Below are 40,415 nucleotides of genomic sequence, written 5' to 3' on the forward strand. Positions count from 1 at the left end.
CAGGAATGGGAATATCATCAAATTTCAAGTAATGTATTAATAATTTAATAGAATGCTTGAGCATTTCCTCACATTTAGAATAACAAAGAGTCTTGCGATTTAGTCTAGCTGGCGGAATGCCTTAGTCTTGTATTTTCCCCTTCTACTCGTGTCATATAAGTCTTGCTAATAATCTGAGATCCATCAGGGATAAACATGGGATATACAGACCATCCATCAGTTACATAAAAGTAGCATTTCTATTCACTTACTTTGTCCCATAATGGTTCAAATGTCTTAGCGCTACGATCCCCTAATACCCATCCTAAAATCCCTGGCTTAAAGTGGTCAACCGCTGTCCACAGCCAGATCTTGTCTGTTTTTTTTTCACATAAGTTTGTAATTCATCGAGCTCACCAACTTCTGGAATCACTTCAGGGTCATAAACATCTGGTAACAGTTTGCCGACTTGTTTAATCCAATTCATTACTGTGGTATGATGAACTCCCTTAACTCCTTCTATCGCCCGTAAACCCATGCCATTGACATACATTTTCAGGCAATCACGTTTGATGGTCTCGCGCTTGATCTCGCTGGGGTTCATACTCACTGATGAATTGGCGACCGCATTGGACACAAATGTGGTTCTGTTTTCCTTTTTTTTCCCGTTTTTACGGATATGGGTTGATTTACATTCGCTTGCTTTGCATAAATTATTCCTCCTATTCATACTATAACTCAGCAACGCCAATTAAATTTAGGTTTCCAGTTACTTTTACTGTTTCAACGCTTTCCGAGTCCATCACGCTCGGCCTTGATGCGGTACGCTCAACAACCTGCTATTACTTGCCCTTTACTGTCATACTGTCATCAAGTTTGCACTCTTTCCGTTGTTTCCAGGGGCGGGAATTTCACGCCAACTAGGATGTTTCAACACGTAGATGGTTGTTCTTACTCACTTCTCGATCGTAATACAATATTTTAATAGAAATAGCAAAGAAAGAACATGGGGACTGAAGTCCCCCGAGCCGCTTCCCTAGGAAGGACTAAAGTCACGCTTGTTTCCCGCATCCCGTATTGATTTTTATGAAAGTAGGTTAAATTTCGGACTTCTGTGCTTGCGCTTCCGGGACTGCAACTTCTGCATCCGGCAGATTGACAGCAACTTCTGCGGATTCTGCAAGAGATTCTACAGTTTCTAATGCCTCGGGAGTGCGCTTAGAAAATCCCCAGACAAACATTAAGGCGATAGAAGAAACTACCAGCCACTGGGGAGGTACTAAACTCTCATTAATTACTTTCACCAGCAATCGCATTCCCACGAAACCGACTGTAATGTAGCCAGCATCTTCAAGGTGTACGAACTCATCGAGCCAGCGGATGAACAAGCCTGCCATAAATCGCAGGGTTATGATGCCAATTGTCGCGCCAGTCAACACCAGCCAAGTTTGGTCAGAAATCGCGATCGCAGTTGTAACGCTATCCAAAGAAAAAGCTAAATCCGTCAGAGCAATTACTGGAATTGCTTTCCACAGAGACGCAAATCTGGGGCCGTGATGTTCTCCATCAGAGTCAGCCTCTGACGCAAAGTGCTGGAAAACTAGCCACAGCAGATACAGGGCTCCCAGCAGTTCAAACTGCCAGAACTGGATCACCCAAGTCGCCGTTAAAATTAGTGCTATTCGCAGTACAAAAGCAATTATCAAACCGATGTTGAGAGCTTGTTGCTGTAGCTTGGGTTCTTCTAAACCTTTGGAAATAGATGCCAGGGCGATCGCGTTGTCAGCCGAAAGCACCGCCTCCAAAGCTACCAAAACCAACAATAATAAAAAGGTGTCAACTCCCAAATTGGGTGAAGCCTCGAGAAATTGATCTAGCATTAATTATTTTGTACACCTAACGATTTGCAAGGGTCGAGCTGCTATACAAATCCTAGACAAGTCTAGACATTTGCTTCTTACTTCATCGGGAGCATGGGAGCGGTTATCCCTCGGTAAGCTTTCACGTTTTAGCCAAGCGCGATAAATTAATTGCTGCGTTCAAATCTCTGTCCATCGAATGACCGCAACTTCCACAGTTGTAAGTCCTTTCTGCCCGTGGCATATCTTGAATATGTCCGCAGTTTGAACAAGTCTTGCTCGAAGGAAACCAGCGGTCAGCAATGATTATTTCACAGCCAAACTTTTTAGCTTTGTATTCCAGTTGACGTTTGAATTCATAGAATCCACAATCAGCGATGACTTGAGCTAGTTTGTGATTGGCTAGCATCCCCGAAACATTTAAATCTTCTACTACTATCGTTGCGTGGTTTTTGCCTAAGTAAGTAGTGATTTGATGAAGAGTATTTTTTCTGAGGTTTGCTATTTTTGCATGATGCTTCGCTAGTTTTTGTTTAGCCTTAAATCTATTGCTAGAGCCTTTCGTCTTTCTCGATAACTCCTTTGACAGCCTACGCAACTTATTGAGATGCGTTTTGTAATGCTTTGGGTTAGGAAAAACAACACCCGTTGAAAGTGTTGCTAACTCTTTAACTCCCAAGTCAACACCCACCGCATCGTGTTGCTTTACAGTTGGTTCATGCTCCTGTTCGTAAGCAAAAGCAATAAACCAACTGTCGGCAGTTCGAGATATTGTAATTGACTTGCAGGTGGTGTGAGGCAATCCGACCTGGGTTTTTACCCAACCGATGGTTGGTAGGTTTATGGACGTACCATCTACCGGGATTGGTTTGCCACCTGCATCTATCGTGAAGGAATCATGATGACCCTTCTTCTTAAATTTGGGATATTCACCTTTTTTAGAGAAGAACCGAGTGAAAGCATCCCCTAGATTGTCAAAAGCATATTGAGTGATCTTCTGGCAAATTCCCGCTTCTTTAATCCATGTAAACTCAGGTTTTACATGATTGTTAAAGAATTTCTTGAGCAGGTATTTGTTGGGCTTCAATCCATCTTTGTAAAGATTACTCCAAGTAGCCAATCCCCAGTTATAAGTAAACCTCGCTATTCCAGCGTGCTTGCTCATGACTGTTGCCTGAATCTTGTTTAGTTTTAACTTTGTTTTGATGGATAAAAGCATTGTTCGACCTCAACACGCTAATTTCACCGATCGCCCGACAGGGTGGGTTTGGCTGGTAACTTCCCCGAAACATCCCAGCGCAAGCGAGTGTCTTTACTGACAATCCAAGGTTTTTTGGGAATCGCGCAGGGTATCACTGGCTCTGTCTAAAATGAGTGTCACGTTTACTGATCGTAACCTAGTCCGGCAACTTTGTCGCGGCCGATCGCTCCCAAGGCAGTTCGGAAACGGCCAATTTAGGGGGTTTTAACGAATTTAGCGGATTTATAGCGATCGAACTCAATCCGAGAACGAGAAGTCAAGCATAAAGATTTTCCCCATCTCCGCCTCTCCCCCTCTCCGCCTCTCCCCCTCTCCCACTCCTCCCCAACGGCACCGAATTACTTGTCGATTTGTAACAAAAGATTCCCAAAAGCGCCAATTTGTCTCAAATTGATGAAAGCTCGTGCCCGTAAAATGGAGTTTTCCTCATATGTCTTTAACAGATACCCAAGTCTACGTAGCGCTCGTAATTGCTTTGATTCCCGGAATCTTGGCTTTCCGGCTGTCAACAGAACTGTACAAGTAGTTTCGAGACACCAGTAGCGAACCGCACCGTCGCCTGTCCTCCTTAGTTAAATCTCGAAATTACAGACAATTGCTGTCATCGTGCAGTAGATTGTTTGTGGTCACGAAGACGAGACTGCAAGGGCAGGCATTTTTATTGGGAAATTCCGTCCTCAGCCGTCACCCAGTCTCAAAAATTTGGGCTGCGAGCACCCTGACAAACAGGGGCGGGTGTGCGTTAAACTCAGAATTTTCTGTGGTCAGCTCTAAAAAGTCAGTCTCAGGTATTTGAAAAAAAAATTATGCAAGCGATTCAACCTACCGTTACCCCACTACGTCCTGTAAAAACTCCCCCTCGGGTTACTCCTCGTCGCAGCAGCAGCCAGCGTTCCTACCCTCATCAAACGCTCGCCGCCGAAACAGGAGTCAAGTTAGCAGTTAATGTAGTTCTGTCAGTGTGTGCGACTTCTGCTTTGATTCAGCTTTGGCCCCACTACCGGGGAGTCCAAGAAAAGTTGCACGAAATCCAAGCTGAAGTGAATCTTACTCAAGCGCGAGTCGATAAGTCGCGATCGGACTTTAACCGCTATTTTGACCCCAGTCAGGCTAAAACTGTGATGCAAGAGCAAAGCAATCGAGCCGATCCCCAGCAACGCCCGGTGATTTTGCAGGAACCCGAAGCACCCGATTCTGAGGAATCTACGCTGCAACCTTAAATTGTCAGACAGCAACCTTAATCTGAAGATTGTTGTAGGATGTGCACCGCGCAGACAGAAGAGTGGACGAAGGGAATTCGCGCCTATACAAACAAAACCCCAGGAATGCGGGTTCAAGAAACAAGAGGGGGCGAATGGAATTCGCGCCTGTACAAACAAAACCCGCAGGAGTGCGGGTTGAAGAAAGGGTGGTTGAAATTACTTTATTGTCTTCCGTCGGCAGAGGCGGACATTGTTTGTCTGGGCGCGGTTTCAACCGCCGTCTTTGCCATCACGGTTTTTTCTTTTAGTAGTTGCAGTGCAGCTTGATATTGTAAGTCGTCTTCAGTGCCAATTCGATCGCGCGCAATCGGTTCTAGCGGCACTGCGCGATCGGGCGAAATCCCCAATTTGTTAATATCCGTGTGGTTCGGTGTCTCGTACTTAGCAACAGTTACAGCCAACCCGGAACCGTCGGACAAATCAAACAGCGACTGAATCAGTCCTTTCCCGAAAGTCTTTTCGCCCACCAGTTGAGCTCTGCCGTTATCTTGCAGCGCACCCGCCAAAATTTCGCTAGCACTGGCCGTTCCCTTGTTCACCAAAACAATCAGCGGATCGCCAGTTAAGGCTTGTCCAGAAGCCTCAAAACTGCCGAGAATGCCTTGTCTGTTGACTGTGTAGACGATCGTCCCAGAATCGATCCACAGGCGCGCAATTTCAATCCCCGCTTGCAACAGCCCGCCCGGGTTGTTCCGCAAATCGAGAATGTAGGAGGCAGCGCCTTGTTTTTCCAAACGATCGATCGCATGGGCGACTTCTTCGGTGGCGTTAGCGCTGAATTGACTCAGGCGAATGTAGCCCAGCGGTAAATTGTCCGGCCCGGACTGCAATTCGGCATAAACCGGATTGAGAGCAATGCGATCGCGCACCAGCTCAATGTCTTCAGGAACCTCCCTTCCTTCGCGTCCCAAGGTCAAAGTAACAGGAGTGCCGATGCGGCCCCGCATTCGAGTTGCTGCTTCGTCCAGGCTCAATTCTGAGGTAGGAGTGCCGTCAATTTTCAAAATGCGATCGAGCGGTTGAATGCCGGCTTTATCCGCCGGCGAGCCCGCCAAAGGAGCCACCACTGTCAGAGTATTTGTCTCGGGGTCGATCGCAATTTGTAGCCCAACTCCCGTCAATTCTCCCGAAGTGTTGACCTGCAAACTGCGGTACTGTTCCGGTTTGAGCAGTCGAGTAAAAGGGTCGTCAAGATTTGCCAGCATCCCTTGAATCGCCGTGTAAGTCTGCTGTCTGTCGTTGAGCGGTTCCTTGACGGCTTTTTCGCGAATCGACCACCAGTTTTTCGAGTTGAAGGTGTCATCCACATAGGAACGATTGACAATGCGCCAAGCTTCGCTCAACAACTGCTGTTCTGGAGTTAGCGCCGCCGCCGGAAGAGCCCATGCGCCTAGAACCAGGACGACTTGGAGGAAGAAGATAATTGCTGTCTGGAAAACTCGTCTCTGCATGATTTTTTTGTCTCAAAGATAGGCAAGTATGGCATTTCCTGTATTTTAAGTTTGTAAGCTTTTAAGCTTTTGTGCAGTCAACTGTCCCGGAGACATTCAGGATTCATCATTGCCCAGCCGCGAACAAAAAATTAGTTAATTGTAACATTTAATCGCAAAATTAGTGAAGTTTTATCATGAATATTAAATTTTACCTCCCAGCCACCCTCTGGCGGACTCGGACTTTGCTCCTGGGCTGGGTTCTTGGCTGTATGCGAGCTTGGGGCGGATGTTGAGCTGGCAGAAAATGCTATTTGAGACGAAGGCAAAAGCATCGCTCCGTGAAATTTGTACAGCAATTATGTTACATTTTTTATCACAGTCTGGAATTCGATCGCGCAACGCCAGCGAGTAGGGCTCAGCTCTAGCTTGGTTTCCCAGTGCTCGCGGGCGATCGCACAAGAGATTTCCTTTCATGAGCTCCAAATTTAAAAATAGCCTCAGGCATTTGCTAGTAAAAGCCAACTGCTCGGCGCGGGGCGACAAAAAAACCTTGTGGCTGCTGAGAATGAACCTCAACCACAGCAATATTCTTTTAGGAATTCTGGCTCCATGTTTTCTAAACAAATCACCGACTCAAAAACCTTCCAGTGGTTTGATGAACGCCTGGAAATTCAGGCGATCGCAGACGACATCACTACAAAGTATGTACCTCCCCACGTCAACATCTTCTATTGCTTGGGCGGCATTACTCTAGTTTGTTTTCTAATCCAGTTTGCCACCGGCTTCGCCATGACTTTCTATTACCGTCCCACGGTAGCAGAAGCTTTTTCTTCAGTGCAATATCTGATGAATGAAGTCAACTTCGGCTGGCTGATCCGCTCAATCCACCGCTGGTCTGCCAGCATGATGGTACTGATGATGATTTTGCACACCTTCCGGGTTTACCTGACCGGCGGCTTCAAAAAGCCCCGCGAATTAACCTGGGTGACAGGAGTAATCTTGGCGGTTCTCACTGTTTCTTTCGGCGTGACCGGCTACTCTCTGCCTTGGGATCAAATCGGTTACTGGGCAGTTAAAATCGTTTCCGGCGTACCAGAAGCCATTCCCTTTGTCGGTTCTACACTGGTAGAACTGCTTCGCGGCGGTGTCAGCGTCGGTCAAGGCACTTTGACTCGTTACTACAGCTTGCACACTTTTGTGTTGCCTTGGCTGATTATCGTCTTCATGCTGGCTCACTTCTTGATGATTCGCAAGCAAGGCATTTCTGGCCCGTTGTAAATTTTGAGTTGCTGGGGCGGTATTTTTTTTTGCCCCCCTGCGGAATTTTGGGTTGAAAATTCAGAATTCATCTCTCATCAGAAAATTGGGTTTGAAACCCCGTCCTTCCAGGACGGCTTTACAAATCTTTCAGTATAATTAAGGTGGTCCTTGACCCACCCGAGACGATGGATTCAGACAGCCTAACGAGCGAAGTCCAGTAAAACTGGTGGCGCAGACAAATCGGTAGACCGGGAAAAGAGGATAGGGCAATGGACAGTCCACCCCTAGAATCAACCAAAAAAATGAGAACTCCTTTTTTGGATTTCGACACACAAGAACCGCAAGGCTTGCGGGGATAGTCTGTGGAGCGAACGTAAGGCCATAAACTCGCGCCTAGGGTGGAGGCAGTTGCGATGAAGCAGAAACCTAAATCGTGAGGTTTAGGAATCACCGTCCGTTTTACGGCGGTGAGGATGTCAAGATATTTATTACGGTCAATACTTCGTGCGATCGCCCCGCTGATTCGGACTAACGAATACAGCGGAATGCCAGGCCCGGGCAAAACTAAAAGGAGAACACTCTCACTATGTCTATTATCAAAAAACCAGATTTGAGCGATCCAGAGCTACGCGCTAAGCTCGCTAAGGGCATGGGTCACAACTATTACGGCGAACCAGCTTGGCCCAATGACTTGCTCTACGTTTTCCCAATTGTGATCATGGGAACGATTTCTCTGTGCGTCGGCTTGGCTGTACTAGACCCGGCTATGATTGGCGAACCTGCCAATCCTTTTGCTACTCCGCTAGAAATTCTTCCGGAATGGTATTTGTGGCCTGTGTTCCAACTCCTGCGCGTTTTGCCTAACAAATTGTTGGGTATTGCTTGCATGGCCGGTGTTCCAGTTGGCTTGATTTTGATTCCGTTCATCGAGAATGTTAACAAGTTCCAAAATCCGTTCCGCCGCCCTGTTGCTACTACAGTCTTCCTTTTTGGAACTGCGGTAACTCTGTGGTTGGGTATTGGTGCTATTTTCCCGATCGACAAATCTTTCACGCTTGGTCTGTTCTAAGATTTAAGTTTGTTTGATTTTGACGCCCGCGGGTTTCCGATAAAGTGCTTTTGTACTGCTAGGAAACTTTCGCGGGCGTCATTTTATTTGGGATTTTAGACTTTAAACAGATCGATATAAAAAATACCAATTTTACATGAAGTTGCATAGAATAAAATATGTCATTTTCGATCTAGATGATACACTTTGTGATTATCAGAAAGCTAAAAAAAATGCAATCAGTCTTGTTAATCGAGTTCTTGAATCATCTGGCATAGATGTTAATCAATTTTGGAATAGTTATAGCTTGATAGAGCCTACCTTGTTCCGACAGTTTGTTAAGGGAATTATTTCTAGGGACGAGTATAGGTTGCGTCGCTATGCTGATGTTATACCAGGCGAACGCGAAAATCGTTTAGCGTTTTCTTCAGCACTAAATGATATTTATATGAAAGAGGCAAATCACGGAATAACATTATTTGATGATGTTATTCCATCGCTAAAAGATTTACGAAAAAAAGAAATTAATACCGCTATTCTTACAAATGGACCTTCCGACGGACAAAGGGACAAAATCAAGGCATTAAAATTAGAGGAATATATTAACAAAATCTATATTAGTGAAGAAATTGGTTTTGGCAAACCTAGCTCTAAAGTTTTTAAATTTGTTATAGATGATTTAAATATAGAACCATCACAAGTGTTAATGGTTGGTGACTCAATCGAAGACGATATCGAAGGGGCTAAGCAGCTTAAAATTAAAACAGTTTTAGTCGATCGAGAAGGAAAATATTTTGACTATAAAGGCACAAAAATTTTCGATCTATCAAGTTTGAAAGAGATGTTTGATAGCAATTTAATATGAAGCTGCCTCGAATAAAGATTCAAAAATTAAATTGTAAGAAGATAGCGAACAAATTTATTCAGGTGTGATTTGTTGCAGAACAAGATTCAGTCGTTCATGCAATTCCACAAGTGTCAGAAATACTTCTCCCTTGAGCGGTGCGACTGTTTTTTAGTTGTTGCTCGCTTGCTCTGTGCACTTTCTGCGATCGCCAGAATCAGTGTGCCATAACTCATGACCTCTCAACAGTATCTTTATTCTATAGCCTTTCAAGCTCTCATATGAGGTACTCATGGGCATGGGGCATAGAGCATGGGGCATAGGGCATAAGACTAGCGGGCATACCTCACTTTTTTGAGAAAGGCTATATCTAACTTGATGTAAAATTGGTATAACTATATATCTGTTTCTTAATGTTTAGAGAAATCTTCCGGTTTTACCCAAGGGCAAACGGCATAAATATTAAGTTAACTATCGATCGATGCCGCTCGTACTAATCAATCAAAGACAATTGATTTTAAAGTTTAGCAACTTTTAGCAAAAAGTATCTTAATTATGACGAACCTAAATTTAGAAGGTGTCTTCTCATCATTTATGAACCCGGCACTGCATGAGTTTCAGACTTGGACTTTGGAAAATCCGACAGAAAGCCTCAGCAAAACGTTCCTGCCGATAATCAGTCTTATAGAAGGTTTAATTGCCAACGAACCCACCTATTTGCCAATAAAACGGCTGGCTTTCGGGGCTAATTTTTGCTGCGCGGGACAAGTCGTGATGGGAGAATTTGCAACACTCGAAGAAGCACTCACATCGCCTCAGGCGCGCGGATGGCGGCTGGGTACTTCTGTACTCGATCCGGATCTCTCCCCCAACCAAGATGTCGGCGGTAGGAACCTTTTCCTGCTGTCTTTGTCCGATCGCGAACCAGACGGTAGCAGCAACCACGCAGCATTCCGAAGCTGTATGCAAAAGTATCTTTTCAACAGCGCCACAACCGATCGCCAAGAAGACGAAATCAGCAGGCGGTTGCTCGATCGCCTAGCATCAGATTATACCGAGATGCCGCACGGTGCGGGGGGAACATTTTTTACCGATGTCAGGCGCGGTTGGATGGGATTTTTAGTTCCATACCTGCACTACGTAATTTTTGGGATTAACCCAGATGACAAGTCTGCGATCGAACTTCTCACCGATTTACATTACATCCGCCAAAGCCCAGCGCACTACTTCGCCGTCGCGGGCAGCCTGCTGCAAAGCCTGAACCTGTTTGGACACGGGGATTTGTCGGCTTTAATCGAGCGCGCGGCGACTATCTACGAAAATTCTCCTGCCCTAGCCGACTTCGAGGTGAGCTCGGAAAACAACGGCATGACTAGGCGGGAATTGGCAAAGCTGATGACAGCAATTATGGGGATAGCGGGACTGCAAGGCCCCCTGCACCTAGGCTACACAGCTATGGGATACCGCCCTCTCCCGGCGTATAAAGGAACACAGACGGCTCAAATTAATCCGACTGAGTTTTGGGACGATCTCGATTTGGACGATCGCCAGTCGATCGAGCTTTTCCTGTTGGAATGCGGGCGCCTCTGGGCTCCCGTCAGCGCCACCCACCGAGTCGCGACAGAGCCATTTACCGCCACGGTAGGGGGCAGACAGCGCACTTTTCCCGCCGGAACCAAGGTACTGATACCGCTCAGTTTGGGGCATCTAGACGCGAGTTTCTGGGGTTCTACGGTGTACGAATTCAACGCTAAGCGCGAGAATTTGTGCCCTTATCATATGGGTTTTCATTCGGTGGGCGATCGGAGTGCGGGACGGATTTGCCCAGCTAAAGATATCGCACTGAAGATGCTGGTGGATGTCATTAGTACCGTTGGTAAAGTTCGGCGATCGTAACAGGCAAGATGCCTGTTCCACAACACATCAAATTGCTTGTGGAGTGGGCGTCCCGCCCGCCCTTAAAAAACACGCAAGATGCCTGTTCCACAACACATCAAATTGCTTGTAAAGTGGGCGTCCCGCCCGCCCTTAAAAAACACGCAAGATGCCTGTTACACAACGAACTCAAGGGGGTATATAACCAGAGACTAAATCACAATTTTTTAGAGGTTAAATAATACCATGTTAATTGAAACAAAGAAACTAAAAGACATCGCAACCTGGATGAAAGCAGAACATCCACCGGAGTTTCCAGAAGCCCTGCAAGGTATCTTCTTTATGGACGGGAATATTTTGCCAGACTATTGTCTGACGATGTACAATTCAGAATGGAATCCTGGCCAACGAACATTATTGCTGCGGATTTATGAACCAGTTGTCTGGACATTTCATTCATCAATGGCGGGACGGATGTTACTTTATGCCGTCAAATTTTCTCGCTTCAGCTACTTGTTTCGCTTCTCAGATGCAACTTTGCAGCACGGGCACATCACGCCGATCGCGTTTGGATTGTCTGTACCGCCGTGGATTATGGATTTTTTGATCGATCGCGATCCGAACACTCCCAATGGGGATATCTGGGATCGCAGAAACTCGTTTTTCGGCAGAGCTCCTGAAAAAGGCTATACACTCCGCAGAGTTGTAAACAAAGATAGCAGCCCCACAGCAGCATTTCCTGATTTTCTGTCGAAAGTTGGCAGTGATTGTTTAATTATTGCTCAAGATTGAAAATATTTAGGACAACTTAGGTACGTAGTTGCGCTTCAGCGCTCTTTATAAGATTAGCAAAGAGCGCTGAAGCGCAACTACATACATTGATCGGCTATACTTTTCGTAGTTTTATATTTCCTATCCTGACTATAAAACCACGCTGATTCAAGAAAATATGTGGGGGTTAAGCTATGGTGGATAGTTTATCAATTCCAGAAGATTATAATATTTTCCTGCGGGAACTGAAAGAACGCATCCGCAATGCTCAAGTACGGGCAGCAGTTTCTGTTAACCGAGAATTAGTGTTGCTTTATTGGCAAATTGGACAGGATATTTTAAATCGGCAACAGCAGCAAGGATGGGGTACTAAAGTTATAGACACTTTGGCTGCTGACTTGCAAAAAGCTTTTCCTGAGATGAAGGGTTTTTCATCTCGCAATCTGAAATATATGAGGAGTTTTGCGGAAACTTACCCAGATTTTGAATTTGTGCAGCAGGTTGTTGCACAAATTCCTTGGGGCCATAATATCCGCATTTTGGATAGTGTGAAAGATGGGGTTGAGCGCGAGTGGTACATTCGCCAAACTATCGAGCAAGGATGGAGTCGAAATGTGTTAGTTCATCAGATAGAAAGTAGACTATACCGGCGGCAAGGGAAAGCTGATACTAATTTCTCTCGCACTCTGCCAAATCCTCAATCAGAACTGGCTCAACAGTTATTTAAAGACCCTTATAATTTTGAGTTTCTCAGTTTAGGCAAAGCAGCAAAAGAGCGCGATTTAGAGCAGGCTTTGATTGAACGCATCCGCGATTTTTTGCTGGAATTGGGAGTAGGGTTTGCTTTTGTCGGGAGTCAGTATCATCTAGAGGTTGAAGGGGAAGATTTTTATATTGATTTATTATTTTATCATTTACGTTTGCGTTGTTTTGTGGTAATTGACTTGAAAGTGGAAGCGTTTAAGCCGGAATTTTCGGGAAAGATGAGTTTTTACGTTTCGGCTGTGGATGATTTACTCAAACACCGGGACGATATGCCGACTATTGGGATGATTTTATGCAAGAATAAAAAGCAGAAGATTGTGGAATATTCTTTGCGAGACATGAATAAGGCGATCGGGGTTTCGACTTATCAATTGCGGGAGACTTTACCGGAACAGTTACAGGGGAGTTTGCCGACTTTTGAGCAGTTGGAAGCTGAGTTAGAAGCGGTAGATGTGGAGATTGAGGAGGAGTTATGACAAAAACAATGGAATAATTGACGAGATGGCATTCGACAACATTTAACAGCACATTCCGACACTACGATCGCCCGAGTCACAGCAAAATTCCCGGAAAATAACCGAAATGGCGATCGCCATCTATGACATAGGTTTGTGTACAATCTAAAAAAACCTACGACAAAACTTGTGCATTCTATCAATTAAAATGAAACCAAAAAGTTCACTAACTCCTATTGCCACTAAAATCAAGAAATGGGTTCAAACAGCCAAGGAACTTGAAAAAACTCGATTTGCTATATCCATAACCAGACTGACAAGTATCAAAAGTTTGTGTACCGATCGAGTTGCGGCCGAAAAATTTGCGCTGTACATTTCTCAGCGAGTACAACACGAGATGAATCAAGCTACTTGTCCCGAACACTATACCGAGGAAGAATGGGAACAGCACAAACAGGTAATAGCTGAAGGAATCGCCCAAATGGAAATTTACCTAGAAAATCCTAGTAATGAAGGCGAGCAATCTATCCGTAAGTTATTGAGAACAATTAATAGCCTACAAGGAGACGATCGTCGTAATGTTGCCTGGGGAACAGTACATTTTGTCCGCAGTGGAAATTTACTAAAATTAGACTATGCACTGCGTTGTTTCACAGACAACGATTTTCCTTATTGGATCTATAAACTAGCTAAAGAATACGTAGAAAGTTATGCCCCGGAGTATGGTTCAGGTATAACTCCTAAATCTGTACCGATGTTGTTAGAAGTAGCAGAATTTTGGTGTCAGTATTATTTCTCTCAAAGTTTGAGTGAGAAATTTCCTGGTTTTGCCTAAAAGAGGATCCAGAGGATGACGTTTTGTACTCCACTGTCACGAACTCAGCAATACCAAGAGTCACTGCTAAAAACAACAAAACCTTCTCGTTTGAGAAGGTTTTATCACGATCTTTATCACAATCGGAGCGGCGGGATTTGAACCCACGACCCCTACTACCCCAAAGTAGTGCGCTACCAAGCTGCGCTACGCCCCGACAGCTTTAACAGCTTAGCATAGAATCTCAGAAAAAGTCAAAAAACTTTTAAAACTTTGGTTGCCTGCACCAAACTCGGAACCGCAGCCGCCGGCCAAAAACCCTCGCACCTCCTACCAGCATTCAAGATCAACTGCACGCTGTAAGCTTCGGGATAGCCTTCTAACTGCACCCACAACAAGTCGCTTTCGGCTTCAATGGCGATTTTTTCCTCGTCCATTAACTCAGAGGCCATTTGACTCATTGTGGCGGCTAATTGTCCCAACAACCGGCAAAAATCGTTTAACTCGGCTTCGGTGAGTTCGATCGCCCAACCTTCCCCAGCCACCAAACCCTGAAACTCTTCTGCGTTTGGGTTCCATCCCAAACGCCAGCCCGCACCAGTCTTAATTACACGTTCCATCTGGCGATTTTAGATTTTGGATTTTGGATTTTAGATTGATTAGGTGATTTTATGGCTTATATCATGTCCAGTCGATTACGATAACAACAACGGTTCGTAGTGCGGACTTCAGTCCGCACTCCCGCTGCGGACTGAAGTCCGCACTACGAACCAATCTGTTTATGCCGAAAAGACGCGTTACACCAGGCAGATTAGCCAAAAACCCGGTTTCTAGGCCTCCTTCAAGCTTACGGTGTCAGCAACTTTGCATCTCCCGGCTGTGGCTGGGGTATTTCCGGGGAAGTCGATCGCCCTTTTGGTGTTTCGCCCGCCGCCGGTGTGCGCGATGGCCCCGAATTCTCGGTAAAAACATCAACCAAAGCTTGAACCAAAGCATCCCGCTGTTTTCTATTTAAACTTTGAATAGCAGCGCGATCGCGTTCCATAGGATTTTCTCGCAAAACATCTTTTCCCGGATACACGCCTTCCACCAAATAATCGGGAGTCGCCCCCAGATAGTCAGCTAAACTCAACTTCCAATCAAAACGGTAATTCGGCGGCCGTCCTTTAACAAACACATGATATCTAATCAAGCGCCCGACTAAAGTATTGTTGGGATCTACTTTGCCGGTTTCCTTAGAAATGTAGTTATTCTCGATCGGCAAATCCGGCACTTTTTCATACACCAATTTCCACGCATCCTGCGCCCTCAATTGCTGCGGCGCCGATTGTTGAGCAACCAGTCCTCTAGACCCAGAACCACGCAGCAGCGAAGGTTCCAAAGCCGACACACTTAATTTACCCGATTCCAATACCCCACTCAAAAGCGTAAAAATCGCCACACTCAAAGTAACTAACAGAAAACTGAAGCCCAGCTTGAATTTCTTTTTCACGGTTTTGACAATAATTTCAATTCAAAAATAGAATAATTTCCTAAACTCACCTACCAGCCTATATCCTGATTTCTGATTTGAGGACTTTCCCAAAATCAACCCGATTGGGTTCATCGCGATTTGGTGAAGATAGTTTTTAAGAGTGCGAGGCGGACACTCCCTTGTCTATATATTTCTACCTCTCTTCGGTAGATATAGAAGTCTTTGCATGAGTCGTAAAGTTTTTCACCCCACCCCAACCCTCCCCTTATTAAGGGGAGGGAGTAAGAAATTCACAAATCATTTAGGATTGTTATATAATCAACCGGATTTTTTTGCCAGTCGCGCCAGTCTATTTGAAGAAAGTTTTGAGTTTTGAATTAACAAAAATTGTTGAAATTCACCACTCAAAACTCCCCAAGTCTAGATATCCCCGATAATTTCCGGCTGAGTGAGTTCGTCCGACATCTCAAATATCGCCCGCATCACAGGTTTCATCATTTGATGGTCGTCCATATTGTCAAAATCTTCATAGCGACGGCGTTTGGCGCGGTTCGCCACTTGCACCGTAATCCGATAGCGATTGGATGCAGCACCGATCAACTCTTCTGCCCGACGGGTTAGCTGAGTTGAATCGAAGGTTGGACGCTTAACCATGAGATTACCTACTTTATCTAATGTTACATTCTAGTCTAGTATGCGAAGATTCAAAATTACTAACTGAGTATCATTGCTTATGCAGGCAACAACAGCCTATTCCTTTGGTCACTTGCATCAGGTAAATTCTCATCCCCTCAAATTGGTTGCTTTCGGCGACAGTTTAATCTACGGTTTCGGCGACGGTGTAGGCGGGGGTTGGGTGGAAAGATTGCGGCGACAGTGGATGTTAACGGAGAGTGCAGGACACGTTTTATACAATTTGGGCGTTCGGGGCGATCGCACGTATCAAGTCGCCCAGCGCCTCGAAAACGAGTTTCGGCACCGGGGCGAGCTCAGAAACCGCGTCCCGGATGCCATCATACTGTCGGTAGGCCTCAACGATACGGCGAGAGTGCAATCGCCGACTGGGCGCAGTTATACTGATTTTGAACATTTTAAAACTGTTTTGGATAATTTGTTAAATTTATCGCAACAACTTTGTCCGGTGATATTTGTCGGGATGGTGCCGGTGGATGAAAGCAAAATGCCTTTTCAAGATTGTTTGTACTACAATCACGCTGACCAATATCGCTATAAAGAAGCCACAAAGTTAGCTTGTTTGGAACGGGGAATTCCCTATTTAGATATTTTTGATAAATGGATCGATCGCGGTAATATTTGGTGGCGTTCTTGTCTGACTTCGGATGGTCTCCATCCCAATGAAGTCGGTTATCAATGTTTATTTGAAGATGTGACAAGTTGGGAACCGCTACTCGCTATTAGTCATTAGTTATTAGTCTAGGTACGTAGTTGCGCTTTAGCGCTCTTTTCAATTAGTCATTAATCTAGGTACGTTGTTGCGCTTCAGCGCTCTTTCCGATATCCCAAAAGAGCGCTGAAGCGCAACTACATACCTTGCTCTAGGTACGTTGTTGCGCTTTAGCGCTCTTTCCGATATCCCAAAAGAGCGCTGAAGCGCAACTACATACCTTTTACGTACCTTTATAAGTTCCAGGTAGATAAGGAAGATAAGCAACATAAGGATTTTAAGGAATTTAAGCATTTTAAAATCGACCAACCAGCATAAAAATATTTATTTTAAAAGACCGTATCTTCCCCTCGCCACAAATAAAAGCATTTAATAATGATGACATCACTGAGCGCAAGAGCAAGCTAGGCAAGAATCAATCAACGATAAATAGCCGGACAAAGGCTTGCTTTTTTCTCAATAAAAAACTTGTGTAAATTGGAGAATCAAAAATGTCTGTATCTCAACGCATTAAATTCGGCACATCTGTTATATTAACATTGGCAACCGTTGCCGGAACCGCAGCGCCGATGCTGACTCCTGCGCCTGCTATTGCTGAAACAGCTTTTTCGGATGTTAGTAATAACTATTGGGCGAAAGACTTTATTCAAGATTTGTCAGAAAGAGGCATTATTAAAGGTTTTCCCGATCGCACTTTCCGCCCGGATGCACCCGTCACGCGGGCAGAATTCGCAGCCATGATCCGTTCTATGAAAAAGGCGAAAACTCGCGCTGCTATAGGTTTTGTCGATGTTCCGTCTAATTTTTGGGCGCGGGGGGCGATCGCCGAAGCTTATGAAATGGGATGGATGTCTGGCTACCCCGGCAATGTTTTCAGGCCATCACAGCAGATTCCTCGCGTTCAAGTTGTAGTGGCTTTAAATAACGGGCTGGGTTATGAGCCTGCTTGCAATTTTCAAGATGTTCTCAGCTACTATAATGATGCGGGTGAAATTCAAAGTTATGCTGTGAAAAGTGTGGCTGCTGCTACTGAAAAACAGTTGGTTGTCAGCTATCCCAATCCTAAATCCCTGAAGCCAAACCAGTCAGCCACGCGGGCGGAAGTAGCTGCTTTTATCTATCAAACATTAGTCAGTACCAATCAAGCAAGAGCAATTAATTCTCCTTACATTGCTAAGATTGATATTGGCCAGAGTGTTGCTGTGAAAATCCCCAGCGGGGTGACTATTCCCATCGAGTACGCCAAAGGCAAGATTTTGCTCGCCCCCAATGACAAGTCTCCGATTACGCTGACTGTGGCTGCGGATATCGCAGGGAGTAATGGCAAGGTTATGATACCCGAGGGCTCGAAAATTAGTGGCGAATTGCGATCGACTGCTGAGGGCGTTCAGTTTGTGGCGCAAGAGTTAAGTATCATCAACGGTAGCAGAGTTCCTCTGAATGCTACTTCGCAGGTGATTACTCGCAAAGAAACTGTGACTAAGGGCGTGAATGTTGGTAATCTGATTAAGAACACGGCTTTGGGTGCAGCAGCGGCGGCGGCGATTGCGGGAGTTACGGGCGATCGGGCGATCGCCACTGAAGAGGTACTCGGCGGCGCAGGAGTCGGTACTTTGGTTGGGGTATTTTTGGGTCGAGATAAAGTCGATTTGTATGCTGTTAATCCCGACACCGATTTAGATTTGTTGTTGAATTCTGACTTGGTATTGGGTACTGCAAATACAGGCATTTGTCGCGCTCGATAAAAGGAATTTCCGCAACGAGCAATGTACGGGATGTAACGAACGTAACGGATGTAAGTGATGCAGGCTGAACTCAGAAACCGGGTTTCTTTGGAGATTGATTGTTACTAAACTAACAAACTCGTAGAAACCCGGTTTCTAGCCGAAGAGTGTACAGGCTGAACTCAGAAACCGGGTTTCTTTGGAGATTGATTGTTACTAAACCAAAAAACTCGTAGAAACCCGGTTTCTCGCCCTGGCGCGTCAGCCTTATTTAAATCAAAATTTCTACGAACATCCCAGACTTTCTCGCGTAGAAACTCCCGTCACGGGATTGACACCATCGGCTTTTTCGCACATCATTGTTACTTGATAAGCATCGATAATTGCGTCGGTAAAATCAGCCCCGGAAATGGCTGCATCAAAAAAACGACTTCGAGTCATAATTGCTTCGGTGAAATTAGCATTCGTCAAATTAGCGCCATCAAATGTAATTCTATCGGCTAAAGCACCGGACAGATTTGCACCTGACAAGTTAGCCTTCCACAAAACTCCCTTAGTCAAAATCGCATTGGTTAAATCAGCGCCTTGAAAGTTGGTTCCCCGCATCTCGGCGGCGACGAATGTTCCGCCCGCTAAGTCAGAATTGGAGAAATCGCGATCGGACAAGTTAATATTTGTGTAATTAATATTTTTTTTTGGTAGCGCAAATGCCGGAGTAGCACTCATCATTACCCACCCAAAGGCTAACACTACACTTAAAATTAGGCTCAGGACTATTCGGAATACACTTTTCATGATGATGGGAATGGGGAATGGGGCATTGGGCATTGGGCATTGGGCATTGGGCATTGGGCATTGGGCATTGGGCATTGGGCATTGGGAAGAAGGGAAGAAGGGAAAACAGGGCATTGCAAGCAACAAATAACAAATAATAAATAACCAATAACCAATAACCAATAACCAATAACCAATAACCAATAACCAATAACTAATAACCAATAACTAATAACTAATAACTAATAACTAATTAAATCGCTTTACCAAATCTTCGCCGACGCGAAGTGTCAAGTCAGATTCAATTTCACCAGTAGAAGATGCTTCTATTTTACCATAGCCTAAAGTTTTTTGCAGAAGATTCGCGGTCTCTAAATCGCCTTGCTGTACAATAATTTGACTTTGACGTTGCTTGTCGGGCCAATCTTTGACTACAGATACGTTAGAAAAGCCCTTTTTTCTGAGAAATTCAGCGACGGTTTTGGCGGTTTTTGGGTTGCTAGAAGCATTTTGGACGGCGATTTTGAGGCTGCTGGGTGAAACCGGCTGGCTGGGATTGGCGGTTCGCCCTTGGGCAAAATCCGCTGCGCCTTGTTTGAAATATTGTGTCATAATGCGATCGCGCCCAGCAACATCGACAATCCAATAACTCCTCAAATCCCCTTGTGATGAGCTAGAGCGTCCCGGTAACATCACCATTTTAAAATTATCTCGCTCCAATTGCAAACCGAAATTTGCGATCGTCAATATTTCCTCAAAATTTAGGTTTGTATCTACATATTTTTGCATCAATCGCACAATTTGTGGCAATCGCACCAATACTGATGGACTTGCGAGGCGGTTGCGAATAGCTTGAATTAAAGATTGCTGTCGCCCAATTCGGCCGATATCTCCCAAACCGTCGTTGCGAAATCGAGCCAATTGTTCTGCTTCTTCTCCGTTGAGATTTTGCCATCCCTGTGCTAAATTTATGCTTAACTTTTGGGCTTTATCTGTATAGGACATCGCCCGAGGTACAAATACCTCAACTCCGTCCAACAAATCGACTAATTCCCGAAACGCAACGCTGCTGACTCGCACGTATCTTTCAATTGTTGCATTGTTGGCGATAGTGCTCACCAATCGCGCCGCCAAAACTGCTCCTCCTCTGGCATTTGCTTCGTTAATTTTGCTGAAGCTAATTCCGGGAATTTCGACTTTTGTATCTCGCGGAATTGAAAGCAAACTAATAGATTTCTCTCTAGGATCGAGGTGGAATAAGAGTATTGTATCGCTGCGGCCGTTAAAAATCTTGCGGGAATTGGGGACAGATCCGGGTACGCGGTCAATTCCCAGGATTAAGATATTAACAGGCCGCGAGAGGCGGTATCCAGAGCGGTTGGATGATATATAGTTAAAGCCTGTAGCGTCTAGGACTTTGCTAATCATTTGCGGTTCCACGGGTGCTAAGAGGGCGGTAATTGCCCCGAGTCCTGCGGAGATGGCTGCTGTGACAATTAGCACAAATAGCCCAAATATACATAGTGCTAATTTGAGCTTTTGTCTAGATTTGCGATCGGCTGGTTTAACAAAGTTTCTCTTAAAGATTGACAAGTTTTTCATTGACTTGCTCTTGATTATTACATTTTTTCAGCTTTGCAATAAAACTTGGGCGGTGCTTCTAGAAAGTATTTAAACAAAGCCGGACAAAGCCAGCCTTCGAGATTTTCGGCTTCCCACCGATACCAGTTTCCGCCGTATTCTGTTTTAAACCAAGCCATTTCTGCTTGATATCCGGGAAATGGATTGGCTGAAAATAATAGTCGGAAACCTTGAGCGGCGTTGGGAATGTCTGCGACAAGTACGTTAATCATTTCGGGGACGCCCTGAACAAATGGTTCTCGGACAAGTCCGGCTCGCTCGTCGTCAAAAACCCAGGTGTACTGTTCGCGATAGGGGAAAATTACCATCATGGCATTTGACATCGTATTCTCCTCTTTTTATTTTGTTTTTTGGGGATATAAATACAAGTCTTGATACATTATATTCGGTGCAGCGGAAGTTGTGTAAAATCCGATTTTCGTACCGTGTTTTAATGCTAATTTAAAATAAATTGCTACAATTCTTAATCTTGTACCAATTATTAAAACTCGCAGTTCTGTGAACTAGACGGTATTGTCGTATCCCTACAGATGCTCGCATACTATTTATAATATTTTGCCAGTTTTTTTAGGATTCGTATTAGTTGCTTAATTTTAGATAGTGAATATTTTAAATATAATTTTTTGCAATATTTATTTTGATATAGTGGCTCTCAGAAAGATAAGGTACGTTGTTGGGCTTCAGCCCTCTTACCGTAGATTGTAGACCAATACGGTTCATTTAAGAATAGTCAGGCTGCTAAAAGATGCTTGTATTTCCTGTAAATTCGTGAGATTAAACTCATTTGAAAGCTTTAATCCAAGCGTATTTAGGTATATTTGGTAAAAGCTGTTGTTGGGTAAGTTGGTAGATCACAAATCTTCGGAGGGTCCAAGCCCAACAACGTACCTTTTTTTTTGAGGATTACTATAGTTAAGGTTTAGGTTTTTTGGGAATCTCCCGCTGAATTTCCTGTTAGCTCAGCTAGCGCTTTCGCTAAATATTCATACTGTGGCAAGGTATTGTAAAATTGAGCTGAAATCCTCACCAGCCGCTTGCTAGAATCTGGCCAAGGAATAACCGGCACTTCTATTTTAAAAATCTGCCACAGCACCTCTTGCAATGGTGGAATTCCACCCGTTGCAGCGGCGTCAGGCTGTTCGTCGGCTAGTGGTATAACAGCCATAGAACCTACCATTTCATCGGGACAAGGCAGCGGCAAATCTAATTTATCTGCTAATATTTGTCTCCCAGCCAATGCTAAATCATGATTCTTTGCCATCAATTCCGGCCAGCCGCCACTCAACAAAGAACCCATGAAATCAATGGCTACAGGTACGCACAAATAGGGACTTGGATCGACTGTTCCCATCCAGTCAAATTCTAGTTGAAAGCGTGATTTGTCGGCGCGCGGTGAGTTGGCGCCGTGACTGATGGTAGTTGGCCGAATGCTATCTTGTTTGTCTCGCCTCACGTACAGAAAAGCTGCACCTTTCGGCGCGCACAGCCATTTGTGGCAATTTCCTGTGTAGTAAGCGGCGCCGATTTCTTCTAAATTCAGTGCTACCATTCCCGGTGCGTGAGCTCCGTCTACTAATACATCTACGCCGCGATTAGCTAATTCGCCGACTAACTGTTTGATGGGAAAAATTAAACCTGTTTGGCTGACAATGTGGTCTAATAAGGCTAATTTTGTTTGCGGGGAAACGCACTTAATTATTGCTTCAATAATTTGTTCTGGCGATTCAATGGGAAATGGTATTTCTGCTACTATTACTTTGGCGCCTGTGCGCTCTGCGATAAAATCTAGTGTGTTGCGACAGGCGTTGTATTCCTGATTTGTGGTTAGCAATTCGTCGCCCGGACTAAAATAGAGCGATCGCAAAACGGCATTGACTCCAGTGGTAGCATTCGGCACAAAGGCTAATTCTTCTTCGCCTGCACCAATAAAGGTGGCTAACTGATTTCTGGCGTTATCTAACAGCGGCTCAAATTCCCGCATTAAAAAGCGCAATGGTTCTCTTTCCAGTTGTTCTCGAAAACTGGTTTGCGCTTCCAGTACGGGAATCGGACAGGCTCCAAAGGAACCGTGGTTGAGGAATGTGATTTCGCGATCGAGTAACCAATATTCGTTAATCATTAGTTATTAGTCATTAGTTATTAGTGCGAGCGTCCCCGCTCGCGAACCCTATTAGTCATTAGTCTGTCAACTGTCAACTGTCAACCATTTTACCTTTTAATTGCTCAAATTCTTCTAGTGTATTGCAATTCGATAGCATGACTGCTTCTCGTTCCCCTACGGGTAGAGGGATTACTTGGATTTGATTTAACCACTGTTGAAATGAATGTCCCCCTTTGTCAATAAAACTTTGCAAGCTGGACAGAGATTGTTTGCGGTAGAAACCGCATAATGGCTCCCAGCGCGAATTTTGATAGGGGACAACTGCTAAGGTAGATGGGGGAAACTCTGTTAACTTACTCGCCCAATTATCAATGATTCGGGAATCTAATAAGGGCAAATCGCAAGCTAATAGCAAAATCCAGTCGGCAGAAATGTCCGTCAGTCCTTGAGTTAATGCCACTAAGGGGCCGGAACCCGGATTGTACTCTACCAGAAATTGGGATTTTTGGGTTGGGGTCGATCGATAGCGATCGGGCCAAGCTGTCAAAACATACACTTGTGGCGTTACAACTGCTGCAACCTCACACGCCCGCTGCAACAGGCTTTTACCCTCAATTTCTAGGAGAGATTTATCCGTACCCATCCGCGAACTTTGACCGCCTGCGAGCACAATTACTGCTATTTTATGGTTAATCATTGGGCATTGGGCATTGGGCATTGGGCATTGGGCATTGGGCATTGGTCATTAGTTAACGGTTAACTGTCAACTGTCAACTGTCAACTGTCAACTGTCAACTGTCAACTGTCATTAGCACTCAACCTGATTGATTCTCAATTCAAAGCACTAACGGCTTTGCTAACTTCCTCAAGTTTTTGCACTACTTGACCGCTGCTTAATAAGGTTTCTGCCTCAATCAAACCAGAGTCCATATCCAAACAAATTCCGCTGCGCCACAGATAAAATCCGCCGTTCCAGATAGCAGATTGCATCATTTCTGAGTGTTTTCCTAACAAAACTTCCTGCATTTGTTTGAATAACTCAGATGCTGATTCAAAGGCGGGATTTGTACTGCTAAAACCGTAATCTCCGTGGGCTAAAAGCACTCGCTCGAACTCGGCGCCCGGTTTAGCAATGCCGATAATTGCAGTTCGATCGCGCGGCAAGTCGCAACTGCCCTCCAATCCTTTGACTGTGGTATAATTTTTGACTCCCCGCAACTCAAAGGCTGCTTGAAACATACCCTCTGTAGGCGGGTGCACGTAGCCTGAGATGACGTTAACGTCGCCGGCGCAGGGACACCACATCAATTCCATTGTCGAAAAAGGCGGCCGTTTGCCGATTTCGCGGCGGTAGGGCACTAAACTCGCGGCTTGAGGAAAATGCTTGGGAAGGTAAACAAAACCTAAACCCGTACTGTTAAAAACTTGCTGGACTTTTTCTAAACGGAGTTTTCTCCAGTCAACTCCTAAACCGCGCCAAATTTCGATTAGGGGAATGCCTTCTTTGGTTGGCATTGTCTCCCCTCCGTGCATGACGGTTGGGACGCCAGAGGCGGCTAATATTAGGGCGGTTATTGGGCTAATTGGAGCGGTGCGCGATCGCCCGTCGTAGGCTACGCCAAACACGGCGACGCTAGAAACGGCAAATCCTTTTTCTCGGTTGGGAGGGGCAAGCATCGGCCCCAATTCTTCGTAAGCATCCAGCATTCCGGCTAATTCTTCGCCGGTGGGCCGTTTGATGCGATGGGAAATCATGAAAGCTCCGATTTGAGTCGGTGTTGCTTCTCCTAGCAGCATCATTCGCGTGGCTGCTGCTGATTGCGATCGAGTTAAGTTTTCTCCTGTGTGTACTCCACTGCCAATTTTTCGTAGCAATTCTCTAAATGCGTCACTCATAATTATTGAAGTTGGTCATTGGGCATTGGGCATCGGGCATTGGGCATTGGGCATTGGGCATTGGTTATTGGTTATTCGTTATTGGTTATTCGTTATTCGTTATTGGTTATTCGTTATTGGTTATTCGTAACGCCCTAAAATCTCAAATTTCAAATCTCAATTATAAACAGGTATTAATTTCCGGATTTTACTACTTTGATGACATCACATGGTGGTACAAGTTCCCGTACCAGATTCCAGAAATGGGCGATCGGCGGAATTTGCATTCGATCGTGAGTTGTTACCAACACCACTTCGCGAGTCCAAGTCGGATCGATCGCCGATTGTCCGTTAGCGAAGCCCTCGAAGAGGATCGCCGAAACCTTGGAATTTGCGCGCTCAAGAGCGATCGATCGAATTGCTAAAGTGCGATCGGCCTTAGCGTCTAGCAAAGCTGAATGCGGCAGCAAAGCAATCAATTCTCCCTGGCGCACCACGCCTCGAAAAGCATCGAGAGTGTTGAGTTCCAAAACAGCATGAAGTTTAGCACCGATGCGTCCGAATTGCTCTTGTACCATGCGCTGCATTCCGTACCCGTCCTTAAACACCACTTGCGGGTAACAAATCAATTCCGGCCAAGGTACTCGATCGTACTGGGCCAGGGGATGACTCGCGGCCATTAATACCTCGATCGGCTCATTGTAGAGCACCTCAACCAACATTTCCGGGGCTTGAGTAAAATAGCGGTTGTTCATCACCACCGCGATGTCCACCAAACCGTCTTTGAGAACTTTCAAAGCTCGATCGCTTCCTAGGGATGTCACGCGCAACTGCACCTCAGGATAGCTGCGACAAAACCTTTGCAGCACAGGCGGTAAATAAGCAGCGCAAACCGAGTGAATCGCAGCCACGCAAAGTTCCGGCTGTTTTCCCGCCAGCAAGTCTCCCAATTCGACCGCAGCATTTCGCCAACTCTGACAGATTTTGCGAGCGTGAGGTAACAGGCGTTCCCCTCCCACTGTCAGCTTGGCGTGGGCGGTGCGGTGAAACAGCGACAAACCCACTTCCGCTTCAAGTCCCTGCACTTGACGGCTAATAGTCGATTGGGTGACGCCGCACTTCCGGGCTGCTTGCTGAAAGCTACCGGTTTCAGCAACTGAAAGAAATGCTTGAAGCTGCTCTAAGCGCATGGATGTTTAATTCGAGATGGTTTGAGAACTTTGACTGGGAGATCGTCAGAGACATTAGAGACCTTAACCGATTTAGTAGAATAATTTAGTACGTCTTGATACAGGTGCAGATTAGTTTGGATTCTGGTTCTAGAGGCGCGGATGCTTGGCTCTACAAATTAATTTGCTCGGTCAGGATTTATTAGGCTAAATTAGACTTAGACTATTCCATTCTCTGAGATTAAATGGGAGCATCTCTGTTTTGCAAGAAGCATTTTTTAAAGAGCGGACTGAAGTCCGTACTACGAACCTTTTTTGAACTCCCGACAGCACTGCATTTTTTAAAGAGCGGACTGAAGTCCGTACTACGAAACTTTTTTTAGCTCCCGACAGCACTGTAAATGCAAAACTGAGATGCTCCCAATTAAATCCATTATATGACTGGAAAACTTGATTGATAAAACGATTTAATTCAGCAAAGTTGAGCGTTCGATGTTTTTAAGTTTGTAACTCAACAGATTTAATGAATTGCACTGTCATAGGGGTTTCCTCAATCACTCTAGCTAACTTGTTTGTATGTAAGATTAAAAGTTAAAAGCTAGCATTTTAGATCGTACATCTTTCAAGATTATAGTACCTGGCTCTCCCTATTACTGTCAATAAATGTCCGAATCTTGCCGCCCGTTTGAAACCTCCGATGAACTTTCATCCCTGCCTAAAGTCACTGTTGTTTTCTGTTTTTTTGTGTATAGACTAGGAATTAGCGGGTCAGCAACACAAGTGCAAGTACGATCGATCGCACAGGAAAGGCGAAATGCAGAATTTTCTTAAGATTATGTCATTTAAGCACAATTTTATGCCCCAAGGTGGATGGGAAGAGTGGCAATTGCAGTTAATGGGACTGCACGCGGTGAGCGATTTGTTAATTGCCTTGGCTTATTACTCAATTCCAGCGATGCTGATCTACTTTGCCAGGAAGCAGCGGTATGTGCCTGCCAGCAAGGGTTTTATCCTATTGGGACTCGGGTTTTTCTGCGGTGGGACAACTCACCTGATGCAAGTTTCGATGCTGGTTCATCCCAGCTACGCGCTGTCAAGTTTGCTCGCTGCCTTTACCGCTGTCATTTCTGTGTGGGCTGTGGCCCAATTGATGCCCTCGCTTTCTCAAGTGTTGGCGGTGACGCGGGCGACACAATTAGCAGCAAATACAGCGCTGGAAAGTCAAAAGGCCGATCGACCGCAAGCTGGCTGTACCATTGAAAATCCCGTCCCATCCCCCAGCAGCGAACTCGGGCCAATTAACCAGCAATTGCTCCTAGAAATAGCGCAGTCGGAGGGAGTCCAACAACTCCTGCTGGAAATTGCCAACAAGCTGCAAGCAAGCGAAGAACGCTTTCGCGCTTTTCAGGAATTATCTCTAGACGGATTTAACGTGTTTCGCAGCATTCGTGACGGCTCTAAAATTGTCGATTTTGAATGGGAATACGTCAATCCCGCTGCGGCAAAAATTCAGCAAAGCACTCCTGAAGAAATGGTCGGAAAGCGATTGCTGCAAGTCCTGCCCGGTCATCAAGATAGCGGTTTGTTCGATCGTTACGTGCAAGTTGTAGAAACAGGAATTCCCCTCAATACTGAGATTTCTTACAACAGCGAAGGTATTGTCGGCTGGTTTCGGATTGTGACCGTTAAATTGGGCGACGGCATGGCTATTTCTTTTAGCGATATTACTGACCGCAAGCAAGTAGAAGCATCCCTGCGCGACGCCCTGCAAAAACTCACTTCTCATTTTGAAAATACGCCCCTAGCTGTGATTGAGTGGGATGAAAATTTTCGCCTCAGTGGGTGGTCTCCGGCTGCTGAAAAGATTTTTGGGTGGAAGGCAACAGAAGTTTTAGGCAAGCATTTTAGCGAATGGAACTTTATTTTTGACGGCGATGTGAAAGATGTACAAGCGGCAATTGAGAGTTTGAAAAACCAACACGAACGGTGCAATGTCGTTCGCAACAGCAATTATGATAAGTCGGGTTCTTTGGTGCATTGCGAGTGGCACAATTCGGCTTTTTACAGCGATTCTGGACAGTTGATCTCGATGCTGTCTCTGGTTTTGGACGTGACGGAACGCTTTAAGTTTATGGAAGTGCTGCGACAGTCAGAAGAGCGGTTTCGGATTGCGGCAGAAAGTGCGAGCGATTTGATTTACGAATGGGATATCGAGACCGGTATCGTGCTGTGGTTTGGTCGTGTAGATGAAATTTTGGGGTACGAAAAAGGCAGATTTCCGAGGACGAGAGCAGCTTGGAACAGTATTTTAAATTCGGAAGACCGATCGCAAATCGAGGCCGCAGTCGATCGATATTTGAGCGCGCCAGACAATTGGACTGCCCCATTTTTTCAGGAATACCGCGTGCAATGCTCCGGTGGTGGCTTGCTCCACTGGATCGATCGGGGCAAAGTAGTTCTTGACAAACAAGGCCATCCGTGGAAATGGATCGGCGTGATTAGCGACATCAGCGATCGCAAAGAGGCCGAAGAACAGCGAAATCAGGCTTGGGCGCGGGAACAAACCGCCCGCCGCGCAGCCGAAGCCAGCGAACAGTTGTACCGCATCCTCGCTGAAACTATCCCCCAAATAGTTTGGACTGCTTGGCCTGACGGCTGGATCGACTACTACAACCAACGCTGGTTTGAATACACCGGTTTGACCCTAGAAAAAACTCAAGGCTGGGGGTGGCAGCCAGTGGTGCATCCAGATGACTTGAAAAATTCCCTGGAACGCTGGAATGAGTCGGTGCAGATGGGGGAGACCTACGAGGTGGAATACCGCTTGAAACGGGCATCTGACGGGGTTTACCGCTGGCATCTGGGTCGCGCCATGCCAGTACGGGACGCTGACGGAAACATCCTCAAGTGGTTCGGGACTTCTACTGATATTGACGATCGCCAGCGATCGGCCCAAACAGCGGATTTGCGCGCCCGAGCTTTGGCTGTGCTGTCATCGGCTTCTTTGAATTACCAAGAGGCGCTGCAAGATTTGGCAGATTTAGCAGTACCGGGGCTGGGGGATTGGTGCTGCGTGCATTTAATCGAGGCCGACGGCTCGATCGGCTTGCAAGCAGTTGCTCACTCAGATCCGAGCAAAGTCGCTCTGTTGTGGCAAATCAATCGCCGTTTGCCGGTAGACCCCCAGGGACGCCACGGAGTAGCAAAGGTGCTGCGGACTGGAGAATCGAAGCTCTACCCAGAAATACCGCATTGGGCGATCGAGGCGGTGCTGTCGGACAACGAACTGTTGGAAGTGCTGTGCTACCAGAACCCGCTGTCGGCAATCTGCGTGCCGCTGATCGCTCGCGGGCGGACGCTGGGAGCGATTTCGTTGCTGTGCGGAGAGTCCGGCCGCCGCTGCGGCGAGGGCGATTTGATTTTGCTCTCGGATTTGGCGCGGGATGCGGCGGTGGCGATCGATAATGCGCGGCTTTACCGGGAAGCAGCGGAGGCCAACCGGATTAAAGACGAGTTTTTGGCAACGCTTTCTCACGAGTTGCGGACGCCTCTGAATGCAGTTGTCGGCTGGGCCCAGATACTGCGACAGCGCAAGTTGAGTGCCGAAAAAACGGCTGTGGGTTTGGAGACGATCGAGCGAAACGGGCGGTTGCAGACTCAGATGATTGAGGATTTGCTGGACGTTTCCCGGATTGTGAGTGGCAAAGTATGTTTGAAGCTGCGCCCCGTGGATTTGGTGCCGATTGTAGAAACCGCAGTCAAAGCGCTCGCCCCTGATGCTGAAGCTCGGGGAGTTGAATTGGCGACTTTTTATGGCGAAGGGGTGAGCTTGGTGAGGGGCGATGCTACTCGTTTGCAGCAGGTAGTGTGGAATTTGGTCTCGAATGCCATTAAGTTTACGCCACCGTCCGGTAGCGTGGAAATCAGGCTCTCGGAGGAGGGGGAACCGCGATCGGCTGGTAGTGCCATGTTGTCTCCGTCTCCGGTTCACTCTGTGACGATCGCCGTTAGCGATACGGGAATTGGCATCAGCAAGGAGTTTTTGCCGTTTGTGTTCGATCGCTTCCGCCAAGCTGACAGCAGTCATACACGCAATTACGGCGGGCTGGGAATCGGATTGGCGATCGTCCGCCATCTCGTGGAACTCCACGGCGGCACTGTCTGGGCCCAAAGTCCCGGCCTGGGACTCGGCTCGACTTTCGGTGTGCGATTGCCTATTGAAAAGAGGTAAAGAAGACAGAAGAAGACAGACGGCGGTTGAAACCGCGCCTAAACAGACAAAACCCGCCTCCGCGGGTTAAAGAGTGTCCGGTTGAAATTACCTTATCCTCTTCAGTCCGCGGAGGCGGACATCGTTTGTGTAGTCGCGAATTCTATTCGCCGTCTTTTCTTAATTCTACTATTGCATCCTAATTCTCTTGCCATTCTTGCAGGGCGATCGCAATTCCCTGTTTTAATCTGGGTTCGAGACTTGGACGATCGACTAAACTTGCTAATTGCTGCCGAACCTCTCCCCCACCCAGCCGTTTGAGTGCTGATAAACTATGCAGTCTGACGCTGTTATCGGCATCTGCCAACAGTTGAATCAACACATCTACCGCTCTGATATCTCCTAATTGTCCTAACGCTAAAGCCAAAGATTGTTTGATTTGGGAAGACTGCACCGCGGGATGATTGCCCTCTAGCAAATCGATCGCAATTTCAGCAGCTTTGGTTTTTAATTCCGGCTTTTCCACTCGCCCCAAAACAGTGACAATCTCTTGACAAACAGCAGGATTCTTGTTTTGAATTAATCGGTGTTCATCGATAATTGGAATTGCAGAATTACTTGTCAATACCTCGCCTTCTAAATCAGCAGCCGATCGCCAGATCAGCGCTTTTTGCAAATATTCTAAACCGGCAGCGGTTTCACTCCAGCCGAGGGCACGCACAGTTTCGATTTGCAATTCAAGGGGAGTTGCGGGCGATCGCAACAATTCAAATAAAGCCGCCGCCGCAGCATCGGTTTTCAGTCGCCCAATTGCGATCGCCGCCTCCTGACAAACTTCTAAACGGATATCCCAAAGCAAAGGTTTGAGCAACTTAACTAAATCTAATTCTGCATCTAAATAGGCGCGCACCCCAAGAGCCCGCACCGCTTCCTTTCTGACTGCTGTCGCCGGATCTTTGAGTGCACCTACCAGTACCGACGGAATCCGAGAGTCGTGAAAACTACTCAACGCCTCAATAGCGCAAGCACGCACCGCAACTTGAGAATCCGTGACTACACTCAACAGCGGTGGGATAATTTCGGGGCGCCGAATTTGGGCGAGGGCTGCTGTAGCAAACTGTCGCGAGTCTGCTTGTTGTAGGAGAGTTGTCAGGGATTCGATCGCACTCGTGCCGAAATTTCCTAGAGTTTCCGCCGCAATTTGGCTCAATTCTTCATCAGAATTTTCGATTAATTTTACTAAAGCTTGCATCACTTCCGGGCGATTGCCTTTGGGATAGCTAGGCTTCACGAACTTTCCGAGGATGCGGGCGGCAAACCACCGGGGCTCTGTATCTGCATCTTCGTCTTCAAGCAAGGCGATTAAAGGTGCGATCGCGCCATTTCCCAGATTGGGCAATACCTTAGCAATTTCCCAGCGGTCTTGAAAATCCCCCCATTCTAAGGCTGCGATTGCTAAACTGACAGCCTTTTCTAAAATATGTTCTTCCGGCTGCTGACTACCGTTTGCTGTCAATTGCTGCAAGCATTCAACTAAAAGAGGCCAGTTTTGGCGATCGGCAGCAGCTTGCGCTTGTTCTAAAATATTCGACATGATTTTAATTTAGCTTCAAGAAGGTAGATGACAGCTAGCGCAGAATGCGAGAGACTTTTCAGCAATCTTTTGCTACAATTATCAATTATTTAAGATTAATGTCAATCCATCACCATGGGTAAAATGTAATTACAGCATTAAATTCATGCACTTAAGTCATCCACCTGTGAAATTCTTAATTTGAAAAACCAAAATCGCAGTTTAGCACAGCTTTTAGACAACCAAGATAAAAACAACCACACCCAACCATGACATAATTCCCATTCCCAATTCCCAATTCCCAATTCCCAATTCCCAATTATTCATGAAAAAAGCTCTCCTTTTAGTAAACCAGCACTCCCGCAAAGGGCAAAATTTATTATCTCAAGCCACTGTAAAATTACAAGCACTTGGTTTTGATTTAATTGTCGAATCTACAAACCACGCAAATGAAATTTCCGAAACAATTCGGCACTACCAACATCAAGTCGAATTAGTAATAATCGGCGGAGGCGACGGCACACTCAACTGCGCCATAGAAGGTTTGATCGACACTAAATTACCCTTAGGTATTTTGCCAATGGGAACTGCTAACGATTTAGCCCGCACTCTCGAAATTCCAACAGATTTATCCGCAGCTTGTCAAGTAATTGCCAGCGGTAAAATTCGGCTCATAGACTTAGGTTGGGTGAACGGCCAGCATTTTTTTAATGTAGCTAGTTTAGGATTGAGCGTGCAAATTACCCAGAGACTTACTAAAGACGTGAAACAGCGCTGGGGAGTTTTAGCTTATGCTTTTACCGCCTTACAAACAATCTGGGAATCGCGACCATTTAGAGCCGAAATTAAAGTAAACAACCAATCTTTTCATGTGAAAACCATTCAAATTGCGATCGGCAACGGCCGCTATTACGGCGGTGGCATGACAGTTGCCGAAGATGCCACCATCGACGACAGGCGGCTGGATTTGTATAGTTTAGAGACAAAAAATTGGTGGGAAATCATTGCTTTGCTGCCAGCGATGAGGCAAGGAAATCATAACAGTTGGCCCAACGTTCGCGCCTTGCACGCTCAAGAAATTGAGATCAATACTAGCAAGCGCCGTCCGATTAATACCGACGGTGAAATTACCACTCAAACGCCTGCAAAATTCCGAGTGATTCCCCAAGCTTTGGCCGTTATCGCTCCTGCATAACTGATAACTCATATATCAGTAACGGGCAAGATGCCCGTTCCACAAAAGATTAATTTAATACCAATTTTTCAGAAGAATGCAACAGTATTCTTGTCCCCCCCCTTAGCAAGGGGGGGCTAGGGGGGGGTCAAAGAGTGTTGCACAATTTTAGATAATTGGTATAACTTCCAGGCTAAGCGCCCGGTAATATCATATCCGCTCGATTACCATAGTAAAAAAGGTTCGTAGTGAGGACTTTATTCCTTAATAGAAGAAGGACTAAAGTCCTCACTACAAACCCAGTTTTATTGTCATCAGACAAATTAGGTACGTAGTTGCGCTTCAGCGCTCTTTCCTAATATTATAAAGAGCGCTGAAGCGCAACTACGTACCTTCGCCCAAAGGAAAGTGCTTACTACGAATAAAAATACTGAGAATTAATAATCGCCTCCAGCGCCGTATTTCCAGGCTTCAACTAATCGGTGAAAATAGTATTGCTGTTGGGTTCCTAAATTTTTTACCTGCGGTTCTACCGCTTTCCCTAAAGGCTGTAATCCTGTATAAATCCCTAAATTCACATAATGAACCATCCAATCGAGCAAATTAGCTATCCCCACCTGCGGGATAATTTTCATCACCAATCCCGGATGGCTGATTGCAGTTTTAAATAAAGTTTGCGACAAAGCCGGAAACAGCACGATATCCTGAAGAAACGGCTTGAGCACTGGTTCTCCCAATTCTTCCATTATTCCAAATACAGCAGCCAAAAGTTGATTGATTTGATTGGGGTTTAATTTCTGATTCATCGCAGCACTCATCGAACGCTGAAACAACCAAGTAACTGATAGATTTGGTTGATACGGTTGCAAAAGTGCCAGGGAATTTTTGTCTAGACTTTCGCTGGTTAAAGCTTCGTCAATTCCGAGAGTCAAGCGTTTGAGGTGGCGCACCATTGCCCCGAAACCGCCGAAGCTGAGGGGCGATTGGCTGCCGCTGCTGTCTCCGACTGGAAGTATCCGATTCCAAGGCATTTTTAGAGGGCTTTGGCGGTAGCAGGGAAAGAATCCGTAGAGTGCTCTTTGGAATTTTAACTGTTCGAGTTCGACGTTTTGATATTCGGGAAGCAAGCGCAAATAGTCTTCAAATAATGTTTCTAAACTAAATCTTTTTGTGTCGGCGTCTATATAGGTAAATAAGTAAGTCGTGCGCCCGTCTCTGGCGGGAAATGCTTCCCAAAAATATTGGCACTGATTTTGCATTGGGGTGAAGGATGCAAATATATCGCCAGTGTCATTTTTGGGGTATCCTTGGGCACAACTGCCGACTACTAAACATACGGCGTCGGGTTTTTTGCCTTGTCTTGCCTGACGGACAATGGGCGAAAAATATCCCATTGCGTCTAATAATAATCTGGTTGTAAATGAAGTGTTGACATTTGGTGAATCGGTATTTTCTGATTCTACTATAACTCCGTTGGGGTGAATTGTTGCTGTTTTAAATGGTGTATTTTCAAATAGTTTTCCTCCGAAATGGAGAAATTTATGTTTGAGGGTTTCGAGGAGGTAAATAGGGTCGATGCCGATGTTGAGTACGTCGCGAATCCAGATGTCAGGGGTGTTGGTAAAGCTGATGCGGGCTGGGTTGTATTCGGTGGCAATTGCTTTGTCTATTTCTTCAACTGAAAGCAAGTTTAGTTCTAAGAATGCGTCTAATTCTTTGCGTGAAATGTTCCATTCTTGTTCGCGCCCTCGCAGGATGCCGCGTTCGAGTAAGGCTACTCGCCAACCGCGTACTGCTAAGGCTGTACCGATTAATATTCCTAGGGTTCCGCCGCTGATAACTATGTCGAAGTCGAGGGTTTCTAGGGGTTGTTGGCTGTGTTTGACGGCTGCGGGTGTTGGGGCGGTGTTTTGTTTGAGGTTTTCCCAGAGTCGATCGACCTTTCGCAGGCCTCCAAGGGCGTCTCCCGGCACTTGGGAGAGAATTTTTTCGGTGAGGGACATCGGGTTTTAATATTTAATAGCGGTTAATTTTATATAATTTAGCTTAGAATCTGGTCTGCATTTAAATTTAAGTTTTGGGCGGGTTCTCCGGCCCACCCCACAAGAGTTCCCGAGGGAGCATCTCAGTTTTGCATTTACAGTGCGAGCGTCCCCGCTCGCGTGCGTATAAAAGCACGCGAGCGGGGACGCTCGCACTGTGAAGAAAAAATGCTTCTTGCAAAACTGAGATGCTCCCGTTCCCGATCGGTAGGGTGCGTCAATCGATTTTAGATTTTAGATTTTAGAGGCGACCCACGGATAAATTCGGGGGCTTGATGATTTTCGATTTGGGATTGATTCCACGGATAAATCACGTGGCGGGTACCACCTGTGAAATTCTTGGTCAGCTAGGATGATTTTGGCGACAAACCAACCATCTCAGACTGAGGTAAGCTGTTGCGGCATTTAAACTGTATGTCAAGAAATAATCTAAGTCTTGTGGGATGGGCTTCTAGCCCGTCCCGAATATGCAATGTTTATTTGCACGACAGCTTATCCCCGGAATCAATGGTGCGTCAGCCTGAGACTTTGGGTGGTGATTGAAAATGTCACACCTGACGCACCCTACTTATTTGTCAACTGGTTTAATCAGGTGCGCTTAATTCTTCAACTCGCAGTCGATCGCACAAAATTCGCTCGCACACAATAGCACCCGTCTCCGCACTCCTGCAAACTTCTAACTGAGCGGACGGGAGCGCTTCAAACAAAAAACGTTCTCCCGGAAACACCGTCCGCTCAAAATACCAATTCGGAATATTTGTAATCCGAGCAATTTGCATTTGGCTAGTAGTATTGAGATACCAACACAAAATACGCGCATCACGTTCCGAAATTACCTGAGTAAGTGTCATATTCATGTTTTTAACTTGTTTGTGAAATTGTGTAAGGTATCTGTCACCAGCCTCAGTCTAATATATATCCGCTCGCCTGTCAAAATCAAATTTTCCCGACATTCTTTAGATTAATTAATAATTAATTAATAAATGTCCCTGAGGAAATAGTGGCGCCTTCCACCTGTTCCCAAGAAGGTGCAAAAGGTGGCAGTGCTAAAGTGCAAGATTTCCATCCTCCTCGCACTGGTGCGCCTAACAATTGACAGTGACCCACGGCACCTCTTTGCATCTTGTAGTGACCGCAAAATTTACACTTAGAAGTTTGATTGCAGCCGCGATCGCTAATTACCCGATTGGGATTGCTGTGAATGTTGTGGCGTTCGAGAGTCAGGGTTTCCATCAAGATCTTTTTTAAATCGTCACTCTCAAGTATGACAGCCGGATTTCAGTCGTCGCGTCTATCTCAAGGCTTAGTTCGTTACTTAAGTTTTATTAAGGATCGATATAAAACACATTATTTTTGACATTATAAACCCAGGGAGCAATTTAATTTTCTGATTGTCGAATTGCTGGGTGTGGCTGGACGGGCGATCGCCTTAGCGCTGTGTATACTTCCTCAGACATAAGCTAATTGTCCTCTTCTAACTTGCTGAACAAGTCGGCTAAAATTGTATTAGAAAACAAAAAACCTTCGGGATCGCTCAATCTCAAATTTCCCGAAAGGAGCAGTTTTTCACCTTCGGCTAAAGTGGCGATCGCCCCAGCATTCACAATTTCCACCAATCCCTGCCGCCAGTAGGGCTGCAAGCAATGCCAAATTTTATCAACCGTTTGCTGAGTAAACTTTTCAGTCAGCGCCGACAGGCTAACCCCTTCTGCCAAACGCAAACCTAGCATCAGCGTTTCTAACAAAACGTCATTGTCTGAGACTTGAAAATTGGGTTCAATTGCTGGGTGAATATCGGTCTGGGTCTCCCCCCCCAGTTGGGCGGTAGCAGCAGAAGTTGTCTCGGAAAGATTTCGCACCCACTGATAATATTCTTGAGTTTTGCGAGGCCTTGTCAACCTCCGGCCTTCCACATAACTCGCCGCCCCCATCCCCAAGCCGTAATAAGGGCGATTTTCCCAATAAACGCGGTTGTGCTGACACTGATAGCCTGGCCTAGCATAATTGGAAATTTCGTAATGTTCGTAGCCAGCATCAGTCAGAATTTCCTGCGCTAAACGGTACATTTGAGCAGCAGTTTCATCGGCTGGTAGCGGCTGGGAACCTGCTTCAAAATATCGCCCGAAAGCTGTTAAGGGCTCAACAATTAAGTCATAACTCGACAGGTGAGTCGGGCTAATTGCTACCGCTGATTTTAGGGAAGCTTCCCATTGTTCTAAGGTTTGGTGCGGCAGTCCAGAAATGAGGTCTAAACTGAAATTGACAATCCCAGCCGATCGCACTATTTCTACTGATTCCAAAATTTCTGCCACCGAGTGCGATCGCCCGCAAGCTTGCAGCAATTCATCCTGAAAAGCTTGCACTCCCAAACTAACTCGATTTACTCCCGCTGCGGCATATCCCCGCAACTGTTCTAAAGTAAACGTTCCAGGGTCAATTTCTATTGAAATTTCTGCCCCAGCAGCAATGCCAAATTTGCCGTCGATAGTTTCTAAAATATGGCTCAATTGACTGACAGAAAGCAGCGAAGGCGTGCCACCACCAAAAAAAACTGTCTTTAGAGATGTACCTAAATTTGGAGTTTCTGCAATTTCTTGACACAGTACGGCAACGTATTGGACAATTGTGCCGGAATTTTCGCCATTTTTGCGATCGCCCACCACAAAAACCGGAAAGTCGCAGTAGTAACAGCGGCGGCGACAAAAAGGTACGTGCAGGTAAGCCGAACTGGGAATGCCGGAATTTGCCACCTGCCCACTTTTTGGGAATTCAAATGTTAAATAATCTGTGGTAGGGTTCATTACATTTCCAGCTAAAAGTGCAACTTCAAATCTAAAGTTTTAATTAAACCGTTATAAATAATTATGTATATTGTGACATTTTCTTAGCAAGAAAGAGCCCGCTCTTTTAGTTTAACCTCGCACCGGTCGCGATCGGCAGTAATTCCCGAACAGGTTGCAGGGCGGTCTATTCGCACCTCATGTCTGCCCGTGAAGGGGCGCGCTCAATGCCGTGAAGCAGGGGTAGCATATCCCCCTGCACGGTACTGGCGCGAAATATAAGTTCATAAAAATTGGTAAGTAAAGATAGCGATATCCGACCGCAACCACGAAAAAACTATCAGCACTAGAAAGATATAATATAAACACATTCATTAACCTAGAACTAAATGCTAGACGCAATCATAATTATCTCATTCATAATTGCAGGCGGAGGAATCGGCTATTACGGAGTCGAGCTCCTGCCAAACAACCTGCTGGAGCAAGTTACAAATATACAAGGCCTAAGTTCGGTACTGGGCTCGTTTGGAGCATTAATCGGCTTCGTGTTGGGATTAGTCGCTCAAACAACCTACCGGCGGTTAGAAAAGCAAGTCCGCGATATGCCGGTGGAAATGCTGCTGACACGGGCGATCGGCTTAATCATCGGGCTGCTAGTCGCCAACTTAATGCTGGCTCCGCTGTTCCTGCTGCCAATTCCCCGCGAGTTCGGCTTCATCAAACCCCTAGTCGCAGTATTGGGCAGCGTCATGTTCGGCTTCACAGGCGTCAGTTTGACAGACACCCACGGCCGCGCTTTCCTGCGACTGATCAACCCCAAAAGCTTAGACACCACAGTGTTGATAGGCGAAGGTAATTTCAAGCCAACAAGTGCCAAAGTTGTCGATACAAGCTGCATTATTGACGGCCGGATTGAAAACCTGCTAGAAACAGGCTTCCTCGAAGGTCAAATTATCATCCCGCAATTCGTGCTGCAAGAACTGCAACTGGTAGCTGATTCCGCTAACGATCAAAAGCGAGTGCGCGGGCGCCGCGGCTTAGATGTACTCAACCGCATCAAAGAAACATATCCAGAACGGATTCAAATTCACTCGGCTGACTACGAAGAGATTGCCACAGTCGATGCTAAATTAGTCCGATTCGCTTTGGATATCGACGGCATTTTGCTCACCAACGATTACAACTTGTCGAAAGTAGCTACCGTTCAAAAACTGCCCGTTTTAAATATCAACGATTTGACTCATGCAGTGCGCCCGACTTATTTGCCGGGAGATACGATCGAACTAAAAATCCGCAAAGAAGGCAAAGAACCGTCTCAGGGAATCGGTTACTTGGATGACGGCACAATGGTTGTCGTAGAAGCAGGTAGCAGCTACGTCGGCGCCGAAGCCCGAGTCGTAGTTACTAGCGCCTTGCAAACTAGCGCGGGCCGCATGATTTTTGCCCGCCCTCAAGAGTCCGTTATTGCTTGAAACTGAGAAACAATGGCCAGAGGAATTAGGGTTAAATATTGCGATCGCTGTTCCCTATCTGCCCCGACTCTCTACCGCGCCCGGTATGACGAGTCGGGGCAGTGGTTTTTTCTCTGTCTTAAATGTTGGGAATCGGTAAGTAAAAACAATCCTTTTTACTTCTACGGCGGCACTTGGAAAGCCAGCAAGAAAAAATCAAGTTTGTAGTGAGGGCTTTAGTCCGCTCTCTGCCGTTTAGTCAATCAGGACTTTAGTCCGAACGATCGAACAATTTTGATGAACTAGAGTAGTATCGCATCTTCATACAAAGCCTCGATCGCACAGCTAAAATTAACGCTCGCCAACTGAACGTCTTGCCCTTCACTGTAAGGATAAAGCACCCACAAACCCTCTGCATTCCGGCGAAAACACTCTACACTAACTCTTTCTTGATTGATTAATACATACTCTTGCAAACTTTCGGAAGTACGGTAATCGGCAAACTTTTCGCCTCTGTCAAAAGCCGCTGTTGTAGGCGATAAAACTTCCACAATTAAGCGCGGGTAGATAATGAAATCTTCAGCAGTATTACTGTCCCGTTCATCGCAAGTCACCGCTACATCGGGATAGTAATAACAATTTGCTGCCTCAATCCGAACTTTTATGTTTGCCATGTAAGGTATACAGCCACTTCCCCGAAGATGGTTTCTCAAAAGTACAGATACGTTCCCCATAATAATGACATGAGCTTTGCTTGCCCCTGCTTTTGCATAGACTTTTCCTTGTCTGTACTCGTGTTTGATGGGGCTGACTTTCTCGCCTGCTAAATAGTCTTCGGGGGAGACGTAGGTGTCGCTTTTACTTGCAACCATATAATTTTGAGGTGGGTGAGGATTACACAATTATAGCTCGTCGATGCGCGATCGCTCAGAATACCAGGCGGTTGAAACGGCGTCTGTACAAACTCTCATCCCAACCCAGAGGGGTTGAAGAGCGGTTAAAATTAGCAGAAAGAATTAGTTGAAAGCCTATCCCTTATAAGGAGAAATAAAAAGAAAACTATTTATTACTCCAATCCTCTTCCTTCTAGGTCAACTGATGTCCTAGGTTAACCATTCGACTACGTTCACGGCAAGCTGTCAACTGTCAACTGTAGACAAGATTGCATAAGTCTTCGATCGATCCTGCAACCGCAGATGTCAGACAGATAAACACAGGTAAACGCAGATAATTTCAGGGTGTTTTCCGATTTTTGCAAGAGGTCTTGTCAACTGTCAACTGTCAACTGTCAACTGTCAACTGAGTCCCTCCCTCGGGCATCATTTGACCCTTTGGTGATTTGCACCGCAGTCTGCTCTTTTAAAAATGTCAGAGAACATTCTTATCAAGAATAATA

At 45.8% G+C, this 40,415-nt stretch carries 35 protein-coding genes, 1 tRNA gene and 1 pseudogene; 15 read left to right on the plus strand and 22 right to left on the minus strand.

The window, feature by feature from the left end:
- The 3 genes and pseudogenes from JGK20_RS08165 to JGK20_RS08175 form a co-directional block, all read right to left on the minus strand.
- Window positions 1–709 (minus strand): annotated as a pseudogene (locus tag JGK20_RS08165) (IS1 family transposase); the annotation flags it as partial.
- 367 nt (window positions 710–1,076) lie between these two features.
- Window positions 1,077–1,859 (minus strand): DUF475 domain-containing protein, encoded by a 783-nt coding sequence (locus JGK20_RS08170; RefSeq protein WP_293186448.1) that lies wholly within the window; start codon window positions 1,857–1,859, stop codon window positions 1,077–1,079.
- Window positions 1,860–1,980: 121 nt separating this feature from the next.
- On the minus strand, window positions 1,981–3,057 hold the full coding sequence (locus tag JGK20_RS08175; protein WP_293209093.1) for an RNA-guided endonuclease TnpB family protein: 1,077 nt from the start codon (window positions 3,055–3,057) through the stop codon (window positions 1,981–1,983).
- 472 nt (window positions 3,058–3,529) lie between these two features.
- Here JGK20_RS08175 and psaM point away from each other — a divergent pair, with 472 nt between their 5' ends.
- Window positions 3,530–3,625: a photosystem I reaction center subunit XII gene (gene psaM, locus JGK20_RS08180; RefSeq protein ID WP_015174804.1), complete on the plus strand. Its 96-nt coding sequence runs from the start codon at window positions 3,530–3,532 to the stop codon at window positions 3,623–3,625.
- A 280-nt stretch (window positions 3,626–3,905) separates the two neighbouring features.
- Window positions 3,906–4,319: a hypothetical protein gene (locus tag JGK20_RS08185; RefSeq protein ID WP_293187236.1), complete on the plus strand. Its 414-nt coding sequence runs from the start codon at window positions 3,906–3,908 to the stop codon at window positions 4,317–4,319.
- A gap of 203 nt (window positions 4,320–4,522) precedes the next feature.
- Here JGK20_RS08185 and ctpA read toward each other — a convergent pair whose 3' ends face one another.
- The gene (ctpA, locus tag JGK20_RS08190; RefSeq protein ID WP_293175025.1) at window positions 4,523–5,812 is read right to left on the minus strand and encodes a carboxyl-terminal processing protease CtpA; all 1,290 of its coding nucleotides are present in this window, start codon (window positions 5,810–5,812) and stop codon (window positions 4,523–4,525) included.
- Window positions 5,813–5,995: 183 nt separating this feature from the next.
- A complete protein-coding gene (locus JGK20_RS08195; protein ID WP_293175028.1) occupies window positions 5,996–6,268 on the minus strand; it encodes a hypothetical protein in 273 nt (90 codons plus the stop codon).
- A 135-nt stretch (window positions 6,269–6,403) separates the two neighbouring features.
- Here JGK20_RS08195 and petB point away from each other — a divergent pair, with 135 nt between their 5' ends.
- The 7 genes from petB to JGK20_RS08230 all read left to right on the plus strand — a co-directional run bounded on the left by petB (window position 6,404) and on the right by JGK20_RS08230 (window position 13,647).
- Entirely contained in the window at window positions 6,404–7,072 is a 669-nt protein-coding gene (gene petB / locus JGK20_RS08200; protein ID WP_293175031.1) for a cytochrome b6, read from the plus strand.
- Window positions 7,073–7,640: 568 nt separating this feature from the next.
- Entirely contained in the window at window positions 7,641–8,123 is a 483-nt protein-coding gene (petD, locus tag JGK20_RS08205; RefSeq protein ID WP_293175034.1) for a cytochrome b6-f complex subunit IV, read from the plus strand.
- A 136-nt stretch (window positions 8,124–8,259) separates the two neighbouring features.
- Window positions 8,260–8,967: an HAD family hydrolase gene (locus JGK20_RS08210; protein ID WP_293175037.1), complete on the plus strand. Its 708-nt coding sequence runs from the start codon at window positions 8,260–8,262 to the stop codon at window positions 8,965–8,967.
- 534 nt (window positions 8,968–9,501) lie between these two features.
- Entirely contained in the window at window positions 9,502–10,842 is a 1,341-nt protein-coding gene (locus JGK20_RS08215) for a cytochrome 450 (RefSeq protein WP_293191797.1), read from the plus strand.
- Between the two features lie 225 nt (window positions 10,843–11,067).
- Entirely contained in the window at window positions 11,068–11,613 is a 546-nt protein-coding gene (locus JGK20_RS08220; protein ID WP_293175043.1) for a hypothetical protein, read from the plus strand.
- Between the two features lie 173 nt (window positions 11,614–11,786).
- On the plus strand, window positions 11,787–12,833 hold the full coding sequence (locus JGK20_RS08225; protein WP_293175046.1) for a PDDEXK nuclease domain-containing protein: 1,047 nt from the start codon (window positions 11,787–11,789) through the stop codon (window positions 12,831–12,833).
- A 187-nt stretch (window positions 12,834–13,020) separates the two neighbouring features.
- Entirely contained in the window at window positions 13,021–13,647 is a 627-nt protein-coding gene (locus JGK20_RS08230) for a hypothetical protein (RefSeq protein ID WP_293175049.1), read from the plus strand.
- A gap of 122 nt (window positions 13,648–13,769) precedes the next feature.
- Here the strand turns inward: JGK20_RS08230 and JGK20_RS08235 are convergent.
- The 4 genes from JGK20_RS08235 to JGK20_RS08250 all read right to left on the minus strand — a co-directional run bounded on the left by JGK20_RS08235 (window position 13,770) and on the right by JGK20_RS08250 (window position 15,754).
- Window positions 13,770–13,843 (minus strand) — tRNA-Pro (locus JGK20_RS08235).
- A 37-nt stretch (window positions 13,844–13,880) separates the two neighbouring features.
- Window positions 13,881–14,246, minus strand: coding sequence for a DUF1818 family protein (locus JGK20_RS08240; RefSeq protein ID WP_293195992.1), 366 nt, complete (start codon window positions 14,244–14,246; stop codon window positions 13,881–13,883).
- 227 nt (window positions 14,247–14,473) lie between these two features.
- The gene (locus tag JGK20_RS08245; protein WP_293175085.1) at window positions 14,474–15,118 is read right to left on the minus strand and encodes a hypothetical protein; all 645 of its coding nucleotides are present in this window, start codon (window positions 15,116–15,118) and stop codon (window positions 14,474–14,476) included.
- Between the two features lie 402 nt (window positions 15,119–15,520).
- Complete coding sequence (locus tag JGK20_RS08250) at window positions 15,521–15,754, minus strand: DNA-directed RNA polymerase subunit omega (protein WP_293175087.1); 234 nt, start codon at window positions 15,752–15,754, stop codon at window positions 15,521–15,523.
- A 79-nt stretch (window positions 15,755–15,833) separates the two neighbouring features.
- Between JGK20_RS08250 and JGK20_RS08255 the strand changes: the two genes are divergently transcribed.
- Both JGK20_RS08255 and JGK20_RS08260 read left to right on the plus strand, forming a co-directional pair.
- Entirely contained in the window at window positions 15,834–16,526 is a 693-nt protein-coding gene (locus tag JGK20_RS08255) for a GDSL-type esterase/lipase family protein (protein ID WP_293175089.1), read from the plus strand.
- A 470-nt stretch (window positions 16,527–16,996) separates the two neighbouring features.
- Window positions 16,997–18,250 carry an S-layer homology domain-containing protein gene (locus JGK20_RS08260; RefSeq protein ID WP_293230022.1) on the plus strand — a complete coding sequence of 418 codons (1,254 nt, stop codon included), beginning with the start codon at window positions 16,997–16,999 and terminating at the stop codon, window positions 18,248–18,250.
- Between the two features lie 264 nt (window positions 18,251–18,514).
- Here JGK20_RS08260 and JGK20_RS08265 read toward each other — a convergent pair whose 3' ends face one another.
- From JGK20_RS08265 to JGK20_RS08295, 7 genes are all read right to left on the minus strand, one after another.
- Window positions 18,515–19,024 (minus strand): pentapeptide repeat-containing protein, encoded by a 510-nt coding sequence (locus JGK20_RS08265; protein ID WP_293230036.1) that lies wholly within the window; start codon window positions 19,022–19,024, stop codon window positions 18,515–18,517.
- 228 nt (window positions 19,025–19,252) lie between these two features.
- On the minus strand, window positions 19,253–20,605 hold the full coding sequence (locus JGK20_RS08270) for an LCP family protein (RefSeq protein ID WP_293230025.1): 1,353 nt from the start codon (window positions 20,603–20,605) through the stop codon (window positions 19,253–19,255).
- A 17-nt stretch (window positions 20,606–20,622) separates the two neighbouring features.
- Window positions 20,623–20,967: a DUF6717 family protein gene (locus JGK20_RS08275; RefSeq protein ID WP_293175099.1), complete on the minus strand. Its 345-nt coding sequence runs from the start codon at window positions 20,965–20,967 to the stop codon at window positions 20,623–20,625.
- Window positions 20,968–21,563: 596 nt separating this feature from the next.
- Window positions 21,564–22,763 (minus strand): aminotransferase class V-fold PLP-dependent enzyme, encoded by a 1,200-nt coding sequence (locus JGK20_RS08280; protein ID WP_293175101.1) that lies wholly within the window; start codon window positions 22,761–22,763, stop codon window positions 21,564–21,566.
- A gap of 73 nt (window positions 22,764–22,836) precedes the next feature.
- Window positions 22,837–23,442: a molybdenum cofactor guanylyltransferase gene (locus JGK20_RS08285; protein WP_293175103.1), complete on the minus strand. Its 606-nt coding sequence runs from the start codon at window positions 23,440–23,442 to the stop codon at window positions 22,837–22,839.
- A 134-nt stretch (window positions 23,443–23,576) separates the two neighbouring features.
- Entirely contained in the window at window positions 23,577–24,641 is a 1,065-nt protein-coding gene (locus JGK20_RS08290; RefSeq protein ID WP_293175105.1) for an anthranilate phosphoribosyltransferase family protein, read from the minus strand.
- 173 nt (window positions 24,642–24,814) lie between these two features.
- Complete coding sequence (locus JGK20_RS08295; RefSeq protein WP_293230028.1) at window positions 24,815–25,810, minus strand: LysR family transcriptional regulator; 996 nt, start codon at window positions 25,808–25,810, stop codon at window positions 24,815–24,817.
- Window positions 25,811–26,624: 814 nt separating this feature from the next.
- Here JGK20_RS08295 and JGK20_RS08300 point away from each other — a divergent pair.
- Complete coding sequence (locus JGK20_RS08300; protein WP_293230030.1) at window positions 26,625–30,020, plus strand: PAS domain S-box protein; 3,396 nt, start codon at window positions 26,625–26,627, stop codon at window positions 30,018–30,020.
- Window positions 30,021–30,198: 178 nt separating this feature from the next.
- Here the strand turns inward: JGK20_RS08300 and JGK20_RS08305 are convergent, their stop codons facing one another.
- Window positions 30,199–31,593 (minus strand): HEAT repeat domain-containing protein, encoded by a 1,395-nt coding sequence (locus JGK20_RS08305; RefSeq protein WP_293195988.1) that lies wholly within the window; start codon window positions 31,591–31,593, stop codon window positions 30,199–30,201.
- A 304-nt stretch (window positions 31,594–31,897) separates the two neighbouring features.
- Between JGK20_RS08305 and JGK20_RS08310 the strand changes: the two genes are divergently transcribed.
- Entirely contained in the window at window positions 31,898–32,767 is an 870-nt protein-coding gene (locus JGK20_RS08310; protein WP_293175113.1) for a lipid kinase, read from the plus strand.
- Between the two features lie 416 nt (window positions 32,768–33,183).
- Here JGK20_RS08310 and JGK20_RS08315 read toward each other — a convergent pair whose 3' ends face one another.
- The 4 genes from JGK20_RS08315 to hemW form a co-directional block, all read right to left on the minus strand.
- Window positions 33,184–34,749 (minus strand): FAD-binding oxidoreductase, encoded by a 1,566-nt coding sequence (locus JGK20_RS08315; RefSeq protein WP_293230033.1) that lies wholly within the window; start codon window positions 34,747–34,749, stop codon window positions 33,184–33,186.
- Window positions 34,750–35,372: 623 nt separating this feature from the next.
- A complete protein-coding gene (locus JGK20_RS08320; protein WP_293175117.1) occupies window positions 35,373–35,639 on the minus strand; it encodes a DUF1830 domain-containing protein in 267 nt (88 codons plus the stop codon).
- A gap of 121 nt (window positions 35,640–35,760) precedes the next feature.
- Window positions 35,761–36,021 carry a hypothetical protein gene (locus tag JGK20_RS08325; protein ID WP_293175119.1) on the minus strand — a complete coding sequence of 87 codons (261 nt, stop codon included), beginning with the start codon at window positions 36,019–36,021 and terminating at the stop codon, window positions 35,761–35,763.
- Window positions 36,022–36,248: 227 nt separating this feature from the next.
- Complete coding sequence (gene hemW, locus JGK20_RS08330) at window positions 36,249–37,589, minus strand: radical SAM family heme chaperone HemW (protein WP_293175121.1); 1,341 nt, start codon at window positions 37,587–37,589, stop codon at window positions 36,249–36,251.
- A 368-nt stretch (window positions 37,590–37,957) separates the two neighbouring features.
- Here hemW and JGK20_RS08335 point away from each other — a divergent pair, with 368 nt between their 5' ends.
- Window positions 37,958–39,040 (plus strand): PIN/TRAM domain-containing protein, encoded by a 1,083-nt coding sequence (locus JGK20_RS08335; RefSeq protein ID WP_293175123.1) that lies wholly within the window; start codon window positions 37,958–37,960, stop codon window positions 39,038–39,040.
- 12 nt (window positions 39,041–39,052) lie between these two features.
- Window positions 39,053–39,247 (plus strand): hypothetical protein, encoded by a 195-nt coding sequence (locus JGK20_RS08340; protein WP_293191826.1) that lies wholly within the window; start codon window positions 39,053–39,055, stop codon window positions 39,245–39,247.
- Window positions 39,248–39,321: 74 nt separating this feature from the next.
- Here JGK20_RS08340 and JGK20_RS08345 read toward each other — a convergent pair whose 3' ends face one another.
- The gene (locus tag JGK20_RS08345; RefSeq protein WP_293191829.1) at window positions 39,322–39,891 is read right to left on the minus strand and encodes a Uma2 family endonuclease; all 570 of its coding nucleotides are present in this window, start codon (window positions 39,889–39,891) and stop codon (window positions 39,322–39,324) included.
- Window positions 39,892–40,415 lie beyond the last annotated feature (524 nt).

Source organism: Microcoleus sp. PH2017_05_CCC_O_A (genome assembly GCF_020738785.1).
Taxonomy (GTDB): domain Bacteria; phylum Cyanobacteriota; class Cyanobacteriia; order Cyanobacteriales; family Microcoleaceae; genus Microcoleus.

Bases quoted from the DNA above. Each gene is read 5' to 3' on its own strand.
- JGK20_RS08300 (WP_293230030.1), top strand. From the start codon at position 26,625: ATGTCATTTAAGCACAATTTTATGCCCCAAGGTGGATGGGAAGAGTGG.
- JGK20_RS08310 (WP_293175113.1), top strand. From the start codon at position 31,898: ATGAAAAAAGCTCTCCTTTTAGTAAACCAGCACTCCCGCAAAGGGCAA.
- JGK20_RS08320 (WP_293175117.1), bottom strand. From the start codon at position 35,639: ATGACACTTACTCAGGTAATTTCGGAACGTGATGCGCGTATTTTGTGT.
- JGK20_RS08340 (WP_293191826.1), top strand. From the start codon at position 39,053: ATGGCCAGAGGAATTAGGGTTAAATATTGCGATCGCTGTTCCCTATCT.
- JGK20_RS08220 (WP_293175043.1), top strand. From the start codon at position 11,068: ATGTTAATTGAAACAAAGAAACTAAAAGACATCGCAACCTGGATGAAA.
- JGK20_RS08260 (WP_293230022.1), top strand. From the start codon at position 16,997: ATGTCTGTATCTCAACGCATTAAATTCGGCACATCTGTTATATTAACA.
- JGK20_RS08230 (WP_293175049.1), top strand. From the start codon at position 13,021: ATGAAACCAAAAAGTTCACTAACTCCTATTGCCACTAAAATCAAGAAA.
- ctpA (WP_293175025.1), bottom strand. From the start codon at position 5,812: ATGCAGAGACGAGTTTTCCAGACAGCAATTATCTTCTTCCTCCAAGTC.
- JGK20_RS08290 (WP_293175105.1), bottom strand. From the start codon at position 24,641: ATGAGTGACGCATTTAGAGAATTGCTACGAAAAATTGGCAGTGGAGTA.
- petB (WP_293175031.1), top strand. From the start codon at position 6,404: ATGTTTTCTAAACAAATCACCGACTCAAAAACCTTCCAGTGGTTTGAT.
- JGK20_RS08240 (WP_293195992.1), bottom strand. From the start codon at position 14,246: ATGGAACGTGTAATTAAGACTGGTGCGGGCTGGCGTTTGGGATGGAAC.
- JGK20_RS08325 (WP_293175119.1), bottom strand. From the start codon at position 36,021: ATGGAAACCCTGACTCTCGAACGCCACAACATTCACAGCAATCCCAAT.
- JGK20_RS08315 (WP_293230033.1), bottom strand. From the start codon at position 34,749: ATGTCCCTCACCGAAAAAATTCTCTCCCAAGTGCCGGGAGACGCCCTT.
- JGK20_RS08225 (WP_293175046.1), top strand. From the start codon at position 11,787: ATGGTGGATAGTTTATCAATTCCAGAAGATTATAATATTTTCCTGCGG.
- JGK20_RS08210 (WP_293175037.1), top strand. From the start codon at position 8,260: ATGAAGTTGCATAGAATAAAATATGTCATTTTCGATCTAGATGATACA.
- psaM (WP_015174804.1), top strand. From the start codon at position 3,530: ATGTCTTTAACAGATACCCAAGTCTACGTAGCGCTCGTAATTGCTTTG.
- JGK20_RS08175 (WP_293209093.1), bottom strand. From the start codon at position 3,057: ATGCTTTTATCCATCAAAACAAAGTTAAAACTAAACAAGATTCAGGCA.
- JGK20_RS08335 (WP_293175123.1), top strand. From the start codon at position 37,958: ATGCTAGACGCAATCATAATTATCTCATTCATAATTGCAGGCGGAGGA.
- JGK20_RS08215 (WP_293191797.1), top strand. From the start codon at position 9,502: ATGACGAACCTAAATTTAGAAGGTGTCTTCTCATCATTTATGAACCCG.
- JGK20_RS08295 (WP_293230028.1), bottom strand. From the start codon at position 25,810: ATGCGCTTAGAGCAGCTTCAAGCATTTCTTTCAGTTGCTGAAACCGGT.
- JGK20_RS08170 (WP_293186448.1), bottom strand. From the start codon at position 1,859: ATGCTAGATCAATTTCTCGAGGCTTCACCCAATTTGGGAGTTGACACC.
- JGK20_RS08345 (WP_293191829.1), bottom strand. From the start codon at position 39,891: ATGGTTGCAAGTAAAAGCGACACCTACGTCTCCCCCGAAGACTATTTA.
- JGK20_RS08255 (WP_293175089.1), top strand. From the start codon at position 15,834: ATGCAGGCAACAACAGCCTATTCCTTTGGTCACTTGCATCAGGTAAAT.
- JGK20_RS08280 (WP_293175101.1), bottom strand. From the start codon at position 22,763: ATGATTAACGAATATTGGTTACTCGATCGCGAAATCACATTCCTCAAC.
- JGK20_RS08250 (WP_293175087.1), bottom strand. From the start codon at position 15,754: ATGGTTAAGCGTCCAACCTTCGATTCAACTCAGCTAACCCGTCGGGCA.
- hemW (WP_293175121.1), bottom strand. From the start codon at position 37,589: ATGAACCCTACCACAGATTATTTAACATTTGAATTCCCAAAAAGTGGG.
- JGK20_RS08305 (WP_293195988.1), bottom strand. From the start codon at position 31,593: ATGTCGAATATTTTAGAACAAGCGCAAGCTGCTGCCGATCGCCAAAAC.
- JGK20_RS08285 (WP_293175103.1), bottom strand. From the start codon at position 23,442: ATGATTAACCATAAAATAGCAGTAATTGTGCTCGCAGGCGGTCAAAGT.
- petD (WP_293175034.1), top strand. From the start codon at position 7,641: ATGTCTATTATCAAAAAACCAGATTTGAGCGATCCAGAGCTACGCGCT.
- JGK20_RS08265 (WP_293230036.1), bottom strand. From the start codon at position 19,024: ATGAAAAGTGTATTCCGAATAGTCCTGAGCCTAATTTTAAGTGTAGTG.
- JGK20_RS08185 (WP_293187236.1), top strand. From the start codon at position 3,906: ATGCAAGCGATTCAACCTACCGTTACCCCACTACGTCCTGTAAAAACT.
- JGK20_RS08195 (WP_293175028.1), bottom strand. From the start codon at position 6,268: ATGAAAGGAAATCTCTTGTGCGATCGCCCGCGAGCACTGGGAAACCAA.
- JGK20_RS08270 (WP_293230025.1), bottom strand. From the start codon at position 20,605: ATGAAAAACTTGTCAATCTTTAAGAGAAACTTTGTTAAACCAGCCGAT.
- JGK20_RS08275 (WP_293175099.1), bottom strand. From the start codon at position 20,967: ATGTCAAATGCCATGATGGTAATTTTCCCCTATCGCGAACAGTACACC.